The sequence below is a fragment of the Pseudomonas sp. MOIL14HWK12:I2 genome (genome assembly GCF_000510745.1).
GTDB lineage: Bacteria > Pseudomonadota > Gammaproteobacteria > Pseudomonadales > Pseudomonadaceae > Chryseomonas > Chryseomonas oryzihabitans.
Window position 1 is genome coordinate 1 of the sequence record NZ_AZOA01000020.1, and the last position, 41393, is coordinate 41393.

The 41393-nt window shown below is 65.0% G+C and carries 57 protein-coding genes and 1 riboswitch; of the genes, 12 read left to right on the plus strand and 45 right to left on the minus strand.

Annotation, left to right across the window (positions count from 1 at the left end; translation table 11 throughout):
• On the minus strand, positions 1-1037 hold a 1037-nt coding region (gene ilvA / locus PSK12I2_RS23990), incomplete at its 3' end, for a threonine ammonia-lyase, biosynthetic (protein ID WP_037007788.1).
• Between the two features lie 263 nt (positions 1038-1300).
• Here ilvA and PSK12I2_RS0115985 point away from each other — a divergent pair.
• The 4 genes from PSK12I2_RS0115985 (at position 1301) to PSK12I2_RS25585 (ending at position 6795) form a co-directional block, all read left to right on the plus strand.
• Positions 1301-1543 carry an exodeoxyribonuclease VII small subunit gene (locus PSK12I2_RS0115985; protein ID WP_007161201.1) on the plus strand — a complete coding sequence of 81 codons (243 nt, stop codon included), beginning with the start codon at positions 1301-1303 and terminating at the stop codon, positions 1541-1543.
• Positions 1540-2418 (plus strand): polyprenyl synthetase family protein, encoded by an 879-nt coding sequence (locus tag PSK12I2_RS0115990; RefSeq protein ID WP_027599163.1) that lies wholly within the window; start codon positions 1540-1542, stop codon positions 2416-2418. Before PSK12I2_RS0115985 ends, PSK12I2_RS0115990 begins: the two co-directional genes overlap by 4 nt.
• 150 nt (positions 2419-2568) lie before the next feature.
• Positions 2569-4518, plus strand: a complete 1950-nt coding sequence (dxs, locus tag PSK12I2_RS0115995; protein WP_027599164.1) for a 1-deoxy-D-xylulose-5-phosphate synthase — start codon at positions 2569-2571, stop codon at positions 4516-4518.
• A 1578-nt stretch (positions 4519-6096) separates the two neighbouring features.
• Positions 6097-6795, plus strand: coding sequence for a methyl-accepting chemotaxis protein (locus PSK12I2_RS25585; RefSeq protein ID WP_371100651.1), 699 nt, complete (start codon positions 6097-6099; stop codon positions 6793-6795).
• Here PSK12I2_RS25585 and ribA read toward each other — a convergent pair whose 3' ends face one another.
• The 10 genes from ribA to nrdR all read right to left on the minus strand — a co-directional run bounded on the left by ribA (position 6796) and on the right by nrdR (position 14462).
• Entirely contained in the window at positions 6796-7422 is a 627-nt protein-coding gene (ribA, locus tag PSK12I2_RS0116005) for a GTP cyclohydrolase II (protein ID WP_027599165.1), read from the minus strand.
• A 95-nt stretch (positions 7423-7517) separates the two neighbouring features.
• Positions 7518-8150, minus strand: a complete 633-nt coding sequence (locus PSK12I2_RS0116010; protein WP_027599166.1) for a TIGR02281 family clan AA aspartic protease — start codon at positions 8148-8150, stop codon at positions 7518-7520.
• Positions 8151-8177: 27 nt separating this feature from the next.
• On the minus strand, positions 8178-8687 hold the full coding sequence (locus tag PSK12I2_RS0116015; RefSeq protein WP_027599167.1) for a phosphatidylglycerophosphatase A: 510 nt from the start codon (positions 8685-8687) through the stop codon (positions 8178-8180).
• Positions 8688-8708: 21 nt separating this feature from the next.
• A complete protein-coding gene (gene thiL, locus PSK12I2_RS0116020) occupies positions 8709-9665 on the minus strand; it encodes a thiamine-phosphate kinase (protein WP_027599168.1) in 957 nt (318 codons plus the stop codon).
• A gap of 12 nt (positions 9666-9677) precedes the next feature.
• Complete coding sequence (gene nusB, locus PSK12I2_RS0116025; RefSeq protein ID WP_027599169.1) at positions 9678-10157, minus strand: transcription antitermination factor NusB; 480 nt, start codon at positions 10155-10157, stop codon at positions 9678-9680.
• Between the two features lie 8 nt (positions 10158-10165).
• The gene (gene ribE, locus PSK12I2_RS0116030; RefSeq protein WP_007161209.1) at positions 10166-10642 is read right to left on the minus strand and encodes a 6,7-dimethyl-8-ribityllumazine synthase; all 477 of its coding nucleotides are present in this window, start codon (positions 10640-10642) and stop codon (positions 10166-10168) included.
• Positions 10643-10751: 109 nt separating this feature from the next.
• Positions 10752-11840, minus strand: coding sequence for a bifunctional 3,4-dihydroxy-2-butanone-4-phosphate synthase/GTP cyclohydrolase II (gene ribBA, locus PSK12I2_RS0116035; protein ID WP_007161210.1), 1089 nt, complete (start codon positions 11838-11840; stop codon positions 10752-10754).
• Positions 11841-11850: 10 nt separating this feature from the next.
• Positions 11851-12513 carry a riboflavin synthase gene (locus tag PSK12I2_RS0116040; protein WP_027599170.1) on the minus strand — a complete coding sequence of 221 codons (663 nt, stop codon included), beginning with the start codon at positions 12511-12513 and terminating at the stop codon, positions 11851-11853.
• Between the two features lie 142 nt (positions 12514-12655).
• Positions 12656-12814, minus strand: a riboswitch (FMN riboswitch).
• Positions 12815-12870: 56 nt separating this feature from the next.
• Positions 12871-13995 (minus strand): bifunctional diaminohydroxyphosphoribosylaminopyrimidine deaminase/5-amino-6-(5-phosphoribosylamino)uracil reductase RibD, encoded by a 1125-nt coding sequence (ribD, locus tag PSK12I2_RS0116045; protein ID WP_027599171.1) that lies wholly within the window; start codon positions 13993-13995, stop codon positions 12871-12873.
• Positions 13992-14462, minus strand: coding sequence for a transcriptional regulator NrdR (gene nrdR, locus PSK12I2_RS0116050; RefSeq protein ID WP_007161213.1), 471 nt, complete (start codon positions 14460-14462; stop codon positions 13992-13994). The genes ribD and nrdR overlap by 4 nt, the downstream gene beginning before the upstream one ends.
• A gap of 181 nt (positions 14463-14643) precedes the next feature.
• Between nrdR and PSK12I2_RS0116055 the strand changes: the two genes are divergently transcribed.
• The 3 genes from PSK12I2_RS0116055 to trxA all read left to right on the plus strand — a co-directional run bounded on the left by PSK12I2_RS0116055 (position 14644) and on the right by trxA (position 16690).
• Positions 14644-15108: a YbaY family lipoprotein gene (locus PSK12I2_RS0116055; RefSeq protein WP_027599172.1), complete on the plus strand. Its 465-nt coding sequence runs from the start codon at positions 14644-14646 to the stop codon at positions 15106-15108.
• Positions 15105-15752, plus strand: coding sequence for a methyltransferase (locus PSK12I2_RS0116060; RefSeq protein WP_027599173.1), 648 nt, complete (start codon positions 15105-15107; stop codon positions 15750-15752). The genes PSK12I2_RS0116055 and PSK12I2_RS0116060 overlap by 4 nt, the downstream gene beginning before the upstream one ends.
• A gap of 68 nt (positions 15753-15820) precedes the next feature.
• Positions 15821-16690: a thioredoxin gene (gene trxA / locus PSK12I2_RS0116065; protein ID WP_007161216.1), complete on the plus strand. Its 870-nt coding sequence runs from the start codon at positions 15821-15823 to the stop codon at positions 16688-16690.
• Positions 16691-16815: 125 nt separating this feature from the next.
• Here trxA and PSK12I2_RS0116070 read toward each other — a convergent pair whose 3' ends face one another.
• Entirely contained in the window at positions 16816-17172 is a 357-nt protein-coding gene (locus PSK12I2_RS0116070) for a hypothetical protein (protein ID WP_007161217.1), read from the minus strand.
• 122 nt (positions 17173-17294) lie between these two features.
• Here PSK12I2_RS0116070 and PSK12I2_RS0116075 point away from each other — a divergent pair, with 122 nt between their 5' ends.
• The 5 genes from PSK12I2_RS0116075 (at position 17295) to PSK12I2_RS0116095 (ending at position 21111) form a co-directional block, all read left to right on the plus strand.
• Entirely contained in the window at positions 17295-17846 is a 552-nt protein-coding gene (locus tag PSK12I2_RS0116075) for a DUF2796 domain-containing protein (protein WP_027599174.1), read from the plus strand.
• 7 nt (positions 17847-17853) lie between these two features.
• Positions 17854-18561, plus strand: a complete 708-nt coding sequence (locus PSK12I2_RS0116080; protein ID WP_027599175.1) for an ABC transporter ATP-binding protein — start codon at positions 17854-17856, stop codon at positions 18559-18561.
• Between the two features lies 1 nt (position 18562).
• Positions 18563-19816, plus strand: a complete 1254-nt coding sequence (locus PSK12I2_RS0116085) for an ABC transporter permease (RefSeq protein WP_027599176.1) — start codon at positions 18563-18565, stop codon at positions 19814-19816.
• A 13-nt stretch (positions 19817-19829) separates the two neighbouring features.
• Positions 19830-20324, plus strand: a complete 495-nt coding sequence (locus PSK12I2_RS0116090; protein ID WP_007161221.1) for a DUF3299 domain-containing protein — start codon at positions 19830-19832, stop codon at positions 20322-20324.
• A 97-nt stretch (positions 20325-20421) separates the two neighbouring features.
• Positions 20422-21111 carry an OmpW family protein gene (locus tag PSK12I2_RS0116095; protein ID WP_027599177.1) on the plus strand — a complete coding sequence of 230 codons (690 nt, stop codon included), beginning with the start codon at positions 20422-20424 and terminating at the stop codon, positions 21109-21111.
• An 89-nt stretch (positions 21112-21200) separates the two neighbouring features.
• Here PSK12I2_RS0116095 and PSK12I2_RS0116100 read toward each other — a convergent pair whose 3' ends face one another.
• The 33 genes from PSK12I2_RS0116100 to PSK12I2_RS0116260 all read right to left on the minus strand — a co-directional run.
• On the minus strand, positions 21201-22130 hold the full coding sequence (locus PSK12I2_RS0116100) for an NAD-dependent epimerase/dehydratase family protein (protein WP_027599178.1): 930 nt from the start codon (positions 22128-22130) through the stop codon (positions 21201-21203).
• Positions 22123-23022: a sugar nucleotide-binding protein gene (locus PSK12I2_RS0116105; protein WP_177324652.1), complete on the minus strand. Its 900-nt coding sequence runs from the start codon at positions 23020-23022 to the stop codon at positions 22123-22125. Before PSK12I2_RS0116105 ends, PSK12I2_RS0116100 begins: the two co-directional genes overlap by 8 nt.
• Before the next feature lie 87 nt (positions 23023-23109).
• Positions 23110-25314 (minus strand): YccS family putative transporter, encoded by a 2205-nt coding sequence (gene yccS / locus PSK12I2_RS0116110; protein ID WP_027599180.1) that lies wholly within the window; start codon positions 25312-25314, stop codon positions 23110-23112.
• Between the two features lie 146 nt (positions 25315-25460).
• Complete coding sequence (locus PSK12I2_RS0116115) at positions 25461-26918, minus strand: catalase (RefSeq protein WP_027599181.1); 1458 nt, start codon at positions 26916-26918, stop codon at positions 25461-25463.
• A 199-nt stretch (positions 26919-27117) separates the two neighbouring features.
• Complete coding sequence (rplQ, locus tag PSK12I2_RS0116120) at positions 27118-27507, minus strand: 50S ribosomal protein L17 (protein ID WP_007161227.1); 390 nt, start codon at positions 27505-27507, stop codon at positions 27118-27120.
• Positions 27508-27551: 44 nt separating this feature from the next.
• Positions 27552-28553, minus strand: a complete 1002-nt coding sequence (gene rpoA / locus PSK12I2_RS0116125; protein ID WP_027599182.1) for a DNA-directed RNA polymerase subunit alpha — start codon at positions 28551-28553, stop codon at positions 27552-27554.
• A gap of 22 nt (positions 28554-28575) precedes the next feature.
• Complete coding sequence (gene rpsD / locus PSK12I2_RS0116130) at positions 28576-29196, minus strand: 30S ribosomal protein S4 (RefSeq protein ID WP_007161229.1); 621 nt, start codon at positions 29194-29196, stop codon at positions 28576-28578.
• Positions 29197-29212: 16 nt separating this feature from the next.
• Entirely contained in the window at positions 29213-29602 is a 390-nt protein-coding gene (rpsK, locus tag PSK12I2_RS0116135) for a 30S ribosomal protein S11 (protein WP_003281811.1), read from the minus strand.
• A 30-nt stretch (positions 29603-29632) separates the two neighbouring features.
• Positions 29633-29989, minus strand: coding sequence for a 30S ribosomal protein S13 (rpsM, locus tag PSK12I2_RS0116140; protein WP_007161230.1), 357 nt, complete (start codon positions 29987-29989; stop codon positions 29633-29635).
• 130 nt (positions 29990-30119) lie between these two features.
• Positions 30120-30236, minus strand: coding sequence for a 50S ribosomal protein L36 (gene rpmJ / locus PSK12I2_RS0116145; RefSeq protein ID WP_002555468.1), 117 nt, complete (start codon positions 30234-30236; stop codon positions 30120-30122).
• 30 nt (positions 30237-30266) lie between these two features.
• A complete protein-coding gene (gene secY, locus PSK12I2_RS0116150; RefSeq protein ID WP_027599183.1) occupies positions 30267-31598 on the minus strand; it encodes a preprotein translocase subunit SecY in 1332 nt (443 codons plus the stop codon).
• On the minus strand, positions 31599-32033 hold the full coding sequence (rplO, locus tag PSK12I2_RS0116155; protein ID WP_007161232.1) for a 50S ribosomal protein L15: 435 nt from the start codon (positions 32031-32033) through the stop codon (positions 31599-31601). It lies immediately after the preceding gene.
• 3 nt (positions 32034-32036) lie between these two features.
• On the minus strand, positions 32037-32219 hold the full coding sequence (rpmD, locus tag PSK12I2_RS0116160) for a 50S ribosomal protein L30 (RefSeq protein WP_007161233.1): 183 nt from the start codon (positions 32217-32219) through the stop codon (positions 32037-32039).
• Between the two features lie 2 nt (positions 32220-32221).
• A complete protein-coding gene (rpsE, locus tag PSK12I2_RS0116165; protein ID WP_007161234.1) occupies positions 32222-32722 on the minus strand; it encodes a 30S ribosomal protein S5 in 501 nt (166 codons plus the stop codon).
• A 3-nt stretch (positions 32723-32725) separates the two neighbouring features.
• Positions 32726-33076, minus strand: a complete 351-nt coding sequence (rplR, locus tag PSK12I2_RS0116170) for a 50S ribosomal protein L18 (RefSeq protein WP_007161235.1) — start codon at positions 33074-33076, stop codon at positions 32726-32728.
• Positions 33077-33086: 10 nt separating this feature from the next.
• Positions 33087-33620 carry a 50S ribosomal protein L6 gene (gene rplF, locus PSK12I2_RS0116175; RefSeq protein ID WP_017640286.1) on the minus strand — a complete coding sequence of 178 codons (534 nt, stop codon included), beginning with the start codon at positions 33618-33620 and terminating at the stop codon, positions 33087-33089.
• Between the two features lie 11 nt (positions 33621-33631).
• Positions 33632-34024, minus strand: a complete 393-nt coding sequence (gene rpsH / locus PSK12I2_RS0116180; RefSeq protein WP_017640285.1) for a 30S ribosomal protein S8 — start codon at positions 34022-34024, stop codon at positions 33632-33634.
• A 162-nt stretch (positions 34025-34186) separates the two neighbouring features.
• Positions 34187-34492, minus strand: coding sequence for a 30S ribosomal protein S14 (gene rpsN / locus PSK12I2_RS0116185; protein ID WP_007161238.1), 306 nt, complete (start codon positions 34490-34492; stop codon positions 34187-34189).
• Between the two features lie 13 nt (positions 34493-34505).
• The gene (rplE, locus tag PSK12I2_RS0116190) at positions 34506-35045 is read right to left on the minus strand and encodes a 50S ribosomal protein L5 (protein WP_007161239.1); all 540 of its coding nucleotides are present in this window, start codon (positions 35043-35045) and stop codon (positions 34506-34508) included.
• A gap of 19 nt (positions 35046-35064) precedes the next feature.
• Complete coding sequence (rplX, locus tag PSK12I2_RS0116195; RefSeq protein WP_007161240.1) at positions 35065-35379, minus strand: 50S ribosomal protein L24; 315 nt, start codon at positions 35377-35379, stop codon at positions 35065-35067.
• A 12-nt stretch (positions 35380-35391) separates the two neighbouring features.
• The gene (gene rplN / locus PSK12I2_RS0116200) at positions 35392-35760 is read right to left on the minus strand and encodes a 50S ribosomal protein L14 (RefSeq protein WP_007161241.1); all 369 of its coding nucleotides are present in this window, start codon (positions 35758-35760) and stop codon (positions 35392-35394) included.
• 12 nt (positions 35761-35772) lie between these two features.
• The gene (gene rpsQ / locus PSK12I2_RS0116205; protein WP_007161242.1) at positions 35773-36039 is read right to left on the minus strand and encodes a 30S ribosomal protein S17; all 267 of its coding nucleotides are present in this window, start codon (positions 36037-36039) and stop codon (positions 35773-35775) included.
• Positions 36040-36041: 2 nt separating this feature from the next.
• Positions 36042-36233: a 50S ribosomal protein L29 gene (gene rpmC, locus PSK12I2_RS0116210; protein WP_007161243.1), complete on the minus strand. Its 192-nt coding sequence runs from the start codon at positions 36231-36233 to the stop codon at positions 36042-36044.
• The gene (gene rplP / locus PSK12I2_RS0116215; protein ID WP_007161244.1) at positions 36233-36646 is read right to left on the minus strand and encodes a 50S ribosomal protein L16; all 414 of its coding nucleotides are present in this window, start codon (positions 36644-36646) and stop codon (positions 36233-36235) included. Before rplP ends, rpmC begins: the two co-directional genes overlap by 1 nt.
• A 12-nt stretch (positions 36647-36658) precedes the next feature.
• Positions 36659-37348, minus strand: a complete 690-nt coding sequence (gene rpsC, locus PSK12I2_RS0116220; protein WP_007161245.1) for a 30S ribosomal protein S3 — start codon at positions 37346-37348, stop codon at positions 36659-36661.
• 13 nt (positions 37349-37361) lie between these two features.
• Positions 37362-37694, minus strand: coding sequence for a 50S ribosomal protein L22 (gene rplV / locus PSK12I2_RS0116225; RefSeq protein WP_007161246.1), 333 nt, complete (start codon positions 37692-37694; stop codon positions 37362-37364).
• 12 nt (positions 37695-37706) lie between these two features.
• Entirely contained in the window at positions 37707-37982 is a 276-nt protein-coding gene (gene rpsS / locus PSK12I2_RS0116230; RefSeq protein WP_007161247.1) for a 30S ribosomal protein S19, read from the minus strand.
• A gap of 18 nt (positions 37983-38000) precedes the next feature.
• Positions 38001-38822, minus strand: coding sequence for a 50S ribosomal protein L2 (gene rplB / locus PSK12I2_RS0116235; protein ID WP_007161248.1), 822 nt, complete (start codon positions 38820-38822; stop codon positions 38001-38003).
• Between the two features lie 12 nt (positions 38823-38834).
• Positions 38835-39134 (minus strand): 50S ribosomal protein L23, encoded by a 300-nt coding sequence (rplW, locus tag PSK12I2_RS0116240; protein WP_007161249.1) that lies wholly within the window; start codon positions 39132-39134, stop codon positions 38835-38837.
• On the minus strand, positions 39131-39733 hold the full coding sequence (gene rplD / locus PSK12I2_RS0116245; RefSeq protein WP_007161250.1) for a 50S ribosomal protein L4: 603 nt from the start codon (positions 39731-39733) through the stop codon (positions 39131-39133). Before rplD ends, rplW begins: the two co-directional genes overlap by 4 nt.
• 13 nt (positions 39734-39746) lie before the next feature.
• Positions 39747-40382 (minus strand): 50S ribosomal protein L3, encoded by a 636-nt coding sequence (gene rplC / locus PSK12I2_RS0116250; RefSeq protein ID WP_007161251.1) that lies wholly within the window; start codon positions 40380-40382, stop codon positions 39747-39749.
• An 84-nt stretch (positions 40383-40466) separates the two neighbouring features.
• Complete coding sequence (rpsJ, locus tag PSK12I2_RS0116255) at positions 40467-40778, minus strand: 30S ribosomal protein S10 (protein WP_003243886.1); 312 nt, start codon at positions 40776-40778, stop codon at positions 40467-40469.
• A gap of 171 nt (positions 40779-40949) precedes the next feature.
• A partial coding sequence (locus PSK12I2_RS0116260) for an EF-Tu/IF-2/RF-3 family GTPase (protein ID WP_027599184.1) occupies positions 40950-41393 on the minus strand: 444 nt, incomplete at its 5' end.

Below are 41393 nucleotides of genomic sequence, written 5' to 3' on the forward strand. Positions count from 1 at the left end.
TCGGGGATGGTCACGGCGATGATGGCTTCGCGCTGCTCGCCCAGTTCGGCGCGCTCGGCCACGTGTCTCAGCCGATCGAAATTGATGTTGGCGCCGGAGTCGATGGCCACCAGCACCTGGCCGCTCGAACCTTCCCGCTCGGCGTATTTCTTGATCCCCGCCACGCCCAGGGCGCCCGAGGGCTCGGTGATGGAGCGGGTATCGTCGTAGATGTCCTTGATCGCCGCGCAGATCTCATCCGAGCTGACGGTGATGACCTCGTCGACATAACGGCGGCAGATCTCGAAGGTGTGGTGGCCGATCTGGGCCACGGCCACGCCGTCGGCGAACAGCCCCACCCGCGGCAGCACCACCCGCTCACCGGCGGCCATGGCCTGCTGCAGGCAGTTGGAATCGTCCGGTTCAACACCGATCACCCTGATCTCGGGGCGCAGGTACTTCACATAGGCGGCGATACCGGCGATCAGACCACCGCCCCCGACCGGGACGAAGATGGCATCCAGCCGACCAGGATGCTGGCGCAGGATCTCCATGGCCACGGTGCCCTGACCGGCGATGACGTCGGGATCATCGTAAGGCGGGACGAAGGTGTAGCCCTGCTCGTCGGCCAGGCGCAGCGCCTCGGCCAGGGCCTCGGGAAAGGCGTCGCCGTGCAGCACCACCTCGCCGCCACGCGATTGCACGCCGATGACCTTGAGCTCGGGCGTGGTCCGCGGCATCACGATGATCGCCCGCACGCCCAGTTCGCGCGCCGCCAGGGCCAGGCCCTGGGCGTGGTTGCCGGCGCTGGCCGCGATCACCCCGCGGGCCTTTTCCTCGGTCGAGAGGCTGGCCAGCTTGGTGTAGGCACCACGGATCTTGAAGGAAAACACCGGCTGCAGGTCTTCACGCTTGAGCAGCACCTGGCAGCCCAGCCGCTCGGACAGCGCCCGCGCCGGTTGCAGGGGCGTTTCGATGGCCACGTCATAGACGGGGGCTTCGAGGATCTTGCGGGCATAGCGCTGCAAGAGAGCGGTGGCGGGTTCCTGGGCGGTCATGGCGGGCTCCTGGGGTGTTTCGTCGGGGCCCAGGAGTCAGAAAGTACAAACCCGCCTCTTGGGCGGGTCTGGTTGCGCAGCTAACGCTGTCCCGCCATCAGGTAATGGCGGTAATAATGCTGGGGCGTTGAGGGCTGCGCGTTTTCATGACCGCTACCCTAGGGCCTGGCCGGGCATGGCGTCAAGCGGCGCCGATGGCTGTGGCACAATGGCCGACCTGTAGCCCACTTCCCGCGACCCGATCGCCTCTGCCGAGAATCCCGATGGCCCGCAAGAAAGCTCCCGACTTCGAACAATCCCTGGCCGAATTGCAGACCCTGGTGGAACGCCTGGAAAGTGGCGAGCTGTCCCTGGAGGACTCCCTCGGCGCCTTCGAACAGGGCATCCGCCTGACCCGCGAATGCCAGGGCGCCCTGGCCCAGGCCGAGCAGAAGGTGCAGATCCTGCTGGAAAAGGACGGCGAACTCAGCGCCGCCCCCTTCGCCCCGGTCGGGGACGACGCATGATCGAGGCCTACCAGCAACGCTGCCAGAGCCGCGTCGACACCGCCCTCGCCCCGCTCTTCACCGCCCCGCGTGCCGAACTCGCCCGGCTCTATGCGGCCATGGCCTACAGCGTCATGGGCGGCGGCAAGCGGGTGCGGCCGCTGCTGGTCTATGCCGCCTGCGAAGCCCTGGGCGGCGATCCGGCGCGCGCCGACCAGGCCGCCTGCGCGGTGGAGCTGATCCACGCCTATTCCCTGGTCCACGACGACCTGCCGGCCATGGACGACGACGACCTGCGCCGCGGCCGGCCCACCACCCACAAGGCCTATGACGAGGCCTGCGCCATCCTCGCCGGCGACGGCCTGCAGACCCTGGCCTTCGAGACCCTGCTGGCGGCGCCCCAGGACGCCGCGGTGCGGCTGGAGATGGTCGCGGTGCTGGCGCGCGCCAGCGGCCCGGCGGGCATGGTCGGCGGCCAGGCCATCGACCTGGAATCGGTCGGCCGGCGCATCGACCAGCCGGCGCTGGAGACCATGCACCTGCACAAGACCGGCGCCCTGATCGCCGCCAGCGTGCAACTCGGCGCCCTGGCCAGCGAAGCCGCCGGTGCCGGCGAGCGTGAGGCGCTGGGCCGCTATGCCGAGGCCATCGGCCTGGCCTTCCAGGTCTGGGACGACGTGCTCGACATCGAAAGCGATACCCAGACCCTGGGCAAACGCCAGGGCGCCGATCTCGCCCGCGACAAACCGACCTACCCGGCGCTGCTCGGGCTGGACGCGGCCAAGGCCTATGCCCTGGAGCTGCGTGACACCGCCCTGGCCGCCATCGAGCCCCTGGGCGAGCCCGCCGAACCCCTGCGCGCCCTGGCCCGCTACATCGTCGAGCGGCGCAACTGAGCGCTCGCCCGCGGAAAAACTCGTGACCCGGGCCGCATTTGCCCCCGGGTCCGTTGTCACAGGGGCATAACAAGACGCCCTGTCCGCTGTTGGGATGCCACGCGGGCATCGGGTAAACTGCCTAATTCTCTGCGCAAAGTGATCAGCCAGATGCCCAAGACGTTTCACGAGATTCCCCGCCAGCGTCCCGCGACGCCCCTGCTCGACCGCATCGACTCGCCGGTCCAGCTGCGCCAGCTCGGTGATGCCGAGCTGGAAGCCGTCGCCGACGAACTGCGCGCCTTTCTCCTGTGGACCGTGGGCCAGACCGGCGGTCACTTCGGCGCCGGCCTCGGCGTCATCGAACTGACCGTGGCCCTGCACTACGTCTTTAACACCCCGGAAGACCGGCTGGTGTGGGACGTCGGCCACCAGGCCTATCCGCACAAGATCCTCACCGGTCGCCGCGAAGGCATGGCCAGCCTGCGCCAGAAAGACGGCCTGGCCGCCTTCCCGCGCCGCAGCGAGAGCGAGTACGACACCTTTGGCGTCGGTCACTCCAGCACCTCCATCGGCGCCGCCCTGGGCATGGCCATCGCCGCCCAGCTGCAGGGCATCGAGCGCAAGTCGGTCGCGGTGATCGGCGACGGCGCCCTGACCGCGGGCATGGCCTTCGAGGCGCTCAATCACGCCTCGGACACCGGCGCCAACATGCTGGTGGTGCTCAACGACAACGACATGTCCATCTCGCGCAATGTCGGTGGCCTGTCCAACTACCTGGCGCGACTGCTCTCCAGCCGCACCTACCAGCACCTGCGCGAGAACGGCAAGAAGGCCCTCTCCAAGCTGCCCGGTGCCTGGGAAATCGCCCGCCGCACCGAAGAGGCCGCCAAGGGCATGCTGGTGCCGGGCACCCTGTTCGAGGAACTCGGCTGGAACTACATCGGCCCCATCGACGGCCATGACCTGCCGACCCTGGTCACCACCCTGCGCAACCTGCGCGACGCCAAGGGCCCGCAGTTCCTCCACGTCATCACCCGCAAGGGCAAGGGCCTGTCCATCGCCGAGGCCGATCCCATCGGCTACCACGCCATCACCAAGCTGGAGCCGCTGGACGCCAAGCCCAAGCGCCCGGGCGCGCCCAAGTACTCCAACATCTTTGGCGACTGGCTGTGCGACATGGCCGCCGCCGATGCCAAGCTGGTGGGCATCACCCCGGCGATGAAGGAAGGCTCCGACCTGATCCGCTTCGCCGAACGCTATCCCGAGCGCTACTTCGACGTGGCCATCGCCGAGCAGCACGCGGTGACCCTGGCCGCGGGCCTGGCCTGCGACGGCATGAAGCCGGTGGTGGCCATCTACTCCACCTTCCTGCAGCGTGGCTACGATCAGCTGATCCACGACGTGGCGGTGCAGCATCTGGACGTGCTCTTCGCCATCGACCGCGCCGGCCTGGTCGGCGAAGACGGTCCGACCCATGCCGGCAGTTTCGACCTGTCCTACCTGCGCTGCATACCCGGCATGGTGATCATGGCGCCCAGCGACGAGAACGAGCTGCGCCGCCTGCTCACCACCGGCTATCGCCACCAAGGCCCCGCCGCGGTGCGCTACCCGCGTGGCAGCGGCCCCAACGCCGCCCTTGATCCGGGTCTGGAACCCCTGCCCATCGGCAAGGGCGTGGTGCGTCGCCAGAGCAGCCTGAAAAACGGCCCCACCGTCGGCTTCCTGGTGTTTGGCGTGCAACTGGCCGAGGCCCTGCAGGTCGCTGAGCGCCTGGACGCCAGCGTGGCCGACATGAGATTCGTCAAGCCGCTGGACGAAGCCCTGATCCGCCAGTTCGCCGCCGACCACGACCTGCTGGTCACCGTCGAGGAAAACAGCGTCATGGGCGGTGCCGGCAGTGCGGTCAACGAATTCCTGCAGGCCAATGCCCTGGTCCAGCCGGTGCTCAACCTGGGCCTGCCGGACAGCTACATCGAACACGCCAAGCCGGCCGACATGCTGGCCGAGTGCGGTCTGGACGTCGCCGGGATCGAGCGCGCGGTACGCGAGCGCCTGGCACTGCTGGAAGCCGCCCAGGCCGATACCTCGCCACGCCTGGCCCGCGGCGCCTCCGCCTAAAGGGCCGCGCACCGCTGATCTGAAGGCACCGACACCTCGTCCAGCCGCTCTAGTACGCGGCTGGAGCCCCCACCATGCTGGCTGCTGACTGCAATCAGCGTGGCGACAAGGATGGGTGTTATGAGTGACATGGATCTGAGCGGCCCCGAGCGCCGCTGGCTGCCCTGGCTGGGGCGCAATGGAAAGATCGCCCGTGGCTGGGCCTGCCTGCGCAACGGAGGTCGACAGGCACGCCTGGAAAAGACCTTTGCCGGCCTGGCCGGCACCCGTCGTGATCTGCTGCTGACCTGGACCCAGAGACACTGGCAGCAACTGGAACGGATCGCCGCGGCGGTGGAGACCCGCTGGCCCGCGCTGGATCCCCAAATCCTGGACGACGCCCTGCTGCACCTGGGCGCGGCCTCCGAACTCTTCGTGGTGGATACCCAGGGCCTGGTCCTCGCCTCCACCGCACGTCAGCGCCAGGGGCAGCGGCACGACGCCGCGGCCCTCGCCCGCGGTCTGCAGGCGCCCTTTCTGCAAGGCCCCTATCGCGATCCGGTCACCCTCGCCCTGGGCCCGACCACCTCGGCCTTCCACGATGCCGTCACCCTGCTGTTCCACCAGCCGCTGCGCCAAGCCGGCAAGCCGCTGGGCTGTCTCTGTCTGCGCCTGCCCAACGATGTGCTCAGCGATCTCATCCAGCGCGAGGCCGGGCATGTCTTTCCGGATTCCGGCGACAACTACCTGTTCATGGTCAAGGCGGTCGCCGACCCCAGCATAGCGCCCGGCACCGCGCTGTCGCGCTCGCGCTTCGAAGACGCCACCTTCACCGCCGGCGATAACCTCAAGCAAGGGGTCGCCACCCCCTTCGGGACGGTACGGATCCGCGAGCACACCGAATTCGAGCTGAAATTCACCGCCCCGGCGACCAAGGAATTACACCCTGGGGTGCGCGAGACCATTCGCAAGGGGCGCAATCTGTTCGTCGCCTATCCGGGCTATTCCGACTACCGCCACGTCCCGGTGATCGGCGCCGGCCTTACCCTGCAATTGCCCGGCTCGCCGGATACCTGGGGCCTGCTCTGCGAAGCGGATCTGGAAGAAGCCTATCGTGGCGGCAGCCTGACCCAGCACCTGCTGCTCGGCGCCCTGCTGCTGGCCGGTGGCGCCTGGGGCCTGCAAGCCGCCCTGAGTCTCTGGCAACCGGCCTGGCAAGGGGCCTTCGCCCTGGGCAGCGCCGCCCTGGCGCTGGTCCTGTACGCCGGCCTGGTGGTCAGGCCCTGTACCCGCCGTCTGCAACGCCTGGGCGACTTCTTCCTCGACATCGCCGAATGCGGCGCCAGTCTCGACCAGCGCCTGGATCGCCAGGGCTTTCGCGCCGACGAGACCGGCGAGCTGGCGGTCTGGATCAACAGCTTCGTCGATCGCCTCGACACCTCGCTGCAGACCGTCAAGCAGGTCACCCGCGCCCTCAGCGCCGATGCCGCCAGTCTGCAGCGCGGGGCCCAGCACGCCAGCCAGGAAGCCGAACAGCAATGGCAGGCGGCCGAGGCCAACACCCAGGCCATGCAGACGATGCTGCAGGGCAGCCAGGAGATGGCCGCCCATGTGCGCGACAGCAGTGGCCTCTCGACCCGGGCACGCAACGGCAGCGACCACGGCAATCTTCTGGTCGGCCAGGTGGCCCGCGATCTGGAAGTCCTCGATGGCACCATCGGCACCTCGGCCGGCACCATCAGCGCGCTCAACGAGCAGACCCACGCGGTGCGCCATGTCACCGACACCATCCGCGGCATCGCCGAACAGACCAACCTGCTGGCGCTCAACGCCGCCATCGAAGCGGCCCGCGCCGGCGATCAGGGACGCGGCTTCGCCGTGGTCGCCGACGAGGTGCGGCGCCTGGCCAATCATTCGGCGGATTCCACCCGCGAGATCGCCAGTATCCTCGACCAGATCCGCCTGCTGTCGGAACAGGCGGTGGCCGCCATGCAGCGCTGCAAGGCGGACGCCCAGACCTCGCGCAGTCGTTCGGACCAGGCCCAGGAGGCCTTGGGCGCCATCGATCGCGATGTCGGCGCGCTGCAGGAGCACCTGACCCACATCGGCCACACCCTGGAGGCCCTGGATACCAGCGGCAACCAGCTGCAGCTACGCAGCCAGGCGGCCCAGGACCAGGCACGGCGCAGCGCCGAGCTGGCCCAGACCACCCTGGGCGCCAGTCGCAACGTGGATCAACAGGTACTGGAATTGCAGGAAGCCGCGCAGCGCCTGGAACCGGCGCGCGCAGCGGGCTGATCAGGAGGCCGGATCGGCGGTCTCTTCGTTCTGATGCAGATTGCCGAGCATGTGGCCGAGCTTGCCGGCCTTGGTCAGCAGATAGCGGCGGTTGTGCGGATTGAGGCCTTCCTGCAGCGGCACCCGCTCGGCGACCGGGATGCCCAGGACCTCGAGCGCCTTCACCTTGCGCGGATTGTTGGTCATCAGCCGCAGCGAGGTGATGCCGAGGTGGTCGAGCATCGGCTTGCATAGGGCGTAGGTGCGCTGGTCGGCACCGAAGCCCAGGCGCTCGTTGGCTTCCACGGTATCAGCACCGGCATCCTGCAGTTCGTAGGCGCGGATCTTGTTGAGCAGACCGATGCCGCGTCCTTCCTGGCGCAGATAGAGCAGCACGCCACGCCCGGCCTCGGCGATGGCGCGCAGCGCCGCTTCCAGCTGGAAACCGCAGTCGCATCTCAGGCTGAACAGCGCATCGCCGGTCAGGCACTCGGAATGCAGCCGTCCCAGGACCGGCTCGCCATCGGCCACGTCACCGAAGGTCAGGGCGACGTGTTCCTTGCCATCGGTTTCGTCGAGGAAACCGTGCATGGTGAACAGGCCAAAGGGGGTGGGCAGTTGGGAGGCGGCGACAAAGACGACGGACACCTGCGGGCTCCTGGCGGGGAAAGACGTACATTGTAACCTTTTCCCCGGCTCCGGCGTCATCGCCAGGGGTTATGACGTCGATACCCGATGATCTATCAGCGTGCCTGGACGTAGAAGATGCCCTGAGCCTCGCGCCAGCCCACGCGGTTGAGGAAACTCATGCCCAGCAGGCCCTGGCTGGGATAGTTGCCTTCCAGGACCATGGCGTCCACCCCGACCACCTCGACATCGCCCAGGCGCACCTGCTTGAGCGTGGTGCGCCAGGCGCGGGCATGGCCGCTGGCGGTCTCCACCCAGCCCGGGGTGCCGTCGCGATAGCTGATGCCCAGCTGATCGGCCTGGGCGCCACTCAGGGCGACACTGGTGGCACCGGTGTCCACCAGCAGCGACACCGGACGGCCATTGACGTTGGCGGTGACCTGGTAATGGCCGTTGTTGCTGCGCGGCACGCTGAATTCGCGGCGCTGCGGGGCGCTGTAGCCATCGCTGTATTCGCGGTCGAGGGTAAAGGCCTGGGTCCGGCCGTCTATGCGCAGCACCGCCTGCTGGGGATCCGCGCTGACCACCTCGACGTCGTCCAGGCGCTGGCCGACCCGCAGCAACTTGCGCTGGCCATTGACGTTGACCACCGCCGCGCCGTTGAACAACCCCACGACCCTGACCTGGGGTTGCGCCCAGGCGAGCGAACCGACGGCCAACAGCAGGCCGTACGCGCCCAGTCTTTTCACTGCCCTGCTCCTTGGGCCTGCGTCTCGTCAGCCGACGAGATGACCCCAACCGATGTGTAATCCCTGAACCACCAGCCAGGCGAGGATGCCGGCCAGTACATCGTCGACCATGATGCCGACGCCGCCGCGGACATTGACATCCAGCCAGCGGATTGGCCAGGGCTTGCAGATGTCCAGCACGCGGAAGGCGACGAAACCCACCAGCAGCCAGATCAGGCCCGGCGGCGCCAGCCAGAAGGTGATCCAGATGCCGACCATCTCGTCCCAGACGATGCCCTCGTGATCGTGCACGCCCAGCTCGCGGGCGACCTTGCCGCATAGCCAAAAGCCGAAGACGGTCAGCAGCACCAGCAGCAGCGGATAGCTCCAGCCGCCGAGCAGCTGCCAGAGCGGCAGGAAGGGCAAGGCGATCAGCGAACCCCAGGTCCCGGGCGCCTTGGGCAGGGTACCGGAACCCAGGCCGAAGGCCAGGAAGTGCCAGGGATCGCGCCAGACCGACGGAGGGACCGGCTGGGCGGGGGCTTGCTGTTCGCTCAAGAGAGGACTCCGCGCGGGGCGCTAGAAATGTTGGAAGCCGGCCTGCGCCGGGATCATGGGTTGACCGTCGGCGGCGAGGACGACAACGCCACTGCCCGCCTCGACTCGCCCGATCACCTGCGCCTGGGGCCAGGCGGCGGCCAGGGCCGGCGCCTGGTCCGGCGGCAGGGTGAAGACCAGCAGATAGTCGTCGCCTGCGCCGAGGGCCAGGCGCAGCACCTCGTCGGCGGGAAAGAGTTCGGCCAGCGCCGGACTCACCGGCAGCCGCGCCGTCTCCACGACCAGGCGGACGCCGGAGGCCGTGGCGATATGGCCGCAATCGGCCACCAGGCCATCGGAGACGTCCTGGGCCGCCGTCGCCCGACCCCGCAGCCAGAGGCCCAGGTCGAATTGCGGCTGGGGGGCCCAGTAGCGTGCCAGCAGGTGCCGACTGGCGGCACCCTCCGCGGCACGCTGACCGAGGACGAAGGGCAAGGCCCCGCCGGCCTCGCCCGGCGCACCGCCCAGGCACAGCAGATCACCCGGGCGGGCGCCGCTGCGCAAGAGCGCCTGACCGGCCGGCACCTGACCGAAGACCGTGAGGGTGAGGGACAGCGGACCGCGGGTGGTGTCACCACCGACCAGGCGCAGCTCGCACTGCTCGGCCATCTGCGCAAGGCCTGCCGCCAGGCCTTCCAGCCAGGCGGGCTCGATGCTCGGCAGGGTCAGCGCCAGGGTGAAGCCCAGCGGCGTGGCGCCCATGGCGGCAAGGTCGCTGGCGCTCACCGCCAGGGCGCGCTGGCCGAGGCCATGGGCATCCGGGCAGGGATCGGGGAAATGCACCCCGGCGGTCAGGGTATCGGTGGAGACCGCCAGCTGTTCACCCGGGGCGGGTGCCAGCAGCGCGCAGTCGTCACCGATGCCCAGGGCCACGCCGGGTCCGCCACGGGCGCAGGGCGCCGCGGCGAAATAGCGACGGATGAGTTCGAATTCACCCATGCCCGCGGGCGATCAGCGCTTGCCGCGCAACTCGGCGCTGCGCAGCTTGGGCGCCAGCTTGTCCAGCACGCCGTTGACGAACTTGTGGCCGTCGGTGGCGCCGAAGATCTTAGCCAGCTCGATGCCCTCGTTGATCACCACGCGATAGGGCACGTCGATGCGCTTGAGCAGCTCGTAGCAGGACAGTCGCAGCACGGCCAGTTCGACCGGGTCGACCTCGTCCATGGCACGGTCCAGGCAGGGCAGGATCAGACCGTCGATCTCGCCCTTGTTGGCCGGGACGCCGTGGAGGATTTCATGGAAATAGGCGCCGTCGACCTTGGCGAAATCGTTGTCGACGCGAAACTGCGCCTCGATCTCGTTGATCGCCTGGCCCGCCATGTGCCACTGGTACAGGGCCTGGACCGACAGGCTGCGCGCTTCGCGGCGGGCAGCCAGTTTGCCGGTGGGGGCCTTCTTGCCCGCGGGCTTGCCGGCCGCGGGCGGAGTCAGATCGCCGCTCACTTGGCCTCCAGCTGCGCCAGCAGGCTGACCATTTCCAGGGCGGACAGGGCCGCTTCGGCGCCCTTGTTGCCGGCCTTGGTGCCGGAGCGCTCGATGGCCTGCTCGATGGAATCGACGGTCAGGACGCCAAAGGACACCGGCACGCCGAATTCCATGGAGACCTGGGCCAGACCCTTGGTGCACTCGCCGGCCACGTATTCGAAGTGGGGGGTGCCGCCACGGATCACCGCGCCGAGGGCGATGATGGCGTCGAATTCGTCGCGCTGGGCGATCTTCTGCACCGCCAGGGGAATCTCGAAGGCGCCGGGGACGCGGATGATGGTCAGGTCGTCCGGCTTGATGCCGTGACGCACCAGGGCGTCGATGGCGCCCTGCAGCAGGCTTTCGACGACGAAGCTGTTGAAGCGACCGACCACCAGGGCGAAACGGCCCTGAGGAGCGATGAAGGTGCCTTCAAAGGTCTTGATGTTCATGTGCGGGTCCAGTTGTCAAAGAGCCGGACGGCCGGCAGTGCCAGGCCGTCCGTGGAAATCCAGGTGAAGCGCGCCATGCCACCCGGGCGGGGCGCGCCAGGCGGAAGGGTCATTCTTCAGGAGGCAGATAGTCTACTACTTCCAGGTCGAAGCCGGATATGGCATTGAACTTCATCGGCGAGCTGAGCAGGCGCATCTGACGAATGCCCAGGTCGCGGAGGATCTGCGAACCGGCCCCGACGGTGCTGTAGGTGGACAGCGCCTTGGGCACCGGCAGCGGCTCGCGCAGGTGCGCCAGCAGGTCGTCGCCCTCGATCGAGTGACCGAGCAGCAGCACCACGCCGGTGCCTTCGCGGGCCACGCGCTCCATGGCACTGCGCAGACTCCAGCGACCCGGCTGGTGCACCTGCAGGAGGTCGCGCAGCGGATCCATGTTGTGCACCCGCACCAGCGGCAGCTCCTGGCCGGCCAGGTCGCCACGGATCAGCGCCAGGTGGACGTCGCCCTCCACCTCGTCGCGGTAGGTCACCAGCTTGAACGGACCGAGTTCGGTCTCCAGCTGCTGCTCGTCGATACGCTTGACGGTGTGCTCGTGGAGCAGACGGTAGTGGATCAGATCGGCGATGGTGCCGACCTTGAGGCCGTGCTGCTCGGCGAAGGCTTCGAGTTCGTCGCGCCGGGCCATGGTGCCGTCGTCGTTCATCACCTCGCAGATCACCCCGCTCTCGGCGAAACCGGCCATGCGCGCCAGGTCGCAGGCGGCTTCGGTGTGGCCGGCGCGCGCCAGCACGCCGCCGGGCTGGGCCATCAGCGGGAACATGTGGCCGGGGCTGACCACGTCGCCGGCCTTGGCGTCCTTGGCGATGGCGGCCTGCACGGTGCGCGCGCGGTCGGCGGCGGAGATGCCGGTGCTGATGCCTTCGGCGGCCTCGATGGACACGGTGAACTTGGTGCCGAAGCCGGAGGCGTTGCGGCTGGCCATCATCGGCAGGTTGAGGCGTTCGCAGAGGCCCTTGCTCATGGGCATGCAGATCAGGCCGCGGGCATGGCGCGCCATGAAGTTGATGTGTTCGGCGGTGACGCATTCGGAGGCGATGATGATGTCGCCTTCGTTCTCGCGGTCCTCGTCGTCCATGAGGATGACCATCTTGCCCGCGCGGATGTCCTGGATGATGTCTTCGATGCTGGAAAGTGCCACGGTGTCGTCCTTAGCGCTGCAGATAGCCGTGTTCGGCGAGAAAGTGTTCGGTGACGCCGCCCTTGCTGGACTCGGCGGCCTTGTCGCCCAGCAGCAGGCGCTCCAGGTAGCGGGCCAGCAGGTCCACCTCCAGGTTCACCCGGCGCCCGGGACGGTAGTCGGCCATGATGGTCTCGCCGAGGGTATGGGGGACGATGGTCAGCTCGAATTCGGCGCCGTCCACGGCGTTCACCGTGAGGCTGACGCCGTCCACGGTGATCGAGCCCTTGAGCGCGATGTAGCGGGCCAGCTCGGCCGGGGCGCGCAGGCGGAACTGCACGGCGCGGGCGTTATCGGCGCGGGAGACCACTTCGCCGAGTCCGTCCACGTGGCCGCTGACCAGGTGGCCGCCAAGGCGACTGGTGGGCATCAGCGCCTTTTCCAGGTTGACCCGGCTGCCGGGCTTGAGACCGCCCAGGCTGGTGAGGCTCAGGGTCTCGCGACTGACGTCGGCCCAGAAGCCGTCGCCGGGCAATTCCACGGCGGTAAGGCAGACGCCATTTACGGCGATGCTGTCGCCGAGCTTGACGTCGGTAAGGTCGAGCTTGCCGGTGGCGACATAGAGGCGCACGTCGCCGCCCTTGGGCGTGAGGGCGCGGATCTCGCCGAGGGCTTCGATGATTCCGGTAAACATCAGCTCAGGCCTCCGAGAGGTAGAGCCGGAAAGGCGGTGCAGCTAAACATCGACGAACTCCTGTTTCGGTGAAAAAACAGGGCGCACGGACAGAAGGGAAATCAGACGGACGAGGGGCTCGCACCCCTGCCAGGCGAGGCTATCCCGTTCTCTCTCATCCGGACTATGACCGTCGGCCCCGGAATCCAACCGGGTCTGCTGACCTCCCCCGCCGCAGAGGACGAGAGAGCGCTCGCGGGCTCGTCCCGACTGATCGGGCGTTACCGCCGGTGGGGAATTGCACCCCGCCCTGAGAACTCGCCGCCCGCAGGCAGCGCAGGTTTTGTAACACAGTTCGCCGCCGCGGGGCCAGGGGCGTCAGGTGTCCCTGGCCGGTCGGGCGATCAGGTGCAGGTCCGCGCCCACCGGCGTGGCACTGAGGATTTCCAGCTGCGGCGCCTGGGCCAGGTGCTCCAGCGGCCAGTCCAGCAACGGCCGGGCGCTGGAACCGAGGAACTTGGGCGCCAGGAACAGGTGATATTCATCGACCAGTCCGGCCTGGGCGAAGGCACCGGCCAGACGCGGTCCGGCTTCCACCAGCACATCGTTGACCTGCTCGCGGCCCAGGCGGGTCAGCAGCGCCGCCAGATCGACCTGGCCCTGGGCGCCGGGCAGCGCCAGGTAGTCGTGCCCGGCCGCCGCATAGGCCGGCGCCTCGCCGGCCATACCGACGACCCGCGCCGTGCCGGCCTGGAAAAAGGGGGCGTCCAGCGGTACCCGGCCACGACCGTCCACCAGCAGCCGCTGCGGCGTGCGCAGGGTGGCCAGCTCCAGTTCTGGGCCACTCAGGCCCAATTCGCTCGGGCGCACGGTCAGGCGCGCGCCATCGGCCAGCACGGTGTCGGCGCCGGTGATCACCACCCCCGCCTCGGCACGCAGTCGCTGCACGCTCTGGCGCGCCGCCGGCCCGGTGATCCACTGGCTTTCGCCGTTGGCCATGGCGGTGCGGCCATCCAGGCTCAGTGCCAGCTTGACCCGCACGAAGGGCCGCCCGGTCAGCATGCGCTGGATGAAACCGGCATTGAGCGCCCGCGCCTCGGCTTCCAGCACCCCGGCGCGGGTAGCGATGCCGGCGGCGGCGAGGCGCGCCAGGCCGCGACCGGCCACCAGCGGATTGGGATCGGTCATGGCCGCCACCACCTCGGCTACCCCGGCGGCCACCAGGGCATCCGCGCAGGGCGGGGTGCGGCCATGGTGGCTGCAGGGTTCCAGGGTCACATAGGCGGTGGCGCCACGCGCGGCCTCGCCTGCCTGGCGCAGCGCATGCACCTCGGCATGGGGACCGCCGGCCTGGCGATGCCAGCCCTCGCCCACCACCTGGCCGTCACGGACGATCACGCAGCCCACCCGCGGATTGGGCGCCGTGCTGTAGCGGCCGCAGGCGGCCAGCGCCAGGGCGCGGGCCATCCAGAATTCGTCGTTCACCGCGTCCGTGTCGCTCATACCGGTTGCTTGCCCGGGTCCTGGGCCAGCCGCTCGATTTCGTCGCGGAACTCGGCCAGGTCCTGGAATTGCCGATAGACCGAGGCGAAGCGGATGTAGGCCACCTGATCCAGCTTGCGCAGTTCGTCCATCACCAGTTCACCCACCACCCGCGAACGGATCTCCCGCTCGCCGGTGGCGCGCAGCCGGTGCTTGATCAGGGCGATGGCCTCTTCCAGGCGCTCGACGCTGACCGGGCGCTTCTCCAGGGCGCGCTGCATGCCGGCGCGCAACTTGTCCTCGTCGAAGGGCTGGCGGGTACCGTCCTGCTTGATCAGCCGTGGCAGGACCAGTTCGGCGGTCTCGAAGGTGGTGAAGCGTTCCTGGCAGGCCAGGCACTCACGCCGCCGGCGCACCTGCTCGCCGGCCGCAACCAGCCGGGAATCCGTGACCTTGGTGTCGTGGGCGCCGCAGAAGGGACAATGCATGGGGGAGTCGACCGCCGGAAGGGAAAGCCCTCATGGTACCCGATCACCCCCTGGCGGGAACCTCCGGGTACCGGACGAATCGACAGCCAGGAGCCGCCGGGCTATAAGAGCGCACTGTGTTCGACGACCCCTCTCCAGCCTCCCGTGCCGCCCTCGCCGGTGGCGACCTCCGGATCCCGCCATGACCCCACGCGTCCTCCTGCCCCTGCTGCTCACCGGTCTGCTCGTGGCCTGCTCCAGCCCACCCGAAACCACGCCGCCGCAGCCCACCACCCCGGCCGACGAGCCGGTCCCGGTGGCCGGCGCTCCCACCCCGGCCAATCTGCGCGAGATCTCCGGGGTGCTGCGCAATGCCCAGGGCCTGGTCCCGGCCGGCGCCCAGGTGGAGATCGCCCTGCTGGCGGTCAATGCCAAGGGCCTGCCGCAGCGCCTGCTGGCCAGCGAGACGGTGACCGGCAAGGGCGCGCCCCTGGCCTTCCGCCTGCCCTTCAATCCCGAGATCTTTCCCACCCGCCCGGATCTCAAGGTGGAATTCCACGCGCGCCTGATCCAGGCCGGTCAGCTGGCCAGCTATCTGCCGCCGGTGAATGTCGGCGGACCGACCACGCAGAATCTCGGCGAACTGGTGCTGAACCAGACCCCGTGACGCCCCCGGCCGACCTCGTCGCCGCCCTGACGGCTCTGCTCGGCGACGCCCGTCTCTGTCTGCAGGCGTTGCCCGACAGCGACCTGTCGCTGTGGTTGATCGATCCGGCCAACATGGCGCGGGCCTTTTCCCCCGCGGAAACCCAGCGCCTGTTGGAGGCACCACCCTACTGGGCCTTCTGCTGGGCCAGTGGCCTGGCCCTGGCGCGCTGGATCGTCGCCCATCCCGAGCACGTTGCCGGGCGCCAGGTCCTGGATTTCGGCAGCGGCTCGGGCATCGCCGGACTCGCCGCCGCCCGGGCCGGCGCGGCGCGGGTGGTCTGCTGCGACCTCGATCCCCTGGCCCTGGCGGCCTGTCGCGCCAATGCCCAGGCCAACGCCGTGCAGATCGAGACGCTGGAAGATTTCTCTGCCAGCACCGAGCGCTTCGATCTCATCCTGGCCGCCGACGTCCTCTACGACCGTGCCAATCTGCCCTTGCTGGACCTCCTGCAGGCGCGCGCCGAGCGGATCCTGCTGGCCGATTCGCGGGTACGCGACCTCGCCCACCCCGGCTTCACCCGCGTCGCCATGCTCCAGGCCTGCACCCTGCCGGATCTGGCCGAGCCGGACGAATTCCGCCGCGTGGCGCTCTATCGGGGCTGAGCCGGCCCGCCTTGTTTCCAAGCCCGGCGCCCCCACCTATAGTGCAACTTTCGTCTGCCGAGTCCGCCATGAGCCAGGTCCCCTACATTTTCGACGCCACCCTCGACACCTTCCAGCAACAGGTCATCGATGCCTCCTTCAGCACCCCGGTGCTGGTGGACTTCTGGGCCGAGTGGTGCGCGCCCTGCAAGGTGCTGATGCCGCTGCTGGCCAAGATCACCGAGTCCTATGGCGGCGCTCTGCACCTGGCCAAGGTCAACTGCGACATCGAGCAGGAACTGGTGATGAGATTCGGCATCCGCAGCCTGCCCACCGTGGTGCTGTTCAAGGATGGCCAGCCGGTCGACGGCTTCGCCGGCGCCCAGCCGGAATCGGCCATCCGCGCCCTGCTCGAACCCCATGTCCAGGCCCTGCCGCCGGCCGAGGAAGATCCGCTGGACGCCGCCCAGGCCTTGTTCGCCGAGGGTCGTTTCGCCGAAGCCGAGGCGCTGCTCAAGGCCGTGCTGGAAGAAGACAACAGCGACGCCCTGGCGCTGATCCTCTATGCCCGCTGCCTGGCCGAGCGCAATGAACTGGACGATGCCCAGGCCGTGCTGGACGCGGTCAAGGGTGACGAACACAAGCAGGCTCTGGCTGGTGCCCGTGCCCAGCTGACCTTCCTGCGCCAGGCCGCCAGCCTGCCCGAGGTCGCCGACCTCAAGAGCCGCCTGGCTCGCGATGCCGGCGACGACGAGGCCGCCTACCAACTGGCCGTGCAGCAACTGGCCCGCCAGCAATACGAACCGGCACTGGATGGCCTGCTGGAGCTGTTCCGCCGTAATCGCGGCTACGGCGACGATCTGCCACGCAAGACCCTGGTGCAGGTCTTCGATCTGCTGGGCAACGACCACCCGCTGGTCGCCACCTATCGCCGCCGCCTGTACCAGGCGCTGTACTAAGCGCCGGTCGACAATGGCTGCGTCGCCTCGGACGCAGCCTTATCCACTGCGGGCGTCCTTCCAGCGCGGTGGACATTCGGTAGCGTGGAAAACCGCGCAGCGTTTTCCACTCCCCCGCTCCAGCCTCACCCCTGCCAGATATAGAACTGCGCCTCCCCCACCCGCTCCATGCGCACCTGGGGACTGTGCCTCAGCCGCACCAGCAGCTGCTTGGCCACGCCCAGATTGCCGGTGAGCTTTTCCAGCGCCACGAGGATGTCCGGCCCGCTGAGCCGTCCGGCGGAGCTGAGCAGCTTCACCACCTGATCCCAGAGCATGTCGCCACCCGACTTGGGTCCGCTGGGTGCGGCGCTCACGGCCGCGGCAGGCAGGGGCGCCTCGGTCGGCCGCAGGGCGGCGGCCAGGCGTTGCCAGTCGGCCTCCTCCAGTTCCACCGTGAGATCCACGGGCTGGCTGCCGATGGTTCCGCGAATGCGTACCATGGTGTTCTCCTCGTCGTGCAGAGGCCCATGCTCCCACAGCCATCGGCCCACGCCAAACCGAGGTTGCAGCGCGCAAATGCAACAACATAACATAGCGCCTCTCCACCCTTTGGAAGTCCACCATGCGCCTGCCCCTGCTGACCCTCTGTCTTGCCGCCGTGCTCGCCCAACCGGCCTTTGCTCATGGTACCGATGACGACCATGACGAACACGAGCACGGCGCCCTGGGCGCCCATGTGCACGGCGAATCCCACCTCGACGTGGCCCAGACCGACAGCGGCCTGGAACTCCAGTGGCGCAGTCCGGCGGCCGATCTGCTGGGCTTCGAGCATGCCCCGCGCAATCGACAGGAAGAAGACGCCGTCGCCGCCCTGCGCCAGAGTCTGGAAAATCCCCAGGCCCTGGTGAAGCTGCCCGCCGCCGCCGATTGCCGCCTGACCGAAGCCAGCGCCATCAGCCCGCTGTTTGCCAAGGATTCCAGCGCCAGCGGCCATCTCGACGTGGAGGCCAGCATGAGCTTCAACTGCAGCAAGCCGGGCGCGCTCGCCAGCCTGGATCTCTCCGGCTGGTTCGCCCGCTTCCCCAACAGTCACAGCGTCGAGGTCCAGGCCATCGTCGCCAGCGGCCAGCAGGGCGCCGAACTGACCGCCCGGCAACCGCAGCTCAAGTGGTAGGACGGTCGTGACCTCTGTCCCCCTGGTCGAGATCCAGGACCTCGGCTTCGCCTGGCCCGGCCAGGCGGAATGCCTGGACATCCGGCACTTCCAGCTGGCGCCCGGCGAGGCGCTGTTTCTCGAAGGCCCTTCCGGCAGCGGCAAGACCACCCTGCTCGGCCTGCTCGGCGGCGTGCAGCGCCCCAGTCGCGGCCAGGTGCGCCTGCTCGGTCAGGACCTGGGAGCCCTCGCCACCGCCCGGCGCGACCGTTTTCGCGTCGACCACACCGGCTTTCTCTTCCAGCAATTCAATCTGCTGCCCTTTCTCTCGGTCTTGGACAACGTCCTGTTGCCCTGCCAGTTCTCGGCGCTGCGCCGCGAGCGCGCCTCGACGCGGCATGGTGATCCCCGGGGCGCAGCCCTGACCCTGCTCCGCGCCCTGGGACTGAGCGATCCCGCGCTGCCCCGCCGTCCGGCCCGCGAACTCTCCATCGGCCAGCAGCAGCGCGTCGCCGCCGCCCGCGCCCTGATCGGCCAGCCGGAACTGGTGATCGCCGACGAACCCACCTCGGCGCTGGACAGCGACCACCGCGATGCCTTCCTGCAACTGCTGTTCGCCGAGTGCGCCGCCGCCGGTGCCGGCCTGCTGTTCGTCAGCCACGACCGCAGTCTGGCCAGTCGTTTCGACCGCCATCTGACCCTGGCCCAGCTCAACGCCGCCCGGCCGGAGACCTAGGATGCCGCTCCTGCAACTGGCCTGGGCCAGCCTGCGCAATCGCCGCGCCACCGCCCTGCTCACCGTCTTCACCATCGCCGTCTCGGTGGCCCTGCTGCTGGGTGTCGAACGCCTGCGCACCGAGGCCAAGGCCAGTTTCGCCAGCACCATCGCCGGTACCGACCTGGTGGTGGGCGCCCGTTCCGGCGCGGTCAACCTGCTGCTCTATTCGGTGTTCCGCATCGGCAACGCCACCAACAACATCCGCTGGGAGAGCTACGAGAAGCTCGCCGCCGATCCCCGCGTCGCCTGGACCATCCCGCTGTCTCTGGGCGATTCCCACCGCGGCTACCGGGTGCTGGGTACCGACGGCAACTACTTCACCCACTACCACTACGGGCGCAACCAGCCGTTGCGGCTGGCCCAGGGCCGGCCCTTCGCCGACGTCTTCGAGGTGGTGCTGGGCGCCGAGGTAGCCAAGGCGCTGCACTATCGGCTGGGCGACAAGGTCGTGCTGGCCCATGGCGTCGCCACCATCAGTCTGACCGAGCACAGCGACCACCCCTTCACCGTGGTCGGCATCCTCGCCCCCACCGGCACCCCGGTCGATCGCACCCTGCACATCCCGCTGAGCGGCATGACCGCCCTGCACCTGGACTGGCGCGGCGGCCTGCCCGGGCCTTCGCTGAGCGACGCCGAGGTGCGCCGGCGCGATCTCACGCCCCAGGACCTGACCGCCGCCCTGGTCGGCCTCAAGAGTCGGGTGGCCACCTTTGCCGTGCAGCGCGCGGTCAACGAGTACCGTGGCGAGCCGCTGCTGGCCATCCTGCCCGGTGTGGCCCTGCAGGAGCTCTGGGGCCTGCTCGGCACGGCGGAACAGGCGCTGCTGGTGATGTCGCTGTGCGTGGTGCTCACCGGGCTGGTGGGCATGCTCACCGCCCTGCTCGCCAGCCTCAACGAAAGACGCCGGGAGATGGCCATCCTGCGCTCGGTGGGCGCCCAGCCGCGCCACCTGTTCGGCCTGTTGCTGGCAGAGGCCCTGACCCTCACCCTGGCCGGCTGTCTCGCCGGGCTGGCGCTGCTCTATGGCGCCATCGCCCTGGGCCGGCCCTGGCTGCTGGCGGAATACGGCCTGGCATTGCCGCTGGACTGGCCCTCGCTCTACGATGGGCAACTGCTCGGCGGTATCCTGCTCGCAGCCCTGGTGCTCGGCTGCATCCCGGCCTGGCGCGGCTGTCGCCAGGCCCTCACGGACGGGTTGTCCGTGCGACTCTAGACGAGGCCCCACCATGCGCCTGGCGCTCCTGCTGTTGCTCTGCTGGCTGCCCTGGGCCCAGGCCGAACCCCGCCAACTCGCCTGGCGCGAACTGGTGCCGGCCGATGCGCCGCGCTTCAATCCCGGCAGCGTCGACCACGGCCTCGGCGAAGACGGCCCGGCCGCCAGCCAGCCCTGGCCGGACGCCCCCACGGTGGCCGCCCTGGATGGCCAGGAGGTGCGCCTGCCCGGCTACGTGGTGCCGCTGATGGTCACCGACGAGGGCGAGGTCACCGAATTCCTGCTGGTCCCCTATTACGGCGCCTGCATCCACGTACCGCCGCCGCCGGGCAACCAGATCGTCTACGTGAAAGGCAGCCACGACCTCTGGCTGTCCAAACTGCACCTGCCCTACTGGGTGGAAGGCCGCCTGGGCGTGGGCAGCCAACGCAGCGAGGTGGCCGTCGCCGGCTATTGGCTGCAGGCCCAACGCATCCAGCCCTACATTCTCAAGGGTGACGGTTCCTAAGGCGATCCGCCCCACCCTTGAGCGAGATCAAGAGTCCGCCGTTTCAGCTTCGCTAGGCTGCTCCCAGCCCTTTTTCAATGCCTTCGGAGCCCTCGCCATGCGTCCCCTCTTCCGTCTCAGCCTGCTCGCCCTTGCCCTGGCCGCGCCCTTCGCCCAGGCCCACCAGGCCGGCGACATCATCCTGCGCGCCGGCGCCATCACCGTGGATCCCCACGAGCGCAGCTCCGACGTCAAGATCGACAGAGGCGCCCTGAGCGGCGCCAATCTGGGCGGCAAGGCGACCATGGACAGCGACACCCAGCTGGGGCTGAACGTCGCCTACATGCTCACCGACCACCTGGGCCTCGAATTGCTGGCGGCCACGCCCTTCGAGCACCAGGTCAATATCAAGGGCACCGGGCTGGACGCCGCCAACGGAAAGCTCGGCAGCCTCAAGCACCTGCCGCCGACCCTGAGCCTGGTCTACTACCCGCTGGACGCCAAGGCGACGTTCCAGCCCTATGTCGGCGCCGGCCTCAACTACACCTGGATCTACGACGAGCACGTCGGCAGCGGCGCCAGCGCGGCCGGCTTCGACAACTTCCGCGCCGACAACTCCTGGGGCTGGTCCGCCCAGGTCGGCGCCGATCTCATGCTCTCCGACCGGGTGATGCTCAACGCCCAGATCCGCTATATCGACATCGCCACCACCGCCCATGTCGACAACACCGCCCTCGGCGCCCGCGCCAAGGTCGATCTGGACGTGGATCCCTGGGTCTACATGGTCGGCCTGGGCTATCGCTTCTAGGCCAGCGCAAGCCACTCGCCCGCAGGTTGGCGCTGGGCAGCTCCAGCGTCGACGCCCAACCGGCCAGGGAGTGCCCCTGGCCGCGTCCGCTAATCCCGCAGCAGTGCTGCCAGCCCCGTGCCCATGCTCGTGGGCTGACTGAAATCGAAGCGCTCGCGCAGGCGGCGGTTGTCCGCCTTCGAATGGCGGATGTCCCCGGCCCGCGCCGCGCCATGGGTTACCGGCGGCAGGCCACCCAGCACCTGGCCGATCTCCGCCAGCAGGCCGTTCAGGCTGATGGTCTCGCCGCGCCCCACGTTCACCGCCCCGGCCGTCACTTCGGGGGCTTCCAGCGCCTGCACCAGGATGCCCACCAGATCGGCGACATAGACGAAATCGCGGGTCTGCTCGCCATCACCGAACACCGTGATCGGCGTCTGCCGGCGGGCGCGTTCGGTGAAGATGCTGATCACCCCCGAATAGGGCGAAGACGGATCCTGACGCGGACCATAGATGTTGAAGAAGCGGAAGATCGCCGGCTCCAGACCGTGCTCGCGACGATAGAAGTCGAAGTAGTATTCGCCCGCCAGCTTGTCCGCCGCATAGGGCGTCAGCGGCGCCTTGGGCAACTCCTCGTCGATGGCCTGCCCCTGGCCGTTGGCGCCATAGACCGCCGCGCTGGAGGCATAGACCACCCGCTTGATCCCGGCCTTGCGCATGGCCTCGCACAGATTCAGGGTGCCGATGAAGTTGGCCCTGTGGGTGCCCACCGGGTCCTCCACCGACGCCTGCACCGAGGCCACCGCGGCCAGGTGCACCACCGCCGCGCAGCCGGCCATCGCAGCTTCCAGGGTCGCGACATCGGCCACGTCTCCCACCCGCAATTCGATGCGGTCGTCGTCCAGCGGCAGATTCTCACGCTTGCCGGTGCTCAGGTCGTCCAGCACCCGCACCCGCCTGCCCCGCGCCAGCAGCGCGTCGGCCAGGTGGGAGCCGATGAAACCGGCACCGCCAGTGATCAGAATGGGCGCATCACTCATCGAAACCTACCTCGTCCTGCCGAAAGCCCTGCAACAGCGCCGGCAGCTCCTGCTGCCAGCGCCGCGCCTTGATGCCAAAGGTGTTGAGCAGCTTGCGACTGATCAACACCCCCTGTTGTGGCTCTTCCGCGGCATCCGCACGCTCGAGGTGCGTCACCTCCTGCCACTCGCAGCGCACCGGCCGGTCGAATTCCTGCCAGAGCTGGGCGACGGTCTCGGCCAGACCCAACTCCGACACCGCTTCCTGGGCGCCGTAGTGATAGGTCCCCCAGAGCGGTGCGCCGCAGTCGAGCTGCTTGACCACGGCCAGCAGCACCCGGGCGGCATCGCCCACGGTGGTCGGATTGCCGCGCCGGTCGCCCGCCATCGGCACCACCTGCTCGGTGCCCAGCTGCCGCAGCAACCGCCCCAGGCGACCGTCACGGGAGTCATCCAGGACCCAGCCCAGGCGCAGCAGGATGTGCATCGGGCACAGCGCCCGCACCAGCTGCTCGACCCGCCAGAGCGCCTCGCCCCGTGCCCCGGGGGGCCGCGGAAGATCCTTTTCACTATAGCCGGCCACGCGCGAGCCATCGAACAGCTGATAGCTGGACGGCTGGATCAGAGGAATCTGATAGTGCTGGCAGAGGCCGGCCAGGCGTTGCACGGCCAGCGCCTGGCGCTGCATCAGCGCCGGATCGAAGTCCGCGGCCTGCAGCCAGTCGTGGTAATAGGCGAGATTGATCACCGCCCCCGGTCGGACCCGGTCGAGGACCTCGGTCAGCCCGGCGGCGTACCAGCCCTCCGTGGGAGTCTCGGGGGCGACGAATTCGATGCCCGCTTCGGCACCGGCGGCGAGTAGCGCCTTGCCCAGGGCGCTCTCCCCGCCCACTACTAGAAGACGCATACGCATGTGTTGGAACAGCCTTCAAACCAGCATAAACAGGCGTCGAAAGACTCGACGGACATCGGTCAACATAGCGCGTCGCGCCAACCTTGCTCAAGCATCGGCGGTACCTGCGGCCGGTTGCTCGCGGGTTTGTTCGCGCAGGGTATGGTTGGCGGCGCTCTTGAGATTGGGCAGCAGGCGGCAGATCAGCGCCAGCTGGGTGCACACCAGCCGGTAGCCGTCGTCGTTGTCCTCGGCCGCGGCCTCCAGTTCATCGGCCAGGCTGGTCTCCTCCTCGGCGGTCGGCGGCAGACTGCGGCGTTCCGCCACCGCCGCCGCGATGGATTCCATACCCTCGGCGATGCGGGTCACGGCGCGCTCCACCAGGGCATCGTGCTCGGCCGCCTCCAGCTGGCGGCGATGGGCGCCCAGGGCCGACAGGTAGCCCAGCAGGGTGTTGGACAGCGCCAGATAGCGAAAGCCCGCTTCCAGGTTACGACGGAAGTGCCCGGGATCGCGCAGCATGTTGGCCAGCGCGGCCGACAGGGTCGCATCGGCGTTGTGGGCGTTGCGCCGCGCCACCCGGTAGTCGAGATCGTCGCGCTTGCCGGTGCGGTACTGCTCGTGCAGTCGGCGCAGATAGAGCGCATTGGTACGCAGGGTATTGGCCATCACCTGGTGCAGCCGCCGCCCCTGCCAGTCCGGCAGGACGAAGAACACCGCCAGTACCGCGATCAGGCAGCCCAGCAGGGTATCCAGCAGCCGCGGCCAGATCAGCATGAAACCGTTGCCCACCTGGTTGAAGCAGAACAGCACCATGAGGGTGATGGCCGCGGTGGCGACGGTGTAGCGATCCGTCCGGGTGATAAAGAACACCAGGCCGCCCACCAGCGCCAGCAAGAGCTGGATCTCCGGCTGCCCGAACAGCTCCAGCAGGGCGCTGCCCAGCAACAGCCCGATCACCGTACCCACGATCCGCTGCACCAGCCGCACCCGGGTCGCTCCGTACTGCGGCCTGCAGACGAACACCGTAGTCAAGAGGATCCAGTAGCCATTCACTGGGTGGATCAGGTGCAGCACGCCATAGCCGGCCATCAGCGCCAGCGCCATACGCAGGCCATGGCGGAACAGCAGCGAGGTCGGGGTCAGCTGCAGGCGGATACGCTGGAACACCTCGCGCAGGGAGCGTGCCGCCGGATCCAGCAGGCTGGTATCCAGATCAGCCGCCCCCGAGTCGCTGTTGCCCGCCTCGGAGAATTGTCGCTCCAGGGTCGAAAGGTTGTGTCCGAGCAGGTCCAGGGAGCGCAGCAGGCCCCGCCAGCGCGGATTCTGCTGCTGCTTGAGATACTCCAGCGAGGCCTGCAGATCGGTCAGGCCCTGCTGACTCTGCTGGCCGTATTCGAAAGGCTGTCCGAGCCGGATCGCCTCGCCCATGTTCAGGCAGGCCGTGGCCTGCAACTTGAGCAGGCGCTGGCAGCGAAAGAGGATGTCGCTGTGAAAGAAGGCCTCGGTCAGGGCACTGTAGGGATAGTGCGAAGAGCTGGCGCGCTCGTGGATGTCCTGCGCCATGAAATACAGGCGGAAATAGCGCCCCGAACGCGCACCGGGCCGTCCCGAGCGGCCGAAGCGATTGAGGATGGTCGCCTTGGCCTGGTTCAGCGCCTGCACCACCTTGCCGTTCTGCTGGGCCAGCAGCACCCGCCGCCGGTGCAGATCCACCCCGCGCACCGGCTCGAGCATCTCGGCCTTGAGCCTGAGTAGCGTCCCCAGTTCGCCATACAGAGCGGACAGATTCTGTCGCACCGGCTGGTGGGCGAAGAGCGCGCACCAGAGCACCGAGAGCAGGCCGTACCACAATGCCCCGGCCAGCAGGTGTGCCGGCTCGTACCACAGCGGCACCTGGGCGCCGAGGCGCTGATCCACCCCGATCATGGCATAGATGGACAGGATCACCGTGGCCTGGGCCACCGAGGCGTAGCGCTCGCCGATGGCGCCCAGCATCGTCAGGCTGAAGGTGGCCAGGCCCAGGCCCACCACGAAGATCCAGGGATAGGGAAACAGCAGCTCGACCGCGAAGGCCGCCACGGTGAAGCACAGCAGCGTCACCGCCAGCGACTTGAGTCGCCCCAGCCAGCTGTCGTCGGTTTCCGCCAGGGCGCTGGCGATGATGCCAAGGAATACCGGCGACAGCGCGCGCAGATCGCCCAGCGACCAGCAGACCGCCATGGCGCCGCTCAGGGCGACAAAGACGCGAACGCCATAGCTGGCCTTTTCGTGCGCCCAGAGCTGGCGCAAAGACACTCCAAACACAGTCATGACGGGAGAGCGAGCCTCGTGTTTTCGCGCTTGATGCGAACCTTAGCACTGCGACGTCGCAAGCGGCGTCCGAGACAGCCTTTCCCGCACTTTTTTCGCGGACGAAAAAAAGCCCGGCGGTTGCCGGGCTCTTTTCTACCCATGGATCAGGCCACTTCGCTGGGATCTATCCCCAGGCCCTTGGCCACGCCCACGCCATAGGCGGGATCGGCCTTGAGGAAGTGACCGATCTGCCGCAGCTGCACCTCGCGGGTTACCGTACCCAGGGCGCCGACGATGTTGTCGATCAGCAGCGCCTGCTGGTCGGCATTCATCAGGCGGAACAGCGCTCCGGCCTGGCTGAAGTAGTCCTCGTCCACCCGGTGATCATAGCGATCGGCCGGCCCGGCGAAGTTCAGCGCCGGCTCGCGATACTGGGGCGCCTGCTTGGGCGTGTGGCCATAGCTGTTCGGCTCGTAGTTCGGCTGCGAACCGCCATTGCCATCGAATCTCATGGCCCCGTCACGCTGGTTGTTGGCGTAGGGGCAACGGGGTGCGTTGACCGGCAGTTGCTGATAGTTGGTGCCCACCCGGTAGCGCTGGGCGTCGGCATAGGCGAATACCCTGCCCTGCAGCATGCGATCGGGCGACAGCCCCACGCCCGGCACCACGTTGCTCGGCGCAAAGGAGGCCTGCTCCACCTCGGCGAAGTAGTTCTGCGGATTACGGTTGAGCTCCAGCACCCCCACCTCCTGCAGCGGATAGTCCTGCTGCGACCAGACCTTGGTCACGTCGAAGGGATTCTCGGCACGGCTAGCTGCTTCCTGTTCGCTCATCACCTGGATGCACAGCGTCCAGCGCGGGAATTCGCCGCGCTCGATGGCCTGGAACAGGTCGCGCTGGCTGTAGTCCGGATCGGTACCGGCCAGGCGTGCCGCGTCGGCCGGCGCCAGATTCTTGATCCCCTGCTGGCTCTTGAAGTGAAACTTCACGAAGTGCCGCTCGCCCTGGGCGTTGATCAGGCTGAAGGTATGGCTGCCGAAGCCATGCATGAAGCGATAGCCGTCCGGAATGCCGCGATCGGAGAACAGGATGGTGACCTGATGCAGCGATTCGGGCGACAGCGACCAGAAATCCCACATCATCTGCGGACTCTTCAGGTTGCTCCAGGGATCGCGCTTCTGGGTATGGATGAAGTCGGGGAATTTCAACGGATCGCGGATGAAGAACACCGGGGTGTTGTTGCCGACGATGTCCCAGTTGCCTTCTTCGGTATAGAACTTCACGGCGAAACCGCGGGGATCGCGCTCGGTATCCGCCGAGCCGCGCTCACCGCCCACGGTGGAAAAGCGCAGCAGGGTCTCGGTCCGCTTGCCCACCTCGGCGAACAGCCTGGCGCTGCTGAGGTGCGTGATGTCCCGGGTGACGGTAAAGGTGCCATAGGCCGCGGAGCCCTTGGCATGCACGCGTCGCTCGGGAATGACTTCACGGTTGAAATGCGCCAGCTTCTCGATCAAATGGAAGTCGTCGAGCATCAGCGGACCGCGCGGACCGGCGGTGCGGGAATTCTGGTTGTCGGCCACCGGAATGCCGCTGGCGGTGGTGAGGATCTTGGTATCAGTCACAGGTATCTCCCTCTAAAAGCGTTGGCTGATCGCTTGAGAGAAGTATCGCCACGGCAATACTTTAGGACTAATTTATTGATCCTAGCATCCTGATAGAAAAATCTGCGATCAGAAGTCGGATGCGAAGGGCCTGGTCTTCACCAAACGCCGGGCATGAAAAAGCCGGGCAAGAGCCCGGCTTTTTCCAGAACGCAGCTACTTATTCAGCAGCCTGTTCCACGGTACCGCCGACCGGACGGTCGATCAGCTCGACATACGCCATGGGCGCATTGTCGCCAGCGCGGAAGCCGCACTTCAGGATACGCAGGTAGCCACCCGGACGGTTGGCGTAGCGCTTGCCCAGGTCGTTGAACAGCTTGCCAACGGCAGCTTTCGAACGGGTACGGTCGAAAGCCAGACGACGGTTGGCGACGCTGTCTTCCTTGGCCAGGGTGATCAGCGGCTCGGCAACGCGGCGCAGTTCCTTGGCTTTCGGCAGGGTAGTTTTGATCAGCTCGTGCTCGAACAGCGACACAGCCATGTTCTGGAACATGGCCTTGCGGTGTGCGCTCGTGCGGCTCAGATGACGACCACTTTTACGATGACGCATGATTGAAATTCCTTCCCAAACTATCGTTCGGTGAACAATGACGATCAGGCAGTAGCCTTGTCGTCCTTCTTAAGGCTTGCAGGGGGCCAGTTGTCCAGGCGCATACCGAGCGACAGACCACGGGAGGCCAGGACGTCCTTGATTTCGGTCAGGGACTTCTTGCCCAGGTTCGGGGTCTTGAGCAGCTCCACTTCGGTACGCTGAATCAGGTCACCGATGTAGTAGATGTTCTCCGCCTTGAGGCAGTTGGCCGAACGAACGGTCAGTTCCAGATCGTCCACCGGACGCAGCAGGATCGGATCGATCTCGTCTTCCTGCTCGACCACGACCGGCTCGCTGTCGCCCTTGAGGTCGACGAACGCTGCCAGCTGCTGCTGCAGGATGGTGGCGGCACGACGGATGGCTTCTTCCGGATCCAGGGTACCGTTGGTTTCCAGGTCAAGCACGAGCTTGTCCAGGTTGGTACGCTGTTCGACCCGGGCGTTTTCCACCACATAGGCCACGCGACGAACCGGGCTGAACGAAGCATCGAGCTGCAGACGACCGATTGCGCGGGTTTCGTCTTCTTCGCTCTGACGCGCGTCGGCGGGCTCATAGCCACGACCGCGGGCGATTTTCAGCTTCATGTTCAGCGAACCGTTGTCCGCCAGGTGGGCGATGACGTGCTCACCGTTGACGATCTCGACGTCGTGATCGACCTGAATGTCAGAGGCCAGAACCGGCCCCTGACCTTTCTTGCTCAGGCTCAGGGTGACTTCGTCACGGCCGTGCAACTTGATGGCCAGACCCTTGAGATTGAGCAGGATCTCGATCACGTCTTCCTGCACGCCTTCGATGGCGCTGTACTCGTGCAGGACACCGTCGATCTCTGCTTCGACTACCGCGCAGCCAGGCATGGAGGACAACAGGATACGCCGCAGCGCGTTGCCCAAGGTATGGCCGAAACCACGCTCGAGAGGCTCGAGGGTGATCTTGGCACGGGTCTGACTAACCGCCTGCACATCGATATGGCGGGGGGTCAGGAACTCATTTACCGAACTCTGCATGGATGCACCTACTTTCTAGCCCTTACTTGGAGTAGAGCTCGACAATCAGGTTTTCGTTGATGTCGGCGGAGAGATCACCACGGGCCGGCACGCTCTTGAAGGTGCCTTCCTTTTTCTCGGTGCTCACTTCGACCCACTCAACACGGCCACGCTGGCCGCACAGCTCGAGAGCTTGAGCGATACGCAGCTGGTTCTTGGCCTTCTCGCGGACCGCGACGACGTCGCCGACCTTGACCTGATAGGAGGGAATGTTGACGGTCTGACCGTTGACGGTGATCGACTTGTGGGAGACCAGCTGGCGCGATTCAGCGCGAGTGGCACCAAAGCCCATGCGATACACCACGTTGTCCAGACGGCACTCGAGCAGTTGCAGCAGGTTTTCACCGGTAGCGCCCTTGCGACGGGCAGCTTCCTGATAGTAACCGGCGAACTGACGCTCGAGGACACCGTACATGCGGCGGACTTTCTGCTTTTCACGCAGCTGCAGACCGTAGTCGGACAGACGACCGCGACGCTGACCATGCTGGCCAGGAACGGTTTCCAGCTTGCACTTCGAGTCGAGGGCACGAGCGCCGCTCTTCAGGAAGAGGTCAGTGCCTTCGCGGCGGGACAGTTTGCACTTGGGACCAATGTAACGAGCCATTTCTCACTGTCTCCTATTACACGCGACGCTTCTTCGGCGGACGGCACCCGTTATGCGGGATGGGCGTCACGTCGGTGATGCTGGCGATCTTGTAACCACAGGCATTCAGGGCGCGAACAGCGGACTCGCGGCCGGGGCCGGGACCTTTGACGTTCACGTCCAGATTCTTCAGACCATATTCCAGAGCGGCTTGGCCGGCACGTTCGGCTGCAATCTGGGCAGCGAACGGGGTGCTCTTACGGGAGCCACGGAAGCCGGAGCCACCGGAGGTCGCCCAGGACAAAGCATTGCCCTGACGATCGGTGATGGTCACGATGGTGTTGTTGAAAGACGCATGGATGTGGGCGATGCCATCAACCACTGTCTTTTTGACTTTCTTACGAGGACGAGCAGCAGGTTTTGCCATGACTAGATTCCTGTCGATTCGCGGATGCGATTACTTGCGGATCGGCTTGCGCGGGCCCTTACGGGTACGGGCATTGGTCTTGGTGCGCTGACCACGGACCGGCAGACCACGGCGGTGACGCAGACCGCGGTAGCAACCCAGATCCATCAGGCGCTTGATGTTCATGTTGATTTCGCGGCGCAGGTCACCCTCGGTGAGGATTTTGGCGACCTCGTTACGCAGCTGATCGACCTGCTCGTCGCTCAGTTCTTTGATCTTGGCGGTCGGCTCGATGCCGGTGGCCGCGCAGATCTTCTGAGAGGTGGTGCGACCGACACCATAGATGTAGGTCAGCGAGATAACAGTGTGCTTGTTATCTGGAATGTTGACGCCTGCAATACGGGCCATTCAGAAAAACTCCAATTGACAGCTACCGACGCCCCGGAAGCCAAGAAAAGGGCGCGCGATATTAACGCTGTAGGAACAAATGATCAACCCGGCAGCACACTAGCTGCCGGGTTAGACGCGTGATTCACACTCAGCCTTGGCGCTGCTTGTGACGCGGTTCAGCGCTGCAGATCACGCGCACGACGCCTTCGCGGCGAATGATCTTGCAGTTACGGCACAGCTTCTTGACCGATGCACGAACTTTCATGACAACTCCTCTAACCTTACGGGTAACGGATCAGCGCATCATGCCGCTGCCGTAGCCCTTCAGGTTGGCTTTCTTCATCAGGGACTCGTATTGATGAGATACGAGATGGGATTGGACCTGGGACATGAAGTCCATGACCACTACCACCACGATCAGCAACGAGGTCCCGCCGAGATAGAACGGCACGTTCGCCGCGACCACCAGGAACTGGGGCAACAAGCACACCGCCGTCATGTACAGGGCACCGAACATGGTCAGTCGGGTCAGCACGCCATCGATATAGCGCGCGGACTGCTCACCAGGACGAATACCCGGGATGAACGCCCCGGATTTCTTCAGGTTCTCTGCCACGTCCTTGGGGTTGAACATCAGCGCCGTATAGAAGAAGCAGAAGAAGATGATCCCTGCACTAAACAGCAAGATGTTCAGCGGCTGACCAGGCGCGATGGCCTGAGCCACGTCCTGCAACCAACCGAGACCTTCGGACTGACCGAACCACGAACCGAGCGATGCCGGAAACAGCAGGATGCTGCTGGCGAAGATCGCCGGGATGACCCCGGCCATGTTCACCTTGAGCGGCAGATGGCTGTTCTGCGCAGCGAAGACCTTGCGACCCTGCTGACGCTTGGCGTAGTGCACGGCGATACGACGCTGCCCACGCTCGATGAACACCACGAAGGCGATGATGGCGACCGCCACCACACCGACCATGATCAGCGCGAAGATGTTGATATCGCCCTGCCGTGCCGACTCGAAGGACTGACCGATGGCGCGAGGCAAACCCGCGACGATACCGGCGAAGATCAGCATCGAGATGCCATTGCCGATACCGCGCTCGGTGATCTGCTCACCCAGCCACATCATGAACAGTGCGCCTGCGACGAAGGTGGTGACAGCTACGAAGTAGAAGCTGAAGCCCACGCTGAACGCCACGCCCTGACTGGCAAGTCCAACCGACATCCCGGTGGCCTGAACGAGCGCCAGAACCAGTGTGCCGTAACGGGTGTACTGGCTGATCTTGCGACGACCAGACTCACCCTCTTTCTTCAATTGCTCCAGCTGTGGGCTGATCGCGGTAAGCAGCTGCATGATGATCGATGCCGAGATGTACGGCATGATCCCCAGTGCAAAGATGCTCATCCGCTCCAGCGCACCGCCAGAGAACATGTTGAAGAGGCTAAGAATGGTCCCCTCGTTCTGCCTGAACAGTGCGGCCAGCTGATCGGGATTGATACCCGGAACAGGGATGTGCGCACCGATCCTGTAGACGATGATCGCCAGGAACAGGAATCGGAGGCGGGTCCACAGCTCGGACATACCACCGGTCTTGCTGAGCGCAGAGAGAGCACCTTGCTTAGCCATTTATTCCTCGATCTTGCCGCCAGCTGCTTCGATGGCTGCACGTGCGCCCTTGGTGGCACCAATGCCCTTCAGGGTGACGGCACGGGTGACGTCGCCGGACAGCACAACCTTGACACGCTTGATGTCGCGACTAATCACGTTGGCGTCTTTCAGCGCCTGCAGATCGACGACATCGACATCAACCTTGGCCAGCTCGGAGGTACGAACCTCGGCGCGGTCCAGGGCCTTCAGCGAAACGAAGCCGAACTTGGGCAGACGACGGTGCAGCGGCTGCTGGCCACCCTCGAAGCCGGGAGCAACCTTGCCACCGGAACGGGAGGTCAGACCCTTGTGGCCGCGGCCACCGGTCTTGCCCAGGCCGCTACCGATACCACGACCGGGACGCAGCTTCTCGCGGCGAGCGCCGGGAGCGGAACGCAGATCATTCAATTTCATGACTTAACCCTCCACACGCAGAAGGTAATAGGCCTTGTTGATCATGCCGCGATTCTCAGGGGTGTCCTGAACTTCGACGGTGTGACCAATGCGACGCAGGCCGAGACCCTTGACGCAAGCCTTGTGATTGGCCAGACGGCCATGGACGCTCTTGATCAGCGTGACCTTGACGGTTGCGTTAGCCATGATCAGAGAATCTCCTCGACGCTCTTGCCACGCTTGGCGGCAACAGCTTCCGGCGCCTGCATGTGTTTGAGACCTTCGAAGGTCGCGTACACCACGTTTACCGGGTTGGTGGAGCCGTAGCACTTGGCCAGGACGTTCTGCACACCAGCGACTTCCAGCACGGCGCGCATGGCACCGCCGGCGATGATGCCGGTACCGTCGGAAGCGGGCTGCATGTACACCTTGGAGGCGCCATGGGCGGCCTTGACCGGGTACTGCAGGGTGGTGCCGTTCAGATCCACCTGGATCATGTTGCGGCGAGCAGCTTCCATAGCCTTCTGGATGGCAGCAGGCACTTCACGGGCCTTGCCACGGCCGAAGCCAACGCGGCCTTTGCCATCGCCAACCACGGTCAGAGCGGTGAAGGCGAAGATACGGCCGCCTTTCACGGTTTTGGCTACGCGGTTAACTTGAACCAGCTTCTCGATGTAGCCTTCGTCGCGCTTTTGATCGTTATTTGCCATGACTTAGAACTCCAGCCCGCCTTCACGAGCAGCGTCGGCCAGCGCTTTGACGCGACCATGGTACTTGAAGCCAGAACGATCAAAGGCCACCTGGGTAACGCCAGCGGCCTTGGCACGCTCGGCGACCAGCAGACCAACTTTCTTGGCCGCCTCGACGTTGCTGGTAGCGCTTTCGCGCAGTTCTTTGTCCAGCGTAGAAGCGCTGGCCAGGACCTTGCTGCCGTCGGCCGCGATGACCTGGGCATAGATGTGCTGGGAAGAGCGGTACACGCACAGACGCACCACTTCCAGCTCGCGCATCTTCAGGCGAGCCTTGCGAGCGCGACGCAGTCGGGTTTCTTTCTTGACGGTCATTTGCTATGCCCTACTTTTTCTTGGCTTCTTTACGGTGGACGACTTCGTCGGCATACCGTACGCCCTTGCCCTTGTAAGGCTCCGGCGGACGGAAACCACGAATCTCAGCCGCAACCTGGCCGACCAGCTGCTTGTCGATACCCTTGATCAGGATTTCGGTCTGGTTGGGGGTTTCTGCGGTGATGCCTTGCGGCAGGTCGTAGTCCACGGGGTGAGAGAAGCCCAGAGCGAGGTTCAGCACCTGACCTTTGGCTTGGGCCTTGTAGCCCACACCGACCAGTTGCAGCTTGCGCTCGAAGCCCTGGCTGACGCCGACCACCATGTTGTTGACCAGGGCACGGGTAGTGCCGGCCATCGCACGGGTCTGCTGATCGCCATTGCGAGCAGCGAAACGCAGCTCACCGGACTCTTGAGTGACTTCAACGGACGGATGGACCTTCAGCTCCAGAGCGCCCTTGGCACCCTTGATCGAAAGGGCCTGACCGGCCAGATTAACTTCGACGCCTGCAGGCAGTCTTACAGGGTTTTTAGCAACGCGAGACATGCTGATTCCCCTTAGAAGACTGTGCAGAGCACTTCGCCGCCAACACCAGCAGCACGGGCTGCGCGATCAGTCATCACACCTTTGTTGGTGGAAACGATCGACACGCCCAGACCGCCACGCACTTTCGGCAGCTGGTCAACGGCTTTGTACTGGCGCAGACCGGGACGGCTGCTACGCTTCAGCTCTTCGATGACAGGCTTGCCTTCGAAGTACTTCAGCTCGATGGACAGCGACGGCTTGGATTCCGCGCTGACCTGAAAATCCGCGATGTAACCTTCGTCCTTGAGGACTTTGGCGACGGCAGCCTTCAGCTTGGAAGAAGGCATGCTCACAACGGCCTTTTCAGCCATCTGGGCATTACGGATACGAGTTAGCATGTCTGCTAACGGGTCCTGCATACTCATGGGCTATTAGCTCCTAATACAGAAATTGAGCCTACCGGCTCTCAAAATCACCCCTCGGCAATAGGCCGATTCGGGCGAGCCGAGCATTCTAGAGATCGGCCTGAAACGAATCAAGCCCCAAAAGGGGCTTGATTCAGTTACCGCGATGAAAGGCGCTAGCTGTTACCAGCTGGCCTTCACCAGGCCGGGCACGTCACCACGCATGGCTGCTTCACGCAGCTTGATGCGGGACAGACCGAACTTGCGGTACACGCCATGCGGACGACCGGTCAGGCGGCAGCGGTTACGCATGCGGCTGGCGCTGGCGTCACGGGGCTGCTTCTGCAGGGCGACCTGGGCATTCCAACGCTCCTCGGGGGAGGCGTTGACGTTACCGATGGTCGCCTTCAGCTCGGCGCGCTTCTTGGCGTACTTGGCAACCGTTTGCTGACGCTTCAGCTCACGGTTAATCATGCTTTGCTTAGCCATTTGAAGACCTCAATCAGTTACGGAACGGGAAGTTGAACGCGCGCAGCAGCGCACGGCCTTCCTCGTCGGTACGAGCGGTGGTGGTCAGGGTGATGTCCATGCCACGCAGCGCATCGATCTTGTCGTAATCGATTTCCGGGAAGATGATCTGCTCTTTCACGCCCATGCTGTAGTTGCCACGACCATCGAAGGACTTGGCATTCAGGCCGCGGAAGTCACGTACGCGCGGCAGGGAGATGGACAGCAGACGATCCAGGAATTCATACATGCGATCGCTACGCAGGGTCACCTTGACGCCAATCGGCCAGCCTTCGCGGATCTTGAAGCCAGCAATGGAATTGCGGGCATAAGTCACGACCGGCTTTTGACCAGCGATCTTTTCCAGGTCAGCTACAGCGTTGTCGATGATCTTCTTGTCACCGACTGCTTCGCCCAGACCCATGTTCAAGGTGATCTTGGTGATGCGCGGAACTTCCATCACGTTACCCAGCTGAAGCTGCTCTTTCAGCTTGGGCGCGATTTCCTTCCGATAAATCTCTTTCAATCGAGCCATGGTGATCTACCTAGCAGCTTCAGGCCTGGACCGCTTTTTGGGTCGACTTGAAGATACGAATCTTCTTGCCGTCTTCGACTTTGAAACCAACGCGGTCAGCCTTGTTGGTCTCGGAGTTGAAAATGGCAACGTTGGAGACATGCAGAGGGGCTTCTTTCTCTACGATGCCACCCTGAACGCCCAGCATGGGGTTGGGCTTGGTGTGGCGCTTGACCAGGTTGACCCCGCCAACGACCAGACGGTCATCGGCGAGCACCTTCAGCACCTTGCCACGTTTGCCCTTGTCCTTGCCGGCAATGACGATTACCTCGTCGTCACGACGAATCTTTTGCATGTCGGCTACTCCTTACAGCACTTCGGGGGCAAGGGAGACGATCTTCATGAACTTCTCGGAGCGAAGTTCACGGGTCACCGGCCCAAAGATACGGGTGCCAATCGGCTCTTGCTTGTTGTTCAGCAGAACCGCGGCGTTGCCGTCGAAGCGGATGATGGAACCGTCGGTGCGGCGGACGCCGTGCTTGGTACGCACGACGACAGCAGTCATCACCTGACCTTTCTTCACCTTGCCGCGCGGAATTGCTTCCTTGACGGTGACTTTGATGATGTCGCCGATGCCGGCGTAGCGGCGGTGGGAACCGCCGAGCACCTTGATGCACATCACGCGACGAGCGCCGCTGTTGTCGGCGACGTCAAGCATGGATTGAGTCTGGATCATGGCTCTCTACCCTTATACCTGAACGGCGCGCTCGACGACGTCAACCAGGGTCCACGCCTTGGTCTTGGCCAGCGGGCGGGTTTCGCGAATGGTGACCAGGTCACCAATGCGGCACTGATTGGTTTCGTCGTGAGCGTGCAGCTTGGTGGAACGCTTCACGTATTTGCCGTAGATCGGGTGCTTTACGCGACGCTCGATCAGTACGGTCACGGTTTTGTCCATCTTGTCGCTGACCACTCGGCCGGTCAGCGTACGGACAGTTTTTTCAGCTTCAGCCATGATCACTTACCTGCTTGCTGGTTCAGCACAGTCTTGACGCGAGCGATGTCGCGCTTCACTTGCGAGAGCATGTGAGACTGACCCAACTGGCCAGTTGCCTTCTGCATACGCAGATTGAACTGGTCACGCAGCAGGTTGAGAAGCTGCTCGTTCAGCTCCTCTACGGATTTCTCACGCAAATCTTTCGCTTTCATCACATCACCGTCCGCTTAACAAAGGAGGTTTCGACGGGAAGCTTGGCAGCGGCCAGGGCGAATGCCTGACGAGCCAGATCCTCGGAAACACCCTCGATCTCGTACAGGACCTTGCCCGGCTGGATCTGGGCTACCCAGTACTCGACACTACCCTTACCTTTACCCATCCGCACTTCGAGAGGCTTCTTGGTGACAGGCTTGTCAGGGAAGACGCGGATCCAGATCTTGCCGCCACGCTTCACGTGACGGGTCAGCGCACGACGTGCGGATTCGATCTGGCGAGCGGTCAGACGGCCACGGCCGACAGCCTTCAGCGCGTACTCGCCGAAGCTGACCTTGCTACCGCGATGAGCCAGACCACGGTTGTGGCCGGTCATCTGCTTGCGGAATTTTGTACGCTTGGGTTGCAGCATGTTGCGTACTCCTTACTTAGCAGCAGCTTTTTTGCGCGGAGCCGGGGCGACGGGCTTGAGCTCTTCCTGGCGGCCACCAATGACCTCACCCTTGAAGATCCAGACCTTCACACCGATCACACCGTAGGTGGTGTGAGCTTCCGCAGTGGCGTAGTCGATATCGGCACGCAGGGTGTGCAGGGGCACACGACCTTCGCGATACCACTCGGTACGGGCGATTTCAGCACCGCCCAGACGACCGCTCACTTGAATCTTGATGCCTTTGGCACCAATGCGGATCGCGTTCTGCACGGCGCGCTTCATGGCGCGACGGAACATCACACGACGCTCAAGCTGCTGCGCAACGCTCTGCGCAACCAGGGCACCGTCGAGCTCCGGCTTGCGGATCTCTTCGATGTTGATGTGCACGGGCACACCCATTCTTGCGGTCAGGTCCTGACGCAGCTTCTCGACATCCTCACCTTTCTTGCCGATCACGATACCGGGACGGGCGGTGTGGATGGTGATGCGTGCGGTTTGAGCCGGGCGATGAATATCGATACGGCTTACGGACGCGCTTTTTAGTTTGTCCTGGAGGTACTCACGAACCTTCAGGTCGGCCAGCAGATAGTCCGCATAAGTGCGCTTATCCGCGTACCAGACCGAAGTGTGCTCCTTGACGATACCCAGGCGAATGCCATTGGGATGTACTTTCTGACCCATCTGATCGACTCCGTTACTTGTCCGCAACCTTGACCGTGATATGGCAAGACCGCTTCACGATGCGATCAGCACGACCTTTGGCACGCGGCATGATGCGCTTGAGCGAACGACCTTCGTTTACGAAGACGGTGGAGACCTTCAGGTCGTCCACGTCGGCGCCTTCATTGTGCTCGGCGTTGGCAACAGCCGACTCCAGCACCTTCTTCATGATTTCAGCGGCTTTCTTGCTGCTGAAAGTCAACAGGTTGAGCGCTTCGCCCACCTTCTTCCCGCGAATCTGGTCGGCGACCAAGCGGGCTTTCTGGGCGGAGATACGAGCGCCCGACAGCTTAGCGGCTACTTCCATCTTCCTCACCCCTTAACGCTTGGCTTTCTTGTCAGCCGCATGACCGCGATAGGTGCGGGTAGCAGCGAACTCGCCGAGTTTGTGGCCGACCATGTCTTCGTTCACCAGAACGGGGACATGTTGACGACCGTTGTGCACAGCGATGGTCAGGCCGACCATCTGCGGCAGGATCATCGAACGACGCGACCAGGTCTTGATCGGCTTGCGTTCGTTTTTTTCCACCGCGACTTCGATCTTCTTCAACAGGTGAAGATCGATAAAAGGACCTTTCTTCAGAGAACGGGGCACAGTCGAATCCTCTACTGATTACTTGCCGCGACGGACAATCATCTTGTCGGTACGCTTGTTGGAGCGCGTCTTGAGACCCTTGGTCTTGACGCCCCACGGCGAAACCGGATGACGGCCACCGGAAGTACGACCTTCACCACCACCGTGCGGGTGATCGACCGGGTTCATGGCAACACCACGAACAGTCGGACGCACGCCACGCCAGCGGGTGGCACCGGCCTTACCCAGCGAACGCAGGCTGTGCTCACCGTTGGACACTTCGCCCAGGGTGGCACGGCACTCGGACAGCACCTTGCGCATTTCACCGCTGCGCAGACGCACGGTGACGTAGGCGCCTTCGCGGGCGACCAGCTGAGCGGAGGTACCCGCGGAGCGAGCGATCTGAGCGCCTTTGCCAGGCTTCAGCTCGATACCGTGGATGGTGCTACCGACCGGCACGTTACGCAGCGGCAGGTTGTTGCCGGCCTTGATGGGCGCGCCAGCGCCGGACAGCAGCTGGTCACCGGCAGCAACGCCCTTGGGGGCGATGATGTAGCGACGCTCGCCATCGGCGTACTTCAGCAGAGCGATGTGTGCAGTACGGTTCGGATCGTATTCGATACGCTCAACGACGGCAGGGATGCCATCCTTGTTGCGACGGAAATCGACCAGACGATAGTGCTGCTTGTGACCACCGCCGATGTGGCGAGTGGTGATACGACCATTGTTGTTACGGCCGCCGGACTTGCTCTTCTTCTCCAGCAAAGGAGCGTAGGGCGCGCCTTTGTGCAGATCAGAGTTGACCACCTTGACCACAAAGCGGCGGCCAGCGGAGGTCGGCTTGCATTTTACGATTGCCATGATGCCCCCTGATTACTCGGCGCTGCTGGAAAAGTCGAGATCCTGGCCCGGCTGGAGCGCGATGTACGCTTTTTTCCAGTCGTTACGCTTGCCCAGACCACGAGCGGTGCGCTTGGTCTTGCCCTGGACGTTCAGGGTGCTGACGCTGCGAACCTTGACCTCGAACAGCTGCTCGACGGCCTTCTTGATTTCCAGCTTGGTTGCATCGGTGGCAACCTTGAATACGAACTGCTTCTGGCTGTCCGCCAGCATGGTGGCCTTCTCGGAGATGTGCGGGCCAAGCAGCACTTTGAATACGCGTTCCTGGTTCATGCCAGCAGCTCCTCGAATTTCTTCACGGCGGACACAGTGACCAGCACCTTGTCGTAGGCGATCAGGCTGACCGGGTCGGAACCCTGGACATCACGCACGTCGACGAAAGGCAGGTTGCGGGCGGCCAGATACAGATTCTGGTCGACAGCGTCGGTCACGATCAGCACGTCGCTCAGGCCCAGGCCGTCCAGCTTGCTGACCAGGGTCTTGGTCTTGGGCGCGTCGACGGCGAAGTCGTCAACCACGACCAGACGATCCAGACGGACCAGCTCGGCGAGGATGGAGCGCAGTGCAGCGCGGTACATCTTCTTGTTCAGCTTCTGGCTGTGATCCTGGGGCTTGGCTGCGAAAGCCACGCCACCGGAACGCCAGATGGGGCTGCGGATGGTACCGGCACGGGCACGACCGCTGCCCTTCTGACGCCAGGGCTTCTTGCCGCCGCCGCTGACTTCGGAACGGGTCTTCTGGGCACGGGTGCCCTGACGACCGCCAGCCATGTAGGCAACGACTGCCTGGTGAACCAGGGTCTCGTTGAATTCACCGCCGAAGGTGTGCTCGGAGACTTCGATAGCTTGAGAGCCATTCACATTGAGTTGCATGTTCTCTCTCCTCTCAACCACGGGCCTTGACAGCGGGACGCACGATCACGTCACCACCCGGCGCGCCGGGGACGGCACCCTTGACCAGCAGCAGGTTGCGCTCGGCGTCTACACGCACGACTTCCAGCGACTGAACGGTTACACGCTCCGCACCCAGGTGACCGGACATTTTCTTGCCCTTGAACACTCGACCAGGAGTCTGGCACTGGCCGATGGAACCAGGTGCACGGTGGGAAACGGAGTTACCGTGGGTGTTGTCCTGACCACGGAAGTTCCAGCGCTTGATGGTACCGGCGTAGCCCTTACCTTTGGACTGACCAGTGACATCAACCATCTGACCGGCTTCGAACAGGGCTACGGTGACTTCGTCGCCAGCCTTGTACTCACCGTCTTCCAGGCGGAATTCGAGGACGCTACGACCAGCAGCAACGCTGGCCTTGGCGAAGTGACCGGCTTGCGCCTTGGTCACGCGGGAAGCACGACGCTCGCCCACGGTTACCTGAATGGCACGGTAGCCATCGGTTTCTTCGCTTTTGAATTGGGTTACGCGATTCGGCTCGATCTCAATGACCGTAACCGGAACGGAAACGCCTTCTTCGGTGAAAACGCGGGTCATACCGCATTTACGACCGACTAAACCAATCGTCATGTTGAGAACCTCTTGAGTGTACGGGGCTTTCACCCGCTATGGCCGCCCATTTCAGAGCGTTACACGACTGAAACCTTGACGGTCTCAGCCGAGGCTGATTTGCACTTCAACGCCAGCGGCGAGATCGAGCTTCATCAGCGCATCGACGGTCTTGTCGGTGGGCTGAACGATGTCGAGCACACGCTTGTGGGTACGAATTTCGTACTGGTCACGAGCGTCCTTGTTGACGTGCGGAGAAATCAGCACTGTGTAACGTTCCTTGCGGGTTGGCAGAGGAATCGGACCACGCACCTGAGCACCAGTACGTTTCGCGGTTTCCACGATTTCCTGGGTAGATTGATCGATCAGGCGATGATCAAAAGCCTTCAACCGAATACGGATTTGTTGATTTTGCATTTGACCTCAGACTCCAAGCTTTCCCCTCGGGCAAAAAGGTGCCCGATTAAAGGAGGCGCAATTCTAAGGATGTCGCTGACAGCTGTCAAGAACGCCTCTTTTGCCATCTGTCAATTTCATGAGGCAAGAAAAAAGGCCCCGAAGGGCCTTTTTTCGTTTCAGATCAATCGATTACTCGATGATCTTGGCAACCACGCCGGCGCCGACGGTACGACCGCCTTCACGGATGGCGAAACGCAGACCATCTTCCATCGCGATCGGAGCGATCAGGGTGACAACCATCTTGATGTTGTCGCCCGGCATCACCATCTCGACGCCTTCCGGCAGTTCGCAGTTACCGGTCACGTCGGTGGTGCGGAAGTAGAACTGCGGACGGTAGCCCTTGAAGAACGGGGTGTGACGACCACCTTCTTCCTTGGACAGCACGTACACTTCGCACTCGAACTTGGTGTGCGGCTTGATGGTGTTCGGCTTGGCCAGAACCTGGCCACGCTCCACGTCTTCACGCTTGGTGCCACGCAGCAGCACGCCGACGTTCTCGCCAGCACGGCCTTCGTCCAGCAGCTTGCGGAACATTTCAACGCCGGTGCAGGTGGTCTTGACGGTGGCCTTGAT

What these genes read in the sequence shown, in the direction of transcription:
- rpsD (WP_007161229.1), bottom strand. Translation starts at nt 29,196, where the DNA reads ATGGCTCGTTACATTGGTCCCAAGTGCAAACTGTCCCGCCGCGAAGGC.
- ribE (WP_007161209.1), bottom strand. Translation starts at nt 10,642, where the DNA reads ATGAACATCAAGACCTTTGAAGGCACCTTCATCGCTCCTCAGGGCCGT.
- rpsC (WP_007161245.1), bottom strand. Translation starts at nt 37,348, where the DNA reads ATGGGTCAGAAAGTACATCCCAATGGCATTCGCCTGGGTATCGTCAAG.
- rplF (WP_017640286.1), bottom strand. Translation starts at nt 33,620, where the DNA reads ATGTCTCGCGTTGCTAAAAACCCTGTAAGACTGCCTGCAGGCGTCGAA.
- rplR (WP_007161235.1), bottom strand. Translation starts at nt 33,076, where the DNA reads ATGACCGTCAAGAAAGAAACCCGACTGCGTCGCGCTCGCAAGGCTCGC.
- rplX (WP_007161240.1), bottom strand. Translation starts at nt 35,379, where the DNA reads ATGCAAAAGATTCGTCGTGACGACGAGGTAATCGTCATTGCCGGCAAG.
- ribD (WP_027599171.1), bottom strand. Translation starts at nt 13,995, where the DNA reads ATGAGCGACACGGACGCGGTGAACGACGAATTCTGGATGGCCCGCGCC.
- rpsM (WP_007161230.1), bottom strand. Translation starts at nt 29,989, where the DNA reads ATGGCCCGTATTGCAGGCGTCAACATTCCAGATAACAAGCACACTGTT.
- yccS (WP_027599180.1), bottom strand. Translation starts at nt 25,314, where the DNA reads ATGACTGTGTTTGGAGTGTCTTTGCGCCAGCTCTGGGCGCACGAAAAG.
- thiL (WP_027599168.1), bottom strand. Translation starts at nt 9,665, where the DNA reads ATGGGTGAATTCGAACTCATCCGTCGCTATTTCGCCGCGGCGCCCTGC.
- rpoA (WP_027599182.1), bottom strand. Translation starts at nt 28,553, where the DNA reads ATGCAGAGTTCGGTAAATGAGTTCCTGACCCCCCGCCATATCGATGTG.
- PSK12I2_RS0116055 (WP_027599172.1), top strand. Translation starts at nt 14,644, where the DNA reads ATGACCCCACGCGTCCTCCTGCCCCTGCTGCTCACCGGTCTGCTCGTG.
- rplO (WP_007161232.1), bottom strand. Translation starts at nt 32,033, where the DNA reads ATGAAATTGAATGATCTGCGTTCCGCTCCCGGCGCTCGCCGCGAGAAG.
- dxs (WP_027599164.1), top strand. Translation starts at nt 2,569, where the DNA reads ATGCCCAAGACGTTTCACGAGATTCCCCGCCAGCGTCCCGCGACGCCC.
- rpsQ (WP_007161242.1), bottom strand. Translation starts at nt 36,039, where the DNA reads ATGGCTGAAGCTGAAAAAACTGTCCGTACGCTGACCGGCCGAGTGGTC.
- PSK12I2_RS0115985 (WP_007161201.1), top strand. Translation starts at nt 1,301, where the DNA reads ATGGCCCGCAAGAAAGCTCCCGACTTCGAACAATCCCTGGCCGAATTG.
- rpsE (WP_007161234.1), bottom strand. Translation starts at nt 32,722, where the DNA reads ATGGCAAATAACGATCAAAAGCGCGACGAAGGCTACATCGAGAAGCTG.
- trxA (WP_007161216.1), top strand. Translation starts at nt 15,821, where the DNA reads ATGAGCCAGGTCCCCTACATTTTCGACGCCACCCTCGACACCTTCCAG.
- rpmC (WP_007161243.1), bottom strand. Translation starts at nt 36,233, where the DNA reads ATGAAAGCGAAAGATTTGCGTGAGAAATCCGTAGAGGAGCTGAACGAG.
- rpsH (WP_017640285.1), bottom strand. Translation starts at nt 34,024, where the DNA reads ATGAGTATGCAGGACCCGTTAGCAGACATGCTAACTCGTATCCGTAAT.
- PSK12I2_RS0116090 (WP_007161221.1), top strand. Translation starts at nt 19,830, where the DNA reads ATGCGCCTGGCGCTCCTGCTGTTGCTCTGCTGGCTGCCCTGGGCCCAG.
- rpsJ (WP_003243886.1), bottom strand. Translation starts at nt 40,778, where the DNA reads ATGCAAAATCAACAAATCCGTATTCGGTTGAAGGCTTTTGATCATCGC.
- PSK12I2_RS0116105 (WP_177324652.1), bottom strand. Translation starts at nt 23,022, where the DNA reads ATGCGTATGCGTCTTCTAGTAGTGGGCGGGGAGAGCGCCCTGGGCAAG.
- rpmD (WP_007161233.1), bottom strand. Translation starts at nt 32,219, where the DNA reads ATGGCTAACGCAACCGTCAAGGTCACGCTGATCAAGAGCGTCCATGGC.
- rpsN (WP_007161238.1), bottom strand. Translation starts at nt 34,492, where the DNA reads ATGGCTAAGCAAAGCATGATTAACCGTGAGCTGAAGCGTCAGCAAACG.
- rpsK (WP_003281811.1), bottom strand. Translation starts at nt 29,602, where the DNA reads ATGGCAAAACCTGCTGCTCGTCCTCGTAAGAAAGTCAAAAAGACAGTG.
- rplV (WP_007161246.1), bottom strand. Translation starts at nt 37,694, where the DNA reads ATGGAAGTAGCCGCTAAGCTGTCGGGCGCTCGTATCTCCGCCCAGAAA.
- rplQ (WP_007161227.1), bottom strand. Translation starts at nt 27,507, where the DNA reads ATGCGTCATCGTAAAAGTGGTCGTCATCTGAGCCGCACGAGCGCACAC.
- rplB (WP_007161248.1), bottom strand. Translation starts at nt 38,822, where the DNA reads ATGGCAATCGTAAAATGCAAGCCGACCTCCGCTGGCCGCCGCTTTGTG.
- PSK12I2_RS0116095 (WP_027599177.1), top strand. Translation starts at nt 20,422, where the DNA reads ATGCGTCCCCTCTTCCGTCTCAGCCTGCTCGCCCTTGCCCTGGCCGCG.
- PSK12I2_RS0116085 (WP_027599176.1), top strand. Translation starts at nt 18,563, where the DNA reads ATGCCGCTCCTGCAACTGGCCTGGGCCAGCCTGCGCAATCGCCGCGCC.
- PSK12I2_RS25585 (WP_371100651.1), top strand. Translation starts at nt 6,097, where the DNA reads ATGGCCGCCCATGTGCGCGACAGCAGTGGCCTCTCGACCCGGGCACGC.
- rplW (WP_007161249.1), bottom strand. Translation starts at nt 39,134, where the DNA reads ATGAACCAGGAACGCGTATTCAAAGTGCTGCTTGGCCCGCACATCTCC.
- secY (WP_027599183.1), bottom strand. Translation starts at nt 31,598, where the DNA reads ATGGCTAAGCAAGGTGCTCTCTCTGCGCTCAGCAAGACCGGTGGTATG.
- nrdR (WP_007161213.1), bottom strand. Translation starts at nt 14,462, where the DNA reads ATGCATTGTCCCTTCTGCGGCGCCCACGACACCAAGGTCACGGATTCC.
- PSK12I2_RS0116100 (WP_027599178.1), bottom strand. Translation starts at nt 22,130, where the DNA reads ATGAGTGATGCGCCCATTCTGATCACTGGCGGTGCCGGTTTCATCGGC.
- PSK12I2_RS0115990 (WP_027599163.1), top strand. Translation starts at nt 1,540, where the DNA reads ATGATCGAGGCCTACCAGCAACGCTGCCAGAGCCGCGTCGACACCGCC.
- rplC (WP_007161251.1), bottom strand. Translation starts at nt 40,382, where the DNA reads ATGACGATTGGTTTAGTCGGTCGTAAATGCGGTATGACCCGCGTTTTC.
- PSK12I2_RS0116075 (WP_027599174.1), top strand. Translation starts at nt 17,295, where the DNA reads ATGCGCCTGCCCCTGCTGACCCTCTGTCTTGCCGCCGTGCTCGCCCAA.
- PSK12I2_RS0116070 (WP_007161217.1), bottom strand. Translation starts at nt 17,172, where the DNA reads ATGGTACGCATTCGCGGAACCATCGGCAGCCAGCCCGTGGATCTCACG.
- rpmJ (WP_002555468.1), bottom strand. Translation starts at nt 30,236, where the DNA reads ATGAAAGTTCGTGCATCGGTCAAGAAGCTGTGCCGTAACTGCAAGATC.
- rplD (WP_007161250.1), bottom strand. Translation starts at nt 39,733, where the DNA reads ATGCAACTCAATGTGAATGGCTCTCAAGCTATCGAAGTCTCCGAGCAC.
- rplN (WP_007161241.1), bottom strand. Translation starts at nt 35,760, where the DNA reads ATGATCCAGACTCAATCCATGCTTGACGTCGCCGACAACAGCGGCGCT.
- rplE (WP_007161239.1), bottom strand. Translation starts at nt 35,045, where the DNA reads ATGGCTCGATTGAAAGAGATTTATCGGAAGGAAATCGCGCCCAAGCTG.
- rplP (WP_007161244.1), bottom strand. Translation starts at nt 36,646, where the DNA reads ATGCTGCAACCCAAGCGTACAAAATTCCGCAAGCAGATGACCGGCCAC.
- PSK12I2_RS0116040 (WP_027599170.1), bottom strand. Translation starts at nt 12,513, where the DNA reads ATGTTTACCGGAATCATCGAAGCCCTCGGCGAGATCCGCGCCCTCACG.